A 56534-nucleotide genomic window follows, 5' to 3' on the forward strand; every position below is an offset into this window, starting at 1 on the left:
TTGACACAGGGCTACTCATGCGGCGGCTCCGTCCGCTGCCACGAGCTTGCGGACGTCGTAGACCCGCAGGTCGCCCATGGTCCGGCCGTGGGCCGCGAAGACCACGGGGGCCTGGCGGTCCAGGATCGCTACGAAGTCGGGACGGGCGAGGCCGTAGCCGCGTTCGGCCAGGGCCGTCGACACCACTACGTAGTCGACGTCGTGGCTGACCAGGGCCGGCACCGTGGACCACTGGCCGAGGCGTACGCCGGTCAGAACGAACTGCGCGACGTCCTCGGTGGCCGAGACCGTGCTGTCCGCCGGGAAGCCGGTCGCCGCCCAGGAGAGCAGCCTGCGGTACGTGTCGTCGGGATGCGTACGGGTCCCGGCCCAGATCGATCCGTCCCCGGCCAGCACCGCCAGGGCCGCCACGACCGCGATGCCGGTGCTGAGCCGCCGCACCACCGGGAAGCGGCGCGGGGCCCGCAGTGCCATCTCCAGCCCCGCCGCGATGATGACCACGCTGGTCACCATCACCGGGTAGAACATCTGCTCCTCGAGCGTGCCGAAAGCCACCGCGTAGCCGATGAAGACGAACGCCCCGACGCCCAGCGCTGTGACCACCGACGGGCTGCCGCCGGCCAGCAGGAACCGCCACGGTCTGCGGTGCCGGGTGACGACCAGCGCTGCCGTCACCAGCGCGCCGATCACGATCAGGCCGTACGAGGCGCCGAACGTGGCCAGGTTGGCGGCCAGCCGGGCGGTGAACGACTCGGCACCGGCCTGGTTGAAGCCCGTGGACTGGTCGACCCCGGACACCCGGGCCAGGCCGCTGACCTTCTCCGACCACCACTGCGGCAGCAGGCCGAACGCGGCCATCGAGGCCACGTAGGCGGCGTAGCAGACGATCACCGTGCCGAGCGCGGTCAGGCGTTGCCGCCGCTGGACGCGTTCGGTGGTGAAACAGAGCAACAGCAGCGGTACGGCGGTGACGAAGGCGTACCACTCCTTGGTCAGGATCGAGGCACCGAGCAGGCCACCGCTGAGCAGTCCCCAGCCCAGCGGGCGGCGGGTGCGGACCGTCAGCACGACCATGCCCAGCACTGCCGCCGCCATCGCCGGCGCCTCGAGCATCACCCGGCTGTCGAAGCGCAACAGGAACGGGTCGATCGCCAGCAGCAGCCCGGCCAGGACGGCGATCGGCAGGCGTACGACCCGCAGGAGCAGCAGCGTCGTGCCGGCGCAGACCACGGCGCCGGCGACGGCCACGACGGGCCGGGCGTGCAACACCAGCTCGGCGGTCCCGGTGGGCGTCGCGAAGAGGTCGAAGAAGCCGGCCAGCACCAGGAAGAAGCCGGGCGGGTGCAGGTGGAACGGTCCGTCGTTGAGGGTCAGACCGGCACCGGTGGCCAGGTTGCGGGCCACCGCGGTGTACGAGATCTCGTCGACGAAGATGTCGTAGGCCCGGCCGAGCGAGACCAGTCGTACGGCCAGGGCCAGCGCGAACACCGTCAGCGGGGCCACGAGGAGGCGGGCCAGCCGGGTTCCACGGCTGCGGCGGGCCGGCACCGTGGCCAGACCGGTGGCCCGGTCGGTGCCGTTCGTCCCGGTCGGCGGGTGACTCTGCCAGCCCAGCAGATCCCGGTGCCGGGCCAGGCGTACGTGCACATTCGGATCCGTGACGTCGACGCCCAGCCGGGTGAGCACCCGCCGCCCGTCGTGTTCGTCCGCGCCGGTGAGCAGGAGCATGGCCCGCCCGCTGTCGACGTCGATCAGGTCGGTGGCCCGCAGCATCGTGAGGTCGGCCCGGTTGAGCTGGGCCGGTGGCATGGTGACGAGGGTGGCGCCGTCCGAGCCGATCCGGCGTTCACCCCCGAGGGTGGAGGTGAGGCGCTGCCGCTCGGCGGTGAGCACGGCGGCCAGATGTCCGGCGGTTGCCGCCCAGGTGAAACGGCCGGCCCAGGTCCGGCAGCGCTGTGACCAGACCTCCGCCTCGACCGGATCGGCGAGCGTGCGCAGCGCCACGAGCAGCGCTGTCCCGAGCGCCTGCGGCATGTCGTCCGAGGTCTCGACGAGCCAGCCGGTCTCCTCCGGCCGGATGGTGTCACGCAGCCCGGGCACGGAGAAGGCAACTGCCGGCACACCCGCCGCTGCCGACTCCATGACGGACAGGCCCCAGCCCTCGCCCATGGACGCGCTCGCGGTCAGCCAGGCCGAGTCGACCAGGGCGTCCCGGGTCGCGTCATCGACCCGGCCGTGGAACCGGACGTGCCGATCGAGCCCCAGCTCGCGGGACAGCTGCTCGAGCCCGGCGCGGGCCTCCCCGTCGCCGACCAGGTGCAACTCGACGCCGGGCAGTTCCCCGGCGACCACCCGGACGGCGTGCAGCAGCACGTCGAAGCGCTTCTGGGCGACCAACCGGCCGACACAGACGATCCGTGGGACCTCCGCCGGACGCCGGCGCCGGGGTGGGGGCATCTCCTGGCCGCAGGGCGCGAGATGCACCGGGCCGCGCAGGGAGAGGCGGCGCCTGATCTCGGCGCGCGACGACGGTGAGACAGCGCAGAGCGCACGGCTGCCGTAGACCCAGGTGCTCGCCTGATTTTCCAGGAACTGGCCGAGACGGGCGGCCGGCTTCGGGAAATGCACTTCGAACTGGTCCTGGTGCACGTGATGGATGACCAGGGCGACCGGTGTGTTCCGGCGCAGGACGAGCGGCGTGAAGAACGGGATACCGTTCTGCGAGTCGATGACCCCGTCGATCGAGCGCCGGTGCAGCAGGAGCCACAGCAGCACGTACAGATAAACGGTATAGGTGCCACCGCCGCGCACCACCCGGCCGTAACCGGTATTTTCGGACCTGCTCTGGCCTTTTGCCCGCGCGGTCAGATAAGTGACGTGTACGCCGTCGGCGTGCAACTCCTCGGCGACCCGTTCGCAGTAGAGTTCGGCGCCGCCACCCTGCGGGTGAGCGCTGTCGCGCCAATTGCAGATGACCACGTGCCGATCGCGCCAGACGTTGCGGGAATAGCGACCGCTCACGCGGCGGCCCGCAGCGCGTGCCGCCGGATCCGGCCCGCGGTCGGCACCTCGCGGTGCAGCCGCCACAGTTCCCCGGCGACCTTGCGGCCGTCGGCGACCAACCGGAACGTGGAGCCCTCCTGGTCGCGCCAGGCGACCGGAATCTCCACGACCGACAGACCCAGCGTCCGCGCCCGCGAGACCACCTCCAGGTCGAAGGCGAACCCCGCGAGCTTCACCTGCGAGAAGACCGCCCGGGCGGCCTGCGCCTCGAAGAACTTGAAACCGCACTGCGTGTCGGTGACCGGCCCGGAGTAGCGCCGGGCCAGCAACCGGAAGCCCGCGCCGCCGACGCGTCGCACGAACGGCTGCCGTAACTGCAGCTCAGCGCCCTCGCAACGGCGCGAGCCGATCACGACCTGGCGGCCGGCCCGCAGCTCGGCGAGCGCGTCGTCGACGGCCTCGGCCGGCGTGGCCAGGTCGGCGTCGCAGAACCCGACCCAGCGGGCGGTGCTGGTCAGCATGCCGCGGGCCACGGCCGCGCCTTTGCCGCGGCGCGAGCAACCCGTGACGGTCACGGGGGCGCCGGCGGCCGCGGCGCGGTCGACACACTCGGCCGTACGGTCGGAGCTGCCGTTGTCGATGACCCGCAGCGAGCCGTTGATCCGCCGCCGGCGCAGGTGCCCGGCGAGCGCCATGATGGTGTGGCTGAGCCGCCGTTCCTCGTTGTACGCGGGGATCAGGATCTCCAGCTCGGGCGCCCGGACGGGCGCCGGGAACCGGCCGTGACAGACCACGTCGGAAACAGCCGACATGCGTATCCACCCCTTGTCATTCGTTGATCGAGGCGTTTCGCGGGTCATCCTTTCAGCGGGGCCGGACCCCCCATGTCCCCCTTTTGGTCAAGGGATCGAGACATGCCGAGGTGTGGTATCCGCCCTTCAGGGCGGCTCTCGATCTTTCGTATCCGAACCGCCGACGACCAGGTGTCTGACGTTTTCGACAAGAGTCTTCGTACCTCGCAAAACCGGCAGAATGATTCGGGCATTTGCTTTCGGAACGGCAAATGACGATCGTGTTACGAAGACGTTTTCGACCCCGGTGATGTGACCCATCACTCGATGAGTCATTGATGTTAGGTGATGAGTCGTCCCATTATCCGGCCGGACGACCGGCCTGAGGGCTCAGAGGGCGTCGTTGCGCAGGACGAGGATCGCGATGTCGTCGCGGGGTTCCTCGACCGAGAAGTTGATCGTCGTCGAGCGCAACCGGGCCGCCATCACGTCCGCCGGGTAGCCCGCCAGCGGCGTCGCCGCGTCCCGCAGCCGGGACGTGCCGAACAGTTCCCGGCCGCGGCGTCGTTCCGTCACGCCGTCGGTGTAGAAGATCAGCGAGTCGCCGGGGTGCAGGGTCACCTTCACGTCCGGCGAGGTGATCGTCTCCAGCAGGCCGAGCGCCGTGCCGCCCTCGCCCACGAAGGAGGTCCTGCCGTCCGTGCGGACCAGGACCGACCGGTCGTGGCCGGCCAGGTGCAGGCAGACCTCCAGGTCCGTGCCGGCGCGGGTCACCGTCGCCATGGCCAGCGTGCAGTAGCGTCCGCCGCCGCGCTGGACCAGGGTGCGGTTGACCCGGCAGAGGATCTCCGTCATCGGCTTGCCGTCGTCCACCAGGATCCGGATCACGTCGCGGACCAGGCCGGTCACCGTCGCGGCCTGCACGCCCTTGCCGGAGACGTCGCCCACGACCACCACCCAGCGGTCGTCGCCGGCCGGGACGACGTCGTAGAAGTCGCCGCCGACCTCCGAGCCGGTCGGGACGTACTCGGCGGCGAAGCCGATGCCGGTGACGTGCGGCAGTGCCGGTGGCAGCAGTGAGGCCTGCAGGGTCCGGGCGACCTTGCGGCGTTCGTCGTGGATGCGGGCGTTGTCGATGGCCAGCGCCGCGCGGCGGGCCACGTCCTCCAGGACCGCGACCTCGTCACCGTCGTGCCGGTGCCGCAGGTGGCGGCCGACCGCCAGGGTGCCCAGCCGCTGCCCGCGGGCGACCAGCGGCACCGCGAAGCCTTCCGGCGGGGTGCCGAACATGACCTGCTGGCCGAGCCGGGAGGCCTCCTCGAGCCGGGCCAGGATCGAATCCGGTCCGGTCTCGGCGAGCGTCGCGTGCAGCTGCGGCACTGCGGCCTCGTCGGCGTGGGTGGCCGCGGCGAGTTGCAGCCGGCCCCAGGCGTCCGTGGTGTGCACCGCGCACCACTGACCCAGCCGGGGCACCACGAGCTGCGGGATGAGCGCCATCGTCAGGTTGACGTCCAGGGACTGGGCGAGCAGCTCGCTGGCCTCGGCCAGGAACGTCAGCCAGGTCTGCCGGCGCAGGTCCGCGCGGCGCAGCCGGTCGTTCTCCAGGTGCAGCGAGAAGCGCTCGGCGACGATCGTGGCCAGCGGCTGGGCGTATCCGGCCGGGGACGCGTCCAGCTCCAGCTCGCCCGCGTACGGTCGCTGCACGGTGAGCGGCACCCGGATGGTCTCGGCGTCGTCGCGGGGGGCGCGTCCGTGCCGGGCCAGCAGCTGGCGGCCGCCGCCGTCGCCGCGGTCGAGCCGGACCACACCGCCGGTGGCACCGGTGAGGCGGGAGAGGCGGGAGAGCAGCTCGTTGCCGAACTCGGCCAGGCTCTCGTCGGTGAGCCGTTCGGGGCTCATCTGCAGCAGTGTGGTCAGCTCGCCGACGGACGGGGCGACCTCGCCGTCGGTGACCGTGGCGACGGCCTCGCCGGCCGGCTCCTTGCTCTCCAGGCGGAACCAGACGCCCTTGCCGACGCCCTCGTGCACGGTGCCCCAGCGGCTGGCGAAGTGGTCGACCAGCAGCAGCCCGCGACCACGCTCCGCAACCTCGCCGATGTCCGACTGCTCGTTGCGCGGGCCCACGGCGAGCTGCTCGACCGGCCCGGGGGCGAAGTCGGTCACCGTGACGGTGAGCCCGGCCGGGTCGGCGTCGACCTCGATGTCCACTTCCGTGCCGGCGTGCACCACTGCGTTCGTGGAGAGCTCGGTGGTCAGCAGCAGGGCCTCGTTGACCAGCGAGTCCAGCCCGGCTTCCTCGAGCACCGAGCGGACCAGGGCGCGCGCCGCGGCGGGCGTACGCCGGTCGTTGGGCAGCCGGACCCGGCGCACCAGAGCTGCCGCGACACGTCCCGCCTCAACCGACACGCCTGCATCCTCTCCCGCCGACCGGCTATGTACAAAGCTGCACCTCGCGCCGGACTGTCCCGGCGAGGGATGATGGAGCGCCCCAGCCGTTGGACAGCGAATGAGGACAGCATGACTGCGACCCACCAGGTCAATGTCGGCGTGCCCGACGAGACTGCCGTGCTCGTCGAGCTCGCGGAAGCCCTACGCCGGGTCAGCCTCGGCGATCTGAAGGTACGGCTGCCCCGGCGCAGCGGTGTCGCCGGCGAGGTCGCCGACGCGTTCAACGAGGTGGTGTCGCTGCAGGAGCGGCAGAACCTGGAGGTACGCCGGATCAGCCGGATCGTCGGGCGCGACGGCCGCCTGACCGAGCGCCTGGACGAGGAGGGCCTCGACGGCGCCTGGGCGGACAGCGCCCGGTCGGTGAACTCGCTGATCGACGACCTGGGCCGGCCGACCACCGAGATCTCCCGGGTGATCGTGGCCGTGGCCGACGGTGACCTGTCGCAGCACATGGCACTCGAGATGGACGGGCGACCCCTCAGGGGTGAATTCCTGCGCATCGGCCGGGTCGTGAACACGATGGTGGACCAGCTGTCGTCGTTCGCCGACGAGGTGACCCGGGTGGCCCGCGAGGTCGGCACCCAGGGTGAGCTCGGTGGCCAGGCCGACGTCCGCGGCGTGGCCGGCACCTGGAAGGACCTGACCGACTCGGTCAACACGATGGCGTCCAACCTGACCCACCAGGTGCGCTCGATCTCCCAGGTGGCGACCGCGATGGCCCGCGGCGACCTGTCGCAGAAGATCACCGTGTCGGCCCGCGGCGAGGTGGCCGAGCTGGCCGACACCATGAACGGCGTGACCGACACCCTGCGGCTCTTCGCCGAGCAGGTCACGCGGGTGGCCCGCGAGGTGGGCACCGAGGGCAAACTGGGCGGCCAGGCCGACGTACCCAATGTCGCCGGCACCTGGAAGGACCTCACCGACTCGGTGAACTCGATGGCGTCCAACCTGACCAGCCAGGTCCGCAACATCGCCCAGGTCTCCACCGCGGTCGCCAAGGGTGACCTGTCGCAGAAGATCACGGTGGCCGCGCAGGGCGAGATCCTCGAGCTGAAGGACACCGTCAACACGATGGTGGACCAGCTGTCGTCGTTCGCCGACGAGGTCACCCGGGTGGCCCGCGAGGTCGGCACCGAGGGCCGGCTGGGCGGTCAGGCCCAGGTCCGCGGCGTCTCCGGTACGTGGCGCGACCTGACCGAGAACGTCAACCAGCTCGCCGCCAACCTCACCGACCAGGTCCGCAACATCTCCCAGGTCTCCACCGCGGTGGCCAAGGGTGACCTGTCGCAGAAGATCACGGTCGACGCCCGCGGTGAGATCGCGGAGCTGAAGAACACCATGAACACGATGGTCGACCAGCTCTCGTCGTTCGCCGACGAGGTCACCCGGGTGGCCCGCGAGGTCGGCTCCGAGGGCAAGCTGGGCGGTCAGGCCGAGGTCAAGGGCGTCTCCGGTACGTGGCGCGACCTCACCGACAACGTGAACTACATGGCCTCCAACCTGACCAGCCAGGTCCGCAACATCGCCTCGGTGACCACGGCGGTGGCCAAGGGTGACCTGTCGCAGAAGATCACGGTCGACGCCCGCGGCGAGATCCTGGAGCTGAAGTCGACGGTCAACACGATGGTGGATCAGCTGTCGTCGTTCGCCGACGAGGTGACGCGAGTCGCGCGTGAGGTGGGCTCGGAGGGCAAGCTCGGCGGTCAGGCCCAGGTGCGTGGCGTGGCCGGCACGTGGCGTGACCTGACCGACAACGTGAACTCGATGGCGTCCAACCTCACCGCCCAGGTCCGCAACATCGCCCAGGTCTCCACCGCCGTCGCTCGCGGTGACCTGTCGCAGAAGATCACGGTCGACGCCCAGGGCGAGATCCTGGAGCTGAAGTCGACGGTCAACACGATGGTGGATCAGCTGTCGTCGTTCGCCGACGAGGTCACCCGGGTGGCCCGTGAGGTGGGCTCGGAGGGCAAGCTCGGCGGTCAGGCCCAGGTGCGTGGCGTGGCCGGCACGTGGCGTGACCTGACCGACAACGTGAACTACATGGCCTCCAACCTCACCGCCCAGGTCCGCAACATCGCCTCGGTGACCACGGCGGTGGCCAAGGGTGACCTGTCGCAGAAGATCACCGTCGACGCCCGCGGCGAGATCCTCGAGCTCAAGGACACCGTCAACACGATGGTCGACCAGCTCTCCTCGTTCGCCAACGAGGTCACCCGGGTCGGCCGCGAGGTCGGCATCGAGGGCAAGCTGGGCGGTCAGGCCGAGGTCAAGGGCGTCTCCGGTACGTGGCGCGACCTCACCGACAACGTCAACCAGCTCGCCTCCACGCTGACCACCCAGCTGCGCGCCATCGCCGAGGTGTCGACGTCGGTGACCCGCGGTGACCTGACCCAGAGCGTGGCCGTCGAGGCCCAGGGCGAGGTGGCCGAGCTCAAGGACAACATCAACCAGATGATCGTGACGCTGCGGGAGACCACCAAGGCGAACGCCGAGCAGGGCTGGCTGGACTCCAACCTGGCCCGCATCGGTGGCCTGCTGCAGGGCCAGCGCGACCTCGGCGAGGTCTGCCGCATGATCATGACCGAGGTGACGCCGCTGGTCGACGCGCAGCTCGGCGCGTTCTTCATGGTCGACCACGAGGAGGCCGTGATGCGGCTGCGGCTGGCCGCCTCGTACGGCTACGTCGCCCGCAACAACGAGGTGACCTTCGGGCCCGGTGAGGGACTCGTCGGCCAGGCCGCGGTCTCCCGCCGGACGATCCGGGTCCGGGCGACCCACGACGGCGTCCTGACGATGCGCTCGGGTCTCATGTCGATGCCGCCGAACGACCTGGTCGTGCTGCCGGTGCTGTTCGAGGGGGAGATGCTCGGTGTGATCGAGTTCGCCTCGGTGGCCGCGTTCTCCGGGCTGCACCTGACCTTCCTGGAGCGGCTGGTCGCGGCCATCGGCGTCGCGCTCAACACCATCCAGGCCAACCGGCGGACCGAGGAACTGCTCGCCCAGTCCCAGCGCCTGGCCCGCGAGATGCAGGACCAGTCGGCCGAGCTGCAGCGCACCAACGCCGAGCTGGAGGACAAGGCGCAGCTGCTCAGCGAGCAGAAGGGCAACATCGAGACGAAGAACCGGGAGATCGAGCTGGCCCGCCTCGGCCTCGAGGAGAAGGCGCAGCAGCTGTCCCGGGCGTCGGCCTACAAGACCGAGTTCCTGGCCAACATGAGCCACGAGCTGCGGACCCCGCTGAACTCGCTGTTGCTGCTGGCCCGGCTGCTCGCCGACAACCCGGAGCACAACCTGACCGAGAAGCAGATCGAGTTCGCCCGCACGATCCACAGCGCCGGCTCCGACCTGCTGTCGCTGATCGACGACATCCTGGACCTCAGCAAGATCGAGGCCGGCCGGATGGACGTCGAGCCGGACCAGGTCGACTTCGACGGCGTCCGCAGCTACGTCGAGCAGGCCTTCATCCCGCAGGCCGAGGAGAAGGGCCTGGAGCTGCGGGTGGAGGTCTCGCCGGAGCTGCCCGAGTCGATCGTCACCGACGCCCAACGGCTCCAGCAGATCCTGCGCAACCTGCTCTCCAACGCGGTCAAGTTCACCGACACCGGCTCGGTGACCCTGAGCATCCACCCGGCGCCGGACGACCTCGACTTCGATGTCCCCGGGCTGGCCTCGGCCCGCCAGGTGGTCGCCTTCGCGGTCAGCGACACCGGCATCGGCATCTCCGACGAGAAGCTCAGCCTGATCTTCGAGGCGTTCCAGCAGGCCGACGGCACGACCAGCCGCAAGTACGGCGGCACCGGCCTGGGCCTGTCGATCAGCCGCGAGTTCGCCGCCCTGCTCGGCGGCACCATCGTGGTCTCCTCCGCGCCGGGCGAGGGCTCGACGTTCACGCTGTACATGCCGGACGTCCTGATCGGCGACGCGATCCCGGCGCCCTCCCTGCCGCAGCTGCCGGCGTCGGGCTCGACCGGTGAGCCGCGCCGCACACTGTCATCGCTGGACCTGCCGCTGATCACGCCCCGCCCGGAGCTGGAGACGCACACCGTCAGCCCGGCCAGCCGCCAGCTCGACGGGGCCACGGTGCTGATCGTCGACGACGACGTGCGCAACGTCTTCGCGCTGACCAGCGCCCTGGAGATGCACGGGCTCAACGTGCTCTACTCCGACAACGGCGTCGACGGGGTCCGGCTGCTGGCCGAGCACCCCGAGGTCGACATCGTGCTGATGGACGCGATGATGCCCGAGCAGGACGGCTACGAGACCACCCGCGGAATCCGCCGCAATCAGCGCTTCGCGGACCTACCGGTAGTCTTCCTGACAGCGAAGGCGATGCCCGGCGACCGGGAGTCGGCGCTGGCGGCGGGGGCGAGCGACTACATCACCAAGCCGGTCGACCTCGACGAGCTCATCGAGCTGATGGCCCGCTGGGTGAACGCGTCCGACAATGCCGGGACGGAGAACAAGGATGGCTGAGCGGGCCAAGGCGCTGCTGGTCGATGACCGGCGCGACAACCTGCTGGCGCTGGAGGCGATCCTGCAGGGCCTGCCGGTGCAGGCGGTCGCGGTGGAGAGCGGTGAGGCGGCGCTGAAGCAGCTGCTCACCGACGACTTCGCGGTGATCCTTCTGGACGCGCAGATGCCCAACATGGACGGCTTCGAGACGGCCGGCCACATCAAGCGCCGCGAACGCACCCGGCACGTACCGATCCTGTTCCTGACGGCAGCCGATCGCGACGCCCAGCTCGCCCTGCGCGGTTACGCGGTGGGCGCGGTGGACTATCTGACCAAACCGTTCGACCCGTGGGTGCTGCGGGCCAAGGTCTCCATCTTCGTCGAGCTGTGGACCAAGACCCAGCAGCTCAAGGCCCAGGCCGAGGCCAGCCGCGAACGCGACGCGCAATGGCAGCGCCTGACCGACCTGGTGGACGAGGCGGCCCGGACCCTGCGCGCCGGCGGCGACGAGGCCGCCGGCGAAGCCCTCGAGCTGCTCGAGAAGGCCCGCTGGGGCAACTAGCGCAGGGTCCAGTGCTGCGGGAAGAGCTGCTGGACCGGCGTGTTGCTCGGGCCGTGGCCACCGGGTTCGTAGTACACCATCCCGGAGGTGGCAGTGACGGACAGATCCCAGGCGAAGGACCACGTGCGGCCGTCCTGGGCCACGTCGGCCAGCAGCCGCCACCGCACGAGCGCCGGGTCGGCGGTCAGCGCCGCCAGGACCACGCGGGCCTTTCCTCCCGCGGGCACCAGCGGCGGTCCGTCCGGCACCCACCGGGGTGGGCGTCCGTCGGCGCGTCGCGGGCCGTGCGCACCACGGCCGGATCGGCATCGAGAACCACTTCGTAGTGCGGGATCTCCAGAGGCTCGAAGGCGGCGGCCGCCCACCGCGCCGGCTCCTGGAGATCCGCGCTGAGTACGAGGTCCGGTTGCCGGGGCAGAGCCGGGCTGACGCCATCCGTGGTGACCGACTCGCGCCGGGTCACCTGCGCCCGCAGCCGGTCGAGGGTGATGTCGCTGTCCGGGCCGGCCGTGAGGTCGAGGAAGACGTTGTGCCCGGTCACCGGGATGTGCACGGGGGCCGGGCCGGTCTCGGAGCTCGGCGAGCGCACCAGCGTGATGTGCGAGCGGGTGCTCAGCACCCCGTCCGGGCCGCGGACGATCAGATAGCTGACGTCGGCGAGCTTGACGGTGACGGCCAGCGGATCGTCGCCCGCCAGGGCATCGGCCGCCTCGGTCGCGCGTCGCTGACCAGCCCCTTGCCCGGCCAGCTGGGTGAGCACGCGGCGGTGCTCCGCCCGCCACCCGTCGAGGTCCGGCGGGCCGCGCCACCCGGCGTGGCGGTGACAGACCTCGACGAACGCCGCCACGAACTCCCAGTCCGGCAGCGTACGGCCGTGCAGCTTGTCATCGATGGTGGCGCGGGGATAGGGGCGACCCGTCCGGCGGGTGAGGCGTTCCAGCTCCCGCAGCGACGGCTCCCCCGCGCGCCGCCGCAGATCGCGCAACCGCACGGCGAAGCCCGTCAACGGCGGCTGAGCGCGGCTGTCCACCGGCCAATGTGGTGTTGAGTTTCGGCGCCGGCCTTCTCGATCTCGTCGCCGCGGCCGCCCGCGGCGCGCAACGCCGGCGCGACCAGCGATGCAAGCACGATCATTCAGAGTGAGGTGCGCGGCGCTGCCGGGGCAGGCCGAGGGCCACTATGTCGGCCGGTTCGGCGGCCGGCCGCAGCCGTCCCCGGGGCGGTGTCGTCGTCCCGGGGACGGCCTTACGGCTACTCCTGGGAGCTTACGTACGGCCGGGTGATCAGTTCCAGGGCGTGGCCGGCCGGGTCCTTGAAGTACACACCGCGGCCGCCGTGCTCGGTGTTCGTCTCGCCCGGGCGCTTCATCTGCGGGTCCGCCCAGTGCTCGATGCCACGTTCACGCAGCAGGGCGTACGACCGGTCGAACAGGTCGTCGTCCACCAGGAACGCGTAGTGCTGCATCTGGATGTCGAACGGCGGCTCGGCGAACTGCAGCAGCACGCCGCCGTCCAGCTGGAGGTTGGTGAAGAAGCCCCAGGACGGGGCGTCGGCTGCTTCCAGCACGTCGCGGTAGAAGGCGGCCGAGACGGTGCGGTCCTTCGCGGCGATGATGGTGTGGTTGAACGTCGCGCTCAATGTCGTCCCTACTGCTCGATCCTGATCACGGAGAGCAGCCACCCAGGGTGGATGAGCCCACGGAGGATGGCCGAACAGCTTTCCCTCCGTGTCGGCCCATCCGGGGCTCGACAGGAATCTATCAGGTAGAGCTGGAGATCATCAGAGCACTGCGCAGGCCGGTGATGTCCAGGACGCGGAGCAGGAAGTCGCCGACGTTGGTCAGAGCCAGCACCGCGCGGGCATGCTGGGCCTTACGGCTGAGTACCACCAGGGTGCCCAGGCCCTGCGAGTCGCAGAAGGTCACGCCGGACATGTCGAGCACGATCCGGGAAGGTGGTTCCGGTTCCAGGAGGGTCTCGTTCACCATGGCGGACAATTTGGCCACCGTGAGCACGTCGATCTCACCGGCGAGGTGGAAGACAACCTCGTCGGGGGCTCGCTCAACCGCGATGGACAGCTCCGGTCGCTCCACCGGGTCAGCCTATCGCGAGCGGTGGAATCCAGCCTGTTGGCACGGTTCATCCGCCCCGCGCCCACCCACCGATCGTGACCTGTACAACCCGCCCCCGGGGCTGCTAAGGCGGCTGCGGCCGGGCGCTGACAGAATGGGATTCACCGTGACCACCTCAAACCACGCCGCGGGCAGTCCGTACCCGGACGAGGCCCCGGTCTCCCAGGCCCTGTTCGACCGCGCCACGGCCATCGTGCCCGGCGGGGTCAATTCACCCGTGCGTGCGTTCAAGTCCGTGGGCGGCACGCCCCGGTTCATGGCGCGGGGCGAGGGTCCGTGGATGGTGGACGTCGACGGGCGCCGCTACGTGGACCTGGTCTGCTCGTGGGGCCCGCTGATCCACGGGCACGCGCACCCGGCGATCGTGGCCGCCGTGCAGGCCGCCGCCGCGCTCGGCACCAGCTTCGGCACCCCGACCGAGGGCGAGGTGGAGCTGGCCGAGGAGATCGTCCGGCGCACCCCGGTCGAGCAGGTCCGCCTGGTCAGCTCGGGCACCGAGGCGACCATGACCGCGATCCGGCTGGCCCGCGGCTTCACCGGCCGCAGCAAGATCGTCAAGTTCGCCGGCTGCTACCACGGCCACGTCGACGCGTTGCTGGCCGCGGCCGGCTCCGGGGTCGCCACGCTCGGATTGCCGGACTCGCCGGGGGTCACCGGGGCGGCGGCCAGCGAGACCATCGTGCTGCCGTACAACGACGTCGCCGCGGTCGAGGCGGTCTTGACGGACAACGACGACATCGCCGCGATCATCACCGAGGCCGCCGCCGGCAACATGGGCGTGATCGCGCCGCGTGACGGCTTCAACCAGCGGCTGGCCGAGCTCGCCCACGCCGCCGGCGCGCTGCTCATCGTCGACGAGGTGATGACCGGCTTCCGGGTGTCCCCGGGCGGCTGGGCCGGGCTCGACCCCGTCGACGCCGACCTCTTCACGTTCGGCAAGGTCATGGGCGGCGGCCTGCCCGCCGCGGCCTTCGGCGGCCGCACCGAGATCATGTCCCGGCTGGCCCCGGCCGGGCCGGTCTACCAGGCCGGCACGCTCTCCGGTAACCCGCTGGCCTGCGCGGCCGGGCTGGCCAGCCTGCGGCTGGCCGACGACGCCGTCTACAAGCGGCTCGACGAGGTCTCGGCCACCGTCGGCGGGCTCGCGTCGGACGCGCTGAACACCGCGGGTGTCCCGCACCGGCTGTCGTATGCCGGCAACATGTTCTCGATCTTCTTCACGGACGCCGAGATCGTCGACTACGACTCGGCCAAGACCCAGAACGTCGCCGCGTTCCGGGCGTTCTTCCACGCGATGCTCTCCCGCGGTGTCTACCTGCCGCCGAGCGCGTACGAGTCGTGGTTCGTGTCCGCGGCGCTCGACGACGCCGCCTTGGAGCAGATCAGCGCGGCACTGCCCGCGGCAGCGCGGGCTGCCGCGGCAGCGGGGGGAGCACAATCTTGAGCCCGACGAAGACCACGGTGCACGTGCTGCGGCACGGCGAGGTCCACAACCCGGACAAGATCCTGTACGGCCGCCTGCCCGACTTCCACCTCTCGGAGCTCGGCCGGCAGATGGCCAAGGCAGCCACCGAGGCGCTGGCCGACCGCGACGTCACGCACGTGGTGGCCAGCCCGCTCGAACGCGCACAGGAGACGGCCGAGCCGTTCGCCGCGCACTTCAAGCTCGAGACGGCCACCGACACGCGCCTGATCGAGAGCGCCAACTTCTTCGAGGGCAAGAAGGTGTCGGTCGGCGACGGCGCGTTCAGCAACCCCCGCAACTGGTGGGTGCTGCGCGACCCGATCACCCCGTCCTGGGGCGAGGCGTATCTCCAGATCGCGCAGCGGATGTTCGCCGCGATCCAGGCCGCCCGGGTCGCCGCCGAGGGGCACGAGGCGGTCTGCGTCTCGCACCAGCTGCCGATCTGGACCCTGCGCCGGTACGTCGAGAAGAAGCGCCTCTGGCACGACCCGCGCCGCCGCGAGTGCGGCCTGGCCAGCCTCACCTCGTTCGTCTTCGAGGACGCGAAGGTCGTCGGCATCGAGTACGCCGAGCCCGCCGCCGCCCTGGTGGCCATGTCCCCGGGCGCCCGGACGGCCAAGGGGGCATGACCGTGCGCCGGCTCCCCGCAGTCGTCCTCACCGCCGTCCTCGCGGCCGGTGCGATGGCCGGTTGCGGGAGCGAGAGCTGGGAGAAGAAGTGCTCGACGAACGCCGACCGGGTCATCGAGTGCACCCCTGACCAGCGTCCCGAGGCCCGCGCGGTCACCGGGGAGCTGCTCGACGGCGGCACGTACGACGTGACGCAGGACCGCGGCAAGGTGGTCGTCGTCAACTTCTGGGGCTCGTGGTGCAACCCGTGCCGGGCCGAGGCCGACGATCTGGAGCGCACGTACCAGGCCACCAAGGCCAAGGACGTGACGTTCGTGGGGGTCAACTCGCGCGACGACCGGGACCCGGCGAAGGCGTTCGAGCGCGGCTTCGGGGTGACCTATCCGAGCATCTACGACCGGGACGGCAGCGTCGCCCTCAAGTTCGACGTCACCCAGGTCACCACCCCGGCCACGCTGATCCTGGACCGGCAGGGCCGGATCGCCGCGGGCATCCGCGGCGCCACCACCATCGCCGTGCTGCAGCCGGTGGTCGAGCGGATCGCCGCGGAGGGCCCGGGCTGATGGGGGAGACCTTCGCCGACGTCGCCAGCAGCGGCCCGTTGCTGCTGGCGATCGGCGCTGCCGCGATAGCCGGGCTGGTCAGCTTCCTGTCGCCGTGCGTGCTGCCGCTCATGCCGGGCTACCTCTCGTACGTCACCGGGCTCGCCGGGGCCGATCTCGACGCCGCCCTCGGAGTGCCGCCCAAACCGCAGCCCGAGTCGCCGCCGCAGCCGGGCGGGTCCGTCGCTGTGGCCACCGAGCCGCAGGTGCGGACCGCGGGCCGGGGCCGGGTGCTGGCCGGGACGGTGCTGTTCGTCGTCGGCTTCTCCGTCGTGTTCATGCTGCTGGCCACCCTGGTGGCCAACATCGGCCTGGCGCTGAAGACCCACGAGCGCACCCTCAACATCGTGCTCGGGGTGCTGATCATCGTGCTCGGCCTGATGTTCATCGGCCTGGTCCCCGGCCTGCAGGGCCAGGCCCGGATCAGCTGGCTGCCCAACGCCGGCCTGGCCGGAGCCCCGGTCCTCGGGGCGCTGTTCGGGCTCTCCTGGCTGCCCTGCACCGGCCCCACCCTCGGCGCGGTCCTCGGCCTGGCCACCACCAGCGGGCAGACCGACCGGGCCGTCGTGCTGGCCCTGGCCTACAGCCTCGGGCTCGGGGTGCCGTTCGTGCTGTTCGGACTCTTCTTCCGGCGGCTGCTCGGGGTCTTCAAGGCGGTGCGCCGCAACAGCCGGTGGGTCACCCGGATCGGCGGCGTGCTGCTCGTCCTGGTCGGGCTGGCCCTGGTCACCGGCGGCTGGAACAGCTTCCTGATCTGGCTGGTCACCACCTTCAACTACGACGCCGGGACCCTGCTGTGACCGTCGTCGAGGAGCGCCCCGCGCCCGCCGCCGAGCCGCCGCCGCGCCGGCCCAACCGGCTCTGGGCGCTGCTGCGCAACTCCTGGCGGCAGCTCACCAGCATGCGCACGGCCCTGGTCCTGCTCTTCCTGCTGGCCGTGGCCGCGATCCCGGGCTCGGTGCTGCCACAGCGCACGATCAACCCGGAGAACGTCGCCGGCTACTTCCGCGAACACCCCGACCTGGCGCCGGTGCTGAGCCGGCTGGGCGGCTTCGACGTCTACGCCTCGCCGTGGTTCGCGTCCATCTACCTGCTGCTGTTCACCTCGCTGGTCGGCTGCGTGATTCCGCGGCTGCTCGATCACGTCCGGGCGCTGCGCACCGTACCCCCGGATGCTCCCCGGCGGCTGGAGCGGCTGCCGGAGCATGCGGCGGCCGAGCCGCGACCCGACGATCCGGCCGCCGCGGCCGCCGGCGTCGCCGCGGGCCTGCGCCGCCACCGCTTCCGCACGGTCGTCCGGGAGCGGCCGGACGGCACGTGGACGGTCTCGGGCGAGAAGGGCCTGCTCAAGGAGACCGGCAACCTGCTGTTCCACTTCGCGCTGCTGGCCGTGCTGATCGGGGTCGGCTTCGGGCACTGGTACGGCTGGAACGGCAACCGCCTCCTGGTGCAGGGCAACGACCTGGGCTTCTGCAACTCGGTGACGCAGTACGACGAGTCCTCGCTCGGCCCCCGCCTGGACGCCGCCGACCTGCCGTTCTTCTGCCTGCGGCTGACCGACTTCGAAGCGACCTACCAGAGCAACGGCCAGCCGAAGACGTTCGGCGCGCAGGCCACCGTGCAGACCGAGCACGACGGGCCGTGGCGCCCGACCGAGTTCACGGTCAACCACCCGCTGCGGCTGTCCCAGGCCAACGTGCACCTGCTCGGCCACGGCTACGCGCCGATCCTGCGGTTCACCGACCGCTTCGGCCAGCAGCAGACCAGGATCGTGCCGTTCCTGCCGCGCGACCAGATGCTCACCAGCGAGGGCGTCGCGCAGTTCCCGGACGTCAACATCGATCCGAAGACCAACCAGCGCGACGAGGACCTGCAGGTCGCCTTCGAGGGCGTCTATCTGCCCACGGTGGATCCGAAGGGCGGCCCGGCCTCGGTCTTCCCCGCCGAACGCGAGCCGGCGCTGTTCCTCACGGCGTACCGGGGCAATCTCGGGGTCGACGCCGGCCTGCCCGGCTCGGTCTACGCGCTGGACCGCGGCCAGCTGGCCAACGGCCAGCTCAAGCAGGTCAGCGGCGAACGGCCGCAGCGGCTGACGCCCGGCCAGACCTGGACCCTGGACGACGGCACCAAGCTGGAGTTCGTCGGCACCCGCCAGTTCGCCACCCTCGCGGTGCGCTACGACCCGACCCAGCCGCTGGTGCTGGGCGGGGCGGTGCTGGGTCTGCTCGGGCTGATGCTGTCGCTGTCCGGGCACCGCCGCCGGGTGTGGTTCCGGGTTTCGCCCCCGGCCGGGTCCGAGGCGGGCACCGGCGGTAGTTTGATGGAGGCCGGTGGTCTGCCGCGCACCGACTATCCGGGCTTCCACGAGGAGTTCGAGCAGGTCGTGGCGGCGGCGCGCCGGACGCCGGAGGAGAGGACGCCGTGATGGCGGAGTTGTCTGACCAGTTGATGGCCTTCACCGTGCTGGCCTACCTGGCCGCGATGGTCTGTTACGCGGCGGAGTACGCCTTCGGCAACCGCAGCCACATCGGCCGGGCGGCGACCCGCCCGGCGCGTCAGCTCGTCGGCGTCGGCGGACCGGGCGAGGTGGAGGTGCTGCCCGCGGACGGAGTCGTGCCGCCGCCCGCCGACGACGTCGTGCCGCCGGCGCCGCCCCGGGACCGCGGTGCTCTGCTCGGCCTGATCGGCGTCGGGCTCACCTGGGTCGCGTTCGCGCTGCACCTGGGCACGGTGGTCACCCGCGGTGTCGCGGCGCACCGGATGCCCTGGGGCAACATGTACGAGTTCATCCTCGCGGTGACCCTCGTCGGCGCGGCGGTCTGGCTCGGCGTGATCACCCGCAAGCCGGCCGTGCGCCACCTCGGCCTGTTCACCGCGCTCGCCCTGGTCGTGCTGCTCGGCGCGGCCGGGCTGATCGCGTACACGCCGGTGAGCCCGCTGGTCCCGGCGCTGAACTCGTACTGGTACATCGTGCACGTCTCGACGATCATCGTGGCCTCCGGCATCCTGCTGATCGGAGCCGTGCCGGCCGCGATGTTCCTGGTCCGGGCCGGCTACGACCGGGGCAGGCGCACCTTCCCGTACACGCTGGGCGCGAAGGTGCCGCCGGCGGAGACGCTGGAGCGGCTGACCTTCCGGCTGCACGCGTTCGCGTTCCCGCTGTTCACCTTCGGTGCGCTGATCGCCGGGCCGCTGTGGGCCGAGGCGTCGTGGGGGCGCTACTGGGCCTGGGACCCCAAGGAGGTCTGGGCGTTCATCTCCTGGGTCGTCTACGCGGCGTACCTGCACGCCCGCGCGACCCCGAGCGTCAAGCGCACCACCGCGACCTGGATCGCTCTGCTCGGCTTCCTGACGATGCTGATGAACCTGTTCGGCGTGAACCTGTTCTTCGAGGGACTGCACTCGTACGCCAACGCCGGCGGGATGTAAGCGGTTCGTCCCCCGCCCCGGGAGCGGAGCGGGGGACTTCCTCAGCTGCCGAGCGGGTTGAGGCCGATCCCGCGCGCCTGTGCGCTCCACCCGCCGATCGTCCCGGAGGCGGGCCCTCCCCGACCGACCTCCCCGGCCTGCCGGTGCCACTCGGTGTGCAACGCCGGGTCGACCACCCAGCTGCCGCACGCCCGGCAGGTGTAGCCGGGCCCGGTGGCAGCCGGCTGCGTGCTCGCCGTCGCGCCCGTCGCCGTCGCGCCGGGTGCCGGCCCCGCCGCGGCGCGCTCCCGCACCGCGCCGGGCTTGCGGCGCAACGTGTTGGCCGCGGTCCAGAGGTGGAACCACTCCCGTACCACGGTCTGGGTGGGCACCCCGAGCTCGGCGGCGAGCCCTTCGACCAGGGGCCAGGAGGGCAGCATCTTGCCGGCGAACACCTTGGACAGGGTGCCCTTGCTGTAATGGACAGCCTCGCTGAGGACGGCCAGCGACGGCTTGCCCGCGTTCACGTGGGCGAAGGTCAGGCGTTCGGCCAGCTCCCGCAGGGCGGTCTCCGGGTCCATCAGCTTGGCCCGCATCCGGGCCGCTTCGTGTTCCAGCGCCAGCGCCTCGCTGGACGGCCGGCGGAAGGTGGCGAAGTCGGCGCGGTGCCGGCCCTCGTTCGGTTCCCCGGGTTGCTGCACCGCGCCGGTCATCACGCCCGTCTCCCGGGCTTGATGTTACTGACTGTCACTGAACTTGCTCCTTGGGTGATGAAGCGTGAACGGAATTGGTCTCGGGCCATAGCTCAAGGAAGGCAGGGGGTCCCGTTCGTGGGCGGGACCCCGTCACCGTGCTTGATTGTGCACCAGGGTGCCCGTCTATTCCACCACGCAGCGTCGCTGTTGTGCGGTAGCCGGATAGGTCGTCGGCCACCGTGACTCTCGGGACGAAACGGGGCCCGGGGCCGGCGACCGAAGGTCTACCCGCCGGTAGTGCCGGGGCCGGAATGAAAAAGGGGCCGGAGCGATGTGCGCCGACCCCTTGATCACTTCCGGAAGCTGCCACGACAACTGCTCTCCGGGTCCTGCTGATTCGATGCCGGCCCGAGACCAATCAGACGCACCATCGAGCGGAAATGCGAGGACTTCCGCGGTGGCCACCATACCGGGCGTCACCGGCGATCTCCAGCGCGACCGCCGTTGGCGCAGGCGAGACCACGATCGTGGCCCCCGCCGGGCGGCGGCGCCCCGGCGGCGGCGGCCGCTGCCGTCGCCGCGGCGGTGCGGGCCCCGCCCATTTCCCATGCCCACCTGGGCATTCGTCGTCATGATGATCGTCTGCGGATGATCCGGGGAAGATCCGCTTCCGAAATGATCATCGATCCAAACGCCTCCGTCCGGGAGAAACGGGTGTCCGGCGCCGGGCCGGAACTGCCGGAATGGACCACGGACCGCAAGAGGGAACGGGGAGCGCTCTCCGCGGCCGGTCGTTATCTCAACGAGATGTGCGGGGTGGGCCGGCCGCGGGCGCGGGAAATGCGGCCGGCCGTGATATCGAGAGCCGTATTCATTTCTGCACAGTCGCGCGTCAATGGATATTCGACGGGCGGATCGGCGCCGTTCCGGCCGGCCGGTCGCTCTGACGCCGAGGACCTTCAGTGACTCCGTGTGACGGATTCGGTTCGAGGTGAGACCGTTGCGGATATTTTCCTGACGCCAAGTACCCGCGTGTCGGGTGTCCGACTTCGCGCCGACCGGTCGCCCGCCTGAGCGGACCGCTACGGGCGCTCCTCCGCCGAGGGCGTGACCCCGGCCGGCGGGTGGTCGGGGAGGCCCGCGCCCGTGCCGCCGGCGCAGTCGCCGGCCGTCCAGGTGTCGTACCGGGTCACCCAGTTCAGGCAGAAGCCGCCGGCCCGCTGCTGGGCCTGGTCGCCGATCTGGGTGTCCACGTCGTCGCGCCAGTAGCGGGCCGTGCCGCCGCCCGGCGGCCGGAGCTGGACGTTGTCCACGGTCACCGGGGGGACCACCAGCCGGGCCGGGCGGCTGGGGTCGACGTGGACCTCGACGTACTGCTCGACGTACGCCCGCGAGCCGACCGGCAGCTGCTGCGCGGTGAGCAGGTTCCACCGGTTGTTCCACCAGAGCCAGGCCTGCCAGACGTTGTTCGCGTCCGTGTGCAGGTCCAGCCAGACCTTGTCGCCCGGCTTGAGCTGGTACTGGTCGTAGAACTGCCAGGTCTTGGTGTTGGTGTTGAACGTGTAGATGTGCTGGCGGCCGCCGCCGGCCCAGCCCGTCTCGGCCCAGCCGGCCTCCAGCCAGGCGATGGACCCGCCGCCCATGTCCCGCTTGACCATGAACCGGCCGGCCACGAAGTCGTACGTGTTGCGGCGGACCGCGCCGTCCACGATCTCGATGCGGCCGGAGACGCCGCCCCACTCGCCGCCGGTGCCCGCGCCCAGGTGGTGGTAGCCGCTCGGGGTGGCCCGCTCGCGCATCCGGTCCAGCCGGACGCCCGACTCCAGGATCTTCCCGGTGGCGCGGCAGGCCTTGCGGGTGTCCCGGCCGGCCGGCTCGGTGGGTGCTGTGACAGACGCCTCACCGCTCGGGCAGGCGGGCAGGCGGTGTTTGTGGTGTGAGGCCGCCGGAGCGGCCATGGCCAGCGCCGTGACCAGGCCACCCAGGGCGCACCAGCGCGCCACGGACCGAAATTTCAAGCTGCCCACCTCGCCCCTGACCAGCGCGGAAACCACATCTCTGGCTCAACGCCGGACGAGATCCCGCGGTGACGGTTCCCGCCCGCTGATCACTTGCCGTCCCGTGGTGCGAGACTGGGCACATGGCTGCCAAGGGCTTCCCGTACCACGACCTGCAGAGCTTCGTCACGGCCCTGGAGACGGCCGGTGAGCTGCGCCGGATCCGCGTACCGGTCGATCCGACGCTGGAGATCAGCGAGATCGTCACCCGCACCGTCCGGGCCGGCGGCCCGGCCCTGCTCTTCGAGCGCCCGACCCGCGGTGACATGCCGATCGTCGTCAACCTCTTCGGTACGGAGAAGCGGATGGCGATGGCGCTGGGCGTGGACAGCCTCGACGAGGTCGGCAACCGGATCGGCTCGCTGATCCAGCCGGAGCTGCCGGTCGGCTGGTCCGGCATCCGCGAGGGCATCGGCAAGGTGCTGCAGCTCAAGTCGGTCCCGCCGAAGAAGGTCAAGAGCGCCCCCTGCCAGGAGGTCGTGCTCAAGGGCGACCAGGTGGACCTGGGCAAGCTGCCCGGCCTGCAGGTCTGGCCGGGTGACGGCGGCATCTTCCACAACTACGGGCTGACCCACACCAAGCACCCGGAGACCGGCAAGCGCAACCTCGGGCTCTACCGGCTGCAGCAGCACTCGAAGAACACGCTCGGGATGCACTGGCAGATCCACAAGGACAGCACCGCCCACCACGCGGTCGCCGAGCGCCGGGGCGAACGGCTGCCGGTGGCCGTCGCGATCGGCTGCGACCCGGTGGTCAGCTACGCGGCCAGCGCCCCGCTGCCCGGCGACATCGACGAATACCTGTTCGCCGGCTTCCTGCGCGGCGAGCGGGTGGAGATGGTCGACTGCCTGACCGTGCCGCTGCAGGTGCCCGCGCAGGCGCAGATCGTGCTGGAGGGCTACCTCGAGCCGGGGGAGCGCGCGCCCGAGGGACCGTTCGGTGACCACACCGGCTTCTACACCCCGGTCGAGCCGTTCCCGGTGCTGCACATCGAGTGCATGACCATGCGCAAGCAGCCGGTCTACCACTCGATCGTCACCAGCAAGCCGCCGCAGGAGGACCACGGCCTGGGCAAGGCCACCGAGCGGATCTTCCTGCCGCTGCTCAAGATGCTGATCCCGGACATCGTCGACTACGACATGCCGGCCGCCGGGGTGTTCCACAACTGCGTGATCGTCTCGATCCGCAAGCGCTACCCGAAGCACGCGCAGAAGATCATGAGTGCGGTCTGGGGCGCGCACCTGATGTCGCTGTCCAAGCTCATCGTGATCGTCGACGAGGACTGCGACGTGCACGACTACAACGAGGTGGCGTTCCGGGCCTTCGGCAACGTCGACTACGACCACGACCTGCTCATCACCCAGGGCCCGGTAGACCACCTCGATCATGCCTCCTACCAGCAGTTCTGGGGTGGCAAGGCGGGGCTCGACGCGACCCGTAAGCTGCCCGCCGAGGGCTACACCCGGGGCTGGCCGGAGGAGATGACCATGTCCGACGAGGTCGTCTCGCTGGTCGACAAGCGGTGGAAGGAATACGGCATATGACAGCGGTCGCCGCGGCGCCGGAGCAGCCAGGCAAGATCAGGTCTTTCCTGAAGCTCGTGGCGATCGAGCACTCGGTCTTCGCGCTTCCCTTCGCGTACCTGTCCGCCCTGGTGGCGATGGACCGCGACGGCACCGGGGTGCACTGGGTCGACCTGCTGCTGGTCACGATCGCCATGGTGTCCGGGCGCACCTTCGCCATGGCGGCCAACCGGATCCTGGACCGCAAGATCGACGCGCAGAATCCGCGTACCAGGAATCGGGAGCTGGTCACCGGGGCCGTCAGCGTGCGTACGGCCTGGACCGGCGCGGCCGTGTCCCTGGTCGTGCTGTTCGCCGCCGCGGCCCTGCTCAACCCGCTCTGCCTGGCACTGTCGCCGCTCGCGGTGATCCCGCTGATCATCTACCCGTACGCGAAGCGGTTCACGAACTTCCCGCACTACGTGCTCGCCCTGGCCCAGGCCGTCGCGCCGGTCGGAGCGTGGCTGGCGATCACCGGCACGTTCGACGGCTCGGGCCCGGCCTGGGTGCTCGGCGTCGCGGTAGGGCTGTGGATCGGCGGCTTCGACATCATCTACGCCTGCCAGGACGTCGAGGTCGACCGGCGGATCGGCGTGCACTCCACGCCGGCCCGCTTCGGCGTCCGCACGGCTCTGCACATCTCGACCGGCACGCACGTGCTGACCTTCGCGCTGTTCGTCTGGTTCGGCCAGCTCGTCGGGTTCGGCTGGCTGTGGTGGATCGGCCTGGCCCTGACCGCGGTCGCCTTCGGCTACCAGCACGTGGTGGTCACGCCGGCCGACCTCTCCAAGGTCAACCGGGCCTTCTTCACGGCCAACGGCTTCGTGGGCATAGCCCTGTTCGTCTTCGCCCTCCTCGATCTGATTCTCCTGTAACTTTCCGGCCGCCGACTTCCGTCTATTAGCTGTGAGTGACAGAGACAGGGAGTTCAGCGCCTTCGTAGCCGCGCAGATGGAGCCGCTGCGCGGGCTGGCCTATCTCACTTGCGGCGATTGGCAGGCGGCCGAGGACGCGGTTCTCATCGCGCTGGCAAAGCTGTATGTGAAGTGGCGGCGCATCGACAACCCGGGCGCGTACGCGCGCACCGCCGTGGTCCGGGCGGCGATCGACGAGACCCGGCGCCCGTGGTGGCGGCGGGAGCGTGCGCAGAGCAATGCCATGCCCGACCGGCCCGACCTGCGTGACGACACGAACGCGGTCGACGACCGGCTGCGGATCCGTGACGCCCTGCAGAAAATCCCCGCACGGCTGCGTGCCGTGCTGACTCTGCGCTACCTGGAGGGTCTGAGCATCCAGGAGACCGCCGAGGCCCTGGGGTGCCCAGAAGGAACCGTCAAGAGCTACACCTCGCGGGGCCTGGAAGCCCTGCGCACCGCCATGGGCGCCGAGGTGTTCGTCAGTAGGGAGAATTACCGTGCCGCACGAGCTGTCTGACATGTTGCAGGAAGCCAAGTCGGATGCCCCGCCCCCGCGCTACAGCGTGCAGGACGCGCTGACCGCCGGACGCAAGCGGCAGCAGCGGCGCCGGGCGCTGTGGGCCGGCACCGGATCGGCCGCCGTCGTGCTCGCCGTGGCCGGGGCGGTCGCCGTGCCGCAGCTGTTGCCCGAAGGTAACAACAGGTCCGCGACGGTGAACGCCGGAGCGGCCGCCACGAACACCGAGAAGTCGGCCAAGGCGCCGTTCGCCTACCCGTCCACCGGGTTCTCCGGCACGTTCGCGGAGTACACCGTGGGGGACCTCACCGTCGACGGCACCGTGCTGGTGACCCCGGGCTACCAGGTCGCCTCGATCACGGCGCCGGGCAAGGGCCAGGCGTACGAGGACAAGAACGGCGGGCGGTACTACGCCCCGAACGTCATCGGACACGTGGTGACGTACGCCAAGGGTGTCTTCGACCCGGCCAAGGCCCAGAAGGACCCCAAGGCGGGCGCCGGCTGGTTCCACGAGGGTGAGAAGAAGGAGGCGATCAAGCCCGGCGTCCCGGCGCCGTACGCCGATTCCACCTACACCTGGGAGTACGCCGACGACGCCTGGGCGCAGGTCATCGTGCAGGGCCGGCTCAAGTACCCCGCGACGAAGCTGGCGTCGATCGCCGAGGGCCTCACCGGAGCAGCGGAGAAGCCGGTCAAGGTCGGCATCAAGCTGGGTTACGTGCCCGCGGGCTTCGCACTGGGCTCGGCCGGGACGACGTCGGACCACCTCGAGTCCACGTTCGCCGGCACGTCCTTCCTGCGCCTGATCAAGGGCGACTTCCCGTACGAGAACCTCACCGGCACCGTCGGTGACCCGTTCGTCGTGCAGGACACCCAGCTGCCGATCCTCTCCCTGCAGGTCTACCCGGCGAAGGAGCAGAAGTACAACGCGCCCGGGAACGAGCCGTACTGCCCGCAGGAGGGCCTCTGTTACCGCTACACCGCCGACAAGAAGTTCTTCGTCGAGCTCAACGGGGGCGGTTTCATCGGCAACACCGAGATGATCAAGATGCTCAACAGCGTGGAATTCGCCGACCTGACCGACGAGTCGACCTGGTTCCCGGCCACCGAGGCCGTCAGCTGATCATCGCCTGGGGCATGCTGGAAGCATGCGCACCCCGTGGATCGTCGGTGTCTCCGGAGCTTCCGGCACGCCCTACGCGAAGGCCGTCCTGAACGGGCTCCTCGACGCCGGCGAAGCCGTTGACCTGGTCGTCTCCAAGGCGGCCAGGTTGACGCTGCTCGACGAGACCGGTGCGACCGTACGGGACGCGCACTACAAGGACGACGTGCGGCAGTGGCTCGGCCGGGATCTCGGCGACCTGACCTACTGGGCCGCCGGGGACCTGGCCGCCGGACCGAGCAGCGGCTCGTACCCGGCCAAGGGGATGGCGGTCGTGCCGGCCAGCACGGCCGCCTGTGCCGGCATCGCGATCGGGCTGTCCAAGGACCTGCTCCAGCGGGCCGCCGAGGTGAACCTCAAGGAGCGCCGCCGGACGGTGGTCGTGCCCCGCGAGACGCCGGTGACCCGCAGCCACCTGGAGCACCTGATCGCCCTGCACGACGCCGGGGCGGTGGTCCTGCCGGCCAGCCCCGGCTTCTACGGCTCCGGCGCGGAGGCGACCGCCGGACAGCTGGTCGACTTCGTGGCCGGCAAGGTGCTGGACGCTCTGGGCGTACCCCATCAGCTCTTCACGCGATGGGCGGGAGAGCTGAATCAGCGCAGTCCGTTGGGCGGGCCGTAGCTCTGCCCCGGATTGGCCGGCCCGCCGTTGCGCGGGCGGTTGGCGGCGTCGTCCTCGCGCATCTCCTCGACCACGCCGTCGCCCTCGAGCAGCGCGCGCACCTCGGACTCGCGGAACCGGCGGTGGCCACCCGGAGTACGGATGCTGCCGATACGTCCGGCGGCTGCCCAGCGCGTGACCGTCTTCGGGTCCACCCGGAACAGCGCGGCCACCTCCCCGGGCGTCAGCAGTCGATCTCCTGTGTCCACGGCCCTCTCCTCGCGTCGTGTTGGAGCGCCGTTGGTCACAGTGAGTGTCGGCGTGCTCGATCGGGACGTAGTGCCATTAGAGCATCGCCAAAAACAGCAAGTCGCTGAAATGCGGAAAAAGCCCCGATTGCGACGTTGACCATTATCCTTGCTGCGTCCGGTGGTCCGAGCCCGCTACCGGGCGTGAGGTACCAGGACGGGTCGCACTAACCTCTGAAGCCATGGACGCCATCGACCTGCGCCTGATCGACCTGTTGCGGGACAACGCCCGCTCCTCGTACGCCGAGCTCGCCCGGCAGGTGGGGCTCTCCGCGCCCGCGGTGCACGAGCGGGTGGGCAAGCTGGAGGCCGCCGGCACGATCCGGGCGTACCGCGCCGAGGTCGAGCACGAGGCGATCGGGCTGGGCGTCACCGCCCTGATCGGCATCGTCGAGGACTCCGGCGCCGACACCGACGACGTGCTGTCCGCGCTGCGGGTGATGCCGGAGATCGAGTCCTGCTACTTCATGGCGGGCGTGGAGTCGTACCAGCTCACCGTGCGGGTGGGCACGATCGCCGAGCTGGAACAGCTGATCGTGCGCATCAACCGGACCCGCGGCGTAGCGTCGACCCGGACGGCCATCGCGCTCTCCACGAAGTGGGAGAACCGCCCCCAGCCCGGCCTCGACCCGACGGCAGGGTGAGCCATGGACCAGCACGACCGCTGTGACGACACCGCCCGTGAGTGGGCCTGCGAGGCGATCGGGCTGGTGGAGGCGGACGCGAACCGCTCGGCCGACACCCACCTGCTGCCGTTCCCGCTGCCCCGCTCCTGGGGCATCGACCTCTATCTCAAGGACGAGTCGTCGCACCCCACCGGCTCGCTCAAGCACCGGCTGGCCCGCTCCCTGTTCCTGTACGCCCTCTGCAACGGCTGGATCGGCCCGCACACCCCGGTCGTCGAGGCCTCCTCCGGCTCGACCGCGGTCAGCGAGGCGTACTTCGCCCGGATGCTCGGGCTCGAGTTCATCGCCGTGATGCCGGCGAGCACCTCGCCCGAGAAGATCTCGCTGATCGAGTTCCAGGGCGGCAAGTGTCACCTCGTCACCGACCCGACGGCCGTCGTCGCGGCGGCCCGTACGCTCGCGGCCGAGCTCGGCGGACACTTCATGGACCAGTTCACCCACGCCGAGCGGGCCACCGACTGGCGTGGCAACAACAACATCGCAGAATCCATCTATCTCCAGCTCGACCGGGAGCGGCATCCCGTACCGGCGTGGATCGTGGTCGGCGCCGGCACCGGCGGCACCAGCGCGACCATCGGTCGGTACGCCCGCTACCGCCGGCTCGCCACCAAGCTGTGCGTGGTCGACCCGGAGGGCTCGGCGTTCTGGCCGGCCTACGTCTCCGGCGACTGGACGGCGACCACCGGCCGCGGCTCGCGGATCGAGGGCATCGGGCGTCCCCGGGTGGAGGCGTCCTTCCAGCCGGCGGTGGTCGACCGGATGGTGCAGGTGCCGGACGCGGCCTCGCTGGCGGCGATGCGGGCCGGCTCGGCGGTGCTCGGGCGCCGGGTGGGCGGCTCCACGGGTACGAACCTGTGCGGCGCGTTCGGCCTGATCGCGGAGATGCGGGCGGCGGGGCAGAAGGGCTCGGTGGTCACCCTGATCTGCGACGGCGGCGAGCGGTACGCCGACACGTACTACTCGGACGCATGGGTCGCGAGCCAGGGCATCGTTCTCGAACCACACCTGGCGGCGATTGACACGTTCCTGGCCACGGGCGTCTGGGAATCTGGCTGAATCGGGGGCAGCGCCGCGCCGGTGGACCTGGGAGGATCTGGGTCCTGTGACGGGTTTCGGGTTCGAGGAGCGCAGTGCACGACGCCGAGGAAGTCCCCGCCGCACCGTCACCTCCGGCCGCGCCGCCGATCCCGTCCCAGCGCGCTGCGCCGCCCGGCCCGTGGTCCTCGCCGCCGGCCGGCTTCTCACCGGTCCCGCCGCCTTCCTGGCCGGCCCCGCCCGGTCCGGCCATCCCCGGCCAGCGGACACCGCTGGCCAGTGAGTTCTTCCCCTCGACCCACCCGCTCACGCAGCCGCCGAACGTCGGCGACCTGCCGCCGCACGGCCCCGCCCCGCTGCCCTACCCCGCGCCGCCGGCACGCCGCCGGGGCCGCGGACTGCTGATCGGCGCCGCCCTGGCGCTCACCGCGGCGCTGGCCGTCGGCGCCGGTGTCGTCTACGTCAACCAGGCACCGCTGTCGCTCAACGAGCGGGCCGCAGCGGCCGGCCCCGAGCCCACGGCGGCCCGGACCCCGCTGACGCCCGCCGAGGCCGCCGTCGCGGCGCTCAAGGCCCAGGCGGCTGCCCTGCTGGCCGGCGACGAGAAGGGCTGGCTGGCCGCCGTCGACCCCGGCCAGGCCAAGCTCCGCGCGCGGTACCGCTCGATGTTCCGCTCGCTGCGCGGGCTGGGCGTCAGCCACTTCGTCTATGAGACCGCCGTCGACCCGGTGGACCCGAAGCGCGGCACGATCGGCGTGACGGCCGAGGTGGCGTACTGCTTCAGCACCGACAAGTGCCCGCAGGAGAAGTACAACGTCTCCGACGGCCCGCCGACCATCAGCCAGCTGCTGACCTTCAAGAAGGTCGGCGGGAAGTACGTGATCGCCAAGGTGGCGGCGAAGAAGAGCCGCAGCCGCCAGCAGCCCACCCCGTGGGAGTCCGGCTACCTCGACTTCCTCGCCGGCAAGCGGGTCACCGTCATCGGCAACCGCACCGAGCGCAAGTACTTCAAGCAGGTGCTCGCCGCCGCCGAGAAGGCCGCGGTCTACAACGACCGCTTCGCCGGCCTGGTCGGCAACCCGCAGCGCCGGTACCGCGTCTACGTCGCCGGCCCCAAGCAGTGGAAGACCTGGTACGGCGGCATCACCGACAAGTGGGTGATCGGGTACGCGATCCCGCTCAGCGACTCGGGCAGCGACGTGGTGCTCAACATCTCGGCCGTCCGTACGGACAGCGACGTGCTCGCCACCACGCTGCAGCACGAACTGGGCCACGTCGTGACGCTCGGTGGTGCGTACCGGACCGGCGGCAGCGACGACATGTGGCTCGAGGAGGGCGTCGCCGAGTACATCGGCTGGTATCCGGGATCGGCCACCGACAGCTGGCGCCGCTCGGCCGTCCGATCCCTGCTCGCCGGCAGCAAACGCCCGAAGTCGATCGCCGCCAAGGCCCCCGGGGAGAACGCCAGCCCCGACGCCAGCGACGCCTTCTACGGCTTCGGCCACTTCACGGCCGACTGCCTCGCCCGCAAGTACGGCCAGGGCGCGCTCTTCACCTTCGTCCGGCTCTACCTGCGGGAGAACCGCGACCTCGACCCGGCGTCGCGCGAGGCGTTCGGCAAGCCGTTCACGACCGTGGACAAGACCTGCATGGCCTGGATCCGCGACAGGGTCTAGCGAGCCCGTCTAGCGGACCCGCTGGGCCAGCCCGGGATAGTCGAGCACGAAGCCCTCGTCGTCCACGGCCAGGTCCGCGCTGAAGGTCTCGTTGGCGAAGCGCACCCGCCCGTCGCCCAGCGCCGTGTAGATCTGGTCCGCCTGCACGATCTCCAGGCTCGGCAGCAGCACCCAGGCGACACTGATCCGGTGGGCCACCCCCGCCTCGGCCTTGAGCAGGCCCAGCCGGCGGATCGGCAACGTGTTGGTCAGGGGCGACCCGGTCAGGTCGACGTCGAAGGCCCCGAACAGCAGATCGGGGTCCTCGGTGCCGGGCAGGCCGGCCCCGGCGTGCCCCGAGGCGGTCAGCGCCGCGTCCAGATCACCGCGCTCGGCGGTGGAGGTGCGCCAGCGCCCGTCCTCCGACTCCAGGCGCAGGCTACGGCTCCAGCCCGCCCCCTCGGTGCTCAGCTCGAGCGCGGTGGTGACCCAGTCCGGGCCGGTCCGCAGCTCGTACCGTGCGGTGTAGGCGATCGGGTCGACGGCCACGGCGGTGCCCCGGGCGTGCAGCCCGGCATGCGTGTCGACCAGTGCGTGCTCGGCACCGGACGTGTCGCTTCGACCCCAGAACAGAGAACCCGGCAGAACGGCCATGGCTGTCGACTACCCGTTCCCGGCCCCGGGCGAACCCTCCCGACAGAAGAAGGCCCCGGCGCTCAGAGCGCCGGGGCCTTCGTCACGTGCGATGGATCAGTGGGTGTGCGCCGGGCGGCCGGTCGAGAAGCGGCCGTTGCCGGTCTCCCGCCGGTCGTTGCGAGCGGGCTCGCGACGGAAGCCGGCCGGGCGCTCGCCCAGGTTGCGCGCCGTCCGCTCGCCGAAGCCGCGCTGGCGGTCGGCGAAGGACGCACGGTCACCGGTCGGGCGGTCGCCGCCGGTGGCAGGACGGTCGGCGTAGGAACGGTCGCCCGCAGGACGGTCGCCGTACGTGCGCTGCTCGCCGCCACGCGGCCGGTCACCGAAGCTGCGGTCGCCGCCGCCGCCGCCGCTGCCGCCGCTGAAGCTGCCCCGCGGGCGGTCACCGAACGAACGGTCCCCACCGGTGCGCGGCCGGTCGCCGTAGCTACTGCCACCGCGGGAACGGTCGCCGTAGCTGCTGCCACCACGCTGCGGCCGGTCACCGAAGCGCCGCGGGCGGTCGCCCCGCTCACGCGGCTCGGGCTCGATCTTCACCGGTACACCACTGGGCTCACGGGCCCCGGTGACCGAGGCGAGCTGCTCGTCGCCGAGGCGGACCCGCAGCTCGGACGGCGTGACGCCGGCCTTCAGCATCATCGACGCCGTGGTGCGGCGCTGCTTGGGCAGCACCAGCGTCACGACCGCGCCGGACTCGCCGGCGCGCGCGGTGCGACCCGCGCGGTGCAGGTAGTCCTTCGGGTCCTTCGGCGGGTCCACGTGCATGACCAGCGAGATGCCGTCGACGTGGATGCCGCGCGCCGCGACGTCCGTGGCGACCAGCACGTTCGTCCGGCCTTCCTTGAACTCGGCCAGCGTGCGGGTGCGGACCCGCTGGGTCTTGCCGCCGTGCAGCGCACCGGCGCGCACACCGACCGCCGCGAGCTGGTCGACCAGCCGGTCGACGCCCATCTGGGTGCGGGCGAAGACGATGGTCTTGCCGGCCCGGTTGGCGATCGACGCCGTGATCGGGAACTTGTCGTGCGGCGGGATCAGGAGCATGTGGTGCTCCATCGTGGAGACGCTGGCCTCCGCCGGGTTGGTGGAGTGCGTCACCGGGTCGTGCATGAACCGCTTGACCAGCGCGTCGACGTCACCGTCGAGCGTCGCCGAGAAGAGCAGCCGCTGCGCGTCGGCCGGGGTCTTGGACAGCAGCTCGGTGACCTCGGGCAGGAAGCCCATGTCGGCCATCTGGTCGGCCTCGTCCAGGACGGTGACCTCGACGGCGTCGAGCCGGCACGCGCCCCGCTCGATCAGGTCGCCGAGGCGGCCCGGGGTCGCGACGATGACCTCGACGCCACGCCGCAGCGCGTCCATCTGGCGGTCGTACGGCACGCCGCCGACAGCGGTCTTGAGAAAGACACCGACCGAGCGGCCGAGCGGGGTGAGCGCGTCGGCCACCTGCATGGCCAGCTCGCGGGTCGGCACCAGGATCAGGGCCTTGGGCTGGTGCGGCAGCGCGCGACCGCTCTTGGCCACCCGGGCCAGCAGCGGCAGGCCGAACGCCAGCGTCTTGCCGGAGCCGGTCTGACCGCGGCCGAGCACGTCCCGGCCCGCGAGGGCGTCGGGCATGGTCGCGGCCTGGATCTCGAACGGGGTGGTGATGCCCTCGCGGCTCAGCACCCGGACGAGCTCGGCGGGGATGCCCAGCTCGGCGAAGGTCGGCACGGCGGGGGTGATGATCTGCTCCACCTCGGCCTCAGGGGTGACCTGGATGGCCTCGGGAGCGTCGGTGCTGGTGGTGCCGCCGGACTCGGCGAGAACTTCTGCAACGGACGGGAACGTGCTGGGATCAGCGAAAGTGGTCAAGAGAACCTCTCTACGGGGGCGCATGCTCGCGTATGGCCCGCCGCGGCTACCAACAGCCGGCCGCTGAAATGACCGCAAGAACGCCCGTGGCGTGCTCGTTGAGGGCACGCCAGGTTAATTACTTCCATCAGTGTACGGGTCAACGTCCTGGACACTGCCCGCATTCCGCGCCGGTAGTGGGCAGACTCACCCTTCGGCGCAACCTCGCCAGCTTAGGGCCATCTGCCGCCACCGACAACTCAATCCTTGAAAACGCCACCGATCATGTCGCTGAAGGCGTCCCCGACGGTGAAGAGGAAAAGCACGCTCACACCCACCAGCACGAGCAGCACGATGAGCATCGCCACGGCCACCTTGACGTTGCTGCGCCGCTGGTTGTCGGGCGCGTCCCGCCAGCCCTGGGCCAGGATGTGGCCGGTCAGCGAACCGGAGTTCTCCACCGCGTTGATACTCACCGGCATCGTCATGTCGGCCGGCGCGTAGTCCGCCAGACCGCCGTAGACGGTGCCCTGCCCGCGCTGCTGCGGCACGGCGGTGGGCTGTCCGGATCCCGACGCGGCGGAACCCGAGCCGTACGTCACCGGGCTGCTCACCGGAGCGGCCGGTCCGCCGAACGGCTGCCGGGACCCGCCTGATGCGCCTACCCCGTAGGAGGTCGAGCCGTTGCCGGTGGGTGCCGGGCTGCCGTACTGCCCGGAGGGGGCGGCGGCCGGCATCGTGTACGCCGGGAGAGCGCCGGGTGCCGGGGAGCCGCCGGCGTTGGAGATCATCGGCGGTCCGGGGAACGGTGCCGGCGCAGGGCCGGGCACGGGCGACGGACCGGGGCCGGGCGGCACGGGTGACGGGCCGGGGCCGGGCGGCACGGGTGACGGGCCGGGACCGGGCGGGATCGGGCTGGGACCGGGGCCCGGTGGGATGGGATTCGGGCCGGGACCCGGCGGTACGGGGCCGGGTGGCGTCGGACTGGGTGCCGGGCCCGGGGCCGGACTCGGCGGGGCCGGGCTCGGGGTGGGGGCCGGGCTCGGGGCAGGAGTCGGGTGCGGGGTCGGCAGGGGCGCGGGCTCGGGCCGGGTGGGCTCGGGTTTGGCCGGTGCGGGCTTGGCCGGGTCGGGGGTCGACGGTTCCGGCAGCTCGGGGTCCGGGCCGGCCGGATCGGCGTCGGGCTCGTCCGAGCCGGGGGTTGCGCTCTGCGGCGTGCTGGTCGGCTTGTTACCGGCGGTGGGGCTCGTCGCGGCCCGGTGGGGGCGGTCGCCGACGTTCATCCAGCTGACCGCGCCGGCCTTCTCCGCGCCGTTCTTGTCCCCGCCGGCCTTCTCTGCGCCGGCGTGGTCGCTTCCGGGCTTCTCGCTGCCGGCTTTGTCGCCGCCGGTCCCAGGAGTGGCGGTCCGATCGGAGGCGGCGCTACCAGTGTCCGACTTGAGAGCGGTGCCGGGCTTGTCGGCCGTGTCCGACTGGGTGGCGTTGCTCGGCTTCGCCGGCGTGCCTGAGTTCTCGGGGGCGTCGGTGCTCGGCTTGTCGGCGGTGCGGCCGTAGATCTTGGCTTGGCCGCTGGGCCAGGTCATGGCCCGGGCGCCGGCCGGGTCGATGGCGCCGGGCACGGTGGCGCGTGCCGCGTTGGCGCTCGGGGCCGCCGACACAGGTCGGGTTGCGCCGCCGAGACCGCTGGCGGAGCTCGTGGGCACGGCGGCAGAGCCGCCCGCCGCGGCCGCGGAGCCGCTCGAGCCGGGCGCGAGCGAGGGGCCAGCCGAGCTGCTCGGCGTGGCGGGAGAGCTACCCGAGCTGCTCGGCGCGGCCGGAGAGCTACCCGAGCTGCTCGGCGCGGCGGCCGTGCCGGTCGAACTGCCGGAACCAAAGACCGAACCAGCCGGGCTCGCCGCGCGCGCGGCGGGAGATTCGGGGCCACCCGCGCTTCCCGAGGCGGAGCCGCTCACGGTGCCGGGGGCGGAAGTCGAGCCGCCCGACGGGCCAGAGGCGGAGCCGCTCACGGTGCCGGGGGCGGAAGTCGAGCCGCCCGACGGGCCAGAAGCGGAGCCGCTCACGGTGCCGGGGGCGGAAGTCGAGCCGCCCGACGGGCCAGAGGCGGAGCCGCTCACGGGGCCGGAGGCGGAAGTCGAGCCGCCCGACGGGCCAGAGGCGGAGCCGCTCACGGTGCCGGGGGCGGAAGCCGAGCCGCCCGACGGGCCGGAGACAGGAGCCGAGCCGGAAACAGAGGCACGCCCGCTGGTCGAGCCACTGACCGGAACCGCACTGATCGGAGCCGAGCCGACGGAGGCCGAGCCCACGGGGGCCGAACCGGCGGAGGGCGAGCCGGCCGGGGTCGAGCTGACCGGGGCGGATGCCGACGCGCGGGCGCTCGGCGCAGTGCCCGAAGAGGCCGGCTTCGCCGCGTCACTGCCCGACGCCGGAGCCCACAGCGCGCCCGGTGCCGGCGGCGGGGGCAACGCGTACCCCTGGTCGCTCTTCGGCCCGGCGCTGCTCGCGGGCGGCCGCGCAGCGGGCGGCGTCCTGCCGTCGCTGTCCGGTTTCGCCTGCTGCTCGTCCATGGGTCCTCCCGATCGCCGTCACCCGCGGGTCGACGCCACGTGCCGGACGCCGGGCAGACCGATGTGCCGGGCGCTTGGTAACTACCGTGCCACATCAGCGCTCATGAGCGCACCCGGCGTCGGCCGGTCACCCGCGTGAAGATCATGACGGGTGGGGCCGGAGTGCGCTAGGAGCCGGCCGACTTCGAGCCGGCCTCGGACGGGGTCGAGGCCGCGCTGGACTTGGTCTGCGAGCTGGTCGCCGAGGGCTTGTCGTCCTTGGTCGGCGAGGGCTTGTCGTCCTTGGTCGGCGAGTTGCCCGCCGAGCCTTGCGGTGTGCTCGGCTTGTCGTCCGCCGGGTTCTTGGTGGCCGGCGCGGCCGTGGCGGCCGGTGGTGCCGTCGTGGCCGGTGCTGTCGTGGCCGGTGCTGTCGTGGCCGGCGCCGTCGTGGTCGGGGTGGCCTCCGGGGTCGTCGGCTTGGGCGACACCGTGGTGGGCTTGGGCGCCGGGGTCGTGGGCTTGGGCGACGGCGTGGTCGGCTTGGGCGACGGGGTCGTGGGCCTGGGCGACGGTGTGTTGGGCCTGGTGTTGTGGTCGCTCGGCTTCTCCGGGTCCGGCGAGCCGAGGTTCGGACCCTGCACGGTGCCCTCGATCGAGCCGTAGATGCGGGTCGCGCTGAAGAGCCGGGTCCAGCGGACCGGGACCAGGCGCACGTTCAGCCCGGTGCGGGGCGCCTCGACCATCATGCCGTTGCCGGCGTACATCGCGACGTGGTGGATCTGCTGCCAGCTGCTCGACGAGCTGAAGAACAGCAGGTCGCCCGGGAGCAGCGAGTAGCGGTCGACGACCCGCTCGCGGGTCTGGAAGTACTGGTCGCGGGACACCCGGGTCAGCTTGAAGTCACCCGCGCCCGGGGAGCGGTAGGCCGCCCACATCAGGCCCGAGCAGTCGTACTCGTCCGGGCCTTCCTCGGACCAGACGTACGGGTCGCCGCGCTGGGCCAGGGCGAAGCGCAGCGCCGCGATGGCCCGCGGGTCGGCGCCGCGGCCGGCGTTCTCGCCCGCCAGGTAGCCGGCGCCGGCCCGGGCGTCCTGGGCCGCCTGGGCGCTGTCGGCCGCGGCGATCGCCGCGGCGTTGTCCTGCTCGAGCTTCTGCTGGGCGGCCGACTTCTTGTCGACGCTCTTCTGCAGCTTGTCCCGGTCGGCGGTGAGGGTGGTGAGCCGGGCCTGGGCCGCCTGCTGCTCGGCGAGCGCGGCGTCGTAGGTGCTCTGGGCGATGGTGAGCTGGCGGGCGGCGGCCTGCTGGGTCGCGGAGTCGCCGCGGTTGATCCGGGCGAGCGAGTCGAGGTCCGACAGGCCGGAGCGCAGGGAGCCGGGCGGCAGGGCGGCCGCGTCCCGGACCGCCGAGGCCGCCGCACTGGCCACCTCGGTGCGGGCCTGGGAGATCGCGGTGGAGGACTGGGTGACCTTCTGGTCCGCGGCGGTGATCTGCTGGGTGACGAGGTCGACCTCGCCCTTGGCCTTGGTGAGCTGCTCGCCGAGGGCCGCGAGCTCGGTCCGGCCCTTCTCGATCTTGGCCATGACCGGCGACAGGGCCACGCCGGGCGTCGTGATCGGGGCCGTCGTGGTGGGCGTCGAGGCGACCTGCTGGCCGGGCAGCACGAGCGAGCCCTGGGCCAGGGGCCGGGAGCCGGCGTCGGGGACAGCGGGTGCCGGGGGCGCGGCCGGCGGGGCGGCGGAGGCGGGCAGCGGATTGAACAGGGCGGCGATGGCGGCGGCAGTGGCAGCGGAGTACGCCAACGGGCGCCACCATGGGCGTATCCGCAGCGTTCGTCCGCTTTCGTCCTGCCGGCTCATCGACATGCGCTCCCCGTCCGCGGTCGTCGCCCACCACCGCTTGGCGTCCCTGTAATGGTCTTACCCCAATTAGTGCACCGGTGTCGATTGATTGGACATGACAGGACGCTGTGAATCGTGAACCCGACGTGATCCGCACCGCCCCGCGGCCGCCGGGCGGCGATCCGCCGGAGTCAGGACGTACGCTCGACCACGAGTGAAGGTGAAGGGGGCGGGACATGCCGCAGATGGACGTCGGGCTGAAGCGCGAGCTGGAGGCCAAGGTCTACGCGGGCGAGCGGCTGACGCGCGAGGACGGCGTCGCGCTGTACGAGTCCGACGATCTCGCCTGGCTCGGCCGGCTGGCGCACCACAAGCGCACCGAGCTGAACGGCGACCGGGTGATGTTCAACGTCAACCGGCACCTCAACCTCACCAACGTCTGCTCCGCCAGCTGTGCCTACTGCTCCTTCCAGCGCAAGCCGGGCGAGAAGGACGCGTACACGATGCGCATCGACGAGGCCGTGCGCAAGGCCAAGGAGATGGAGGGCGAGGGGCTCACCGAGCTGCACATCGTCAACGGCCTGCACCCCACGCTGCCCTGGCGGTACTACCCCAAGGTGCTGCGCGAGCTGAAGGCGGCGCTGCCCGGCGTCAAGCTCAAGTGCTTCACGGCGACCGAGGTGCAGTGGTTCGAGAAGATCAGCGGCCTGCCCGCCAGTGAGATCCTCGACGAGCTGATGGACGCCGGCCTGGAGTCGCTCACCGGTGGCGGTGCGGAGATCTTCGACTGGGAGGTCCGCCAGCACATCGTCGACCACAACTGCCACTGGGAGGACTGGTCGCGGATCCACCGGCTGGCGCACTCCAAGGGCATGAAGACCCCGGCCACCATGCTGTACGGCCACATCGAGGAGCCGCGGCACCGGGTCGACCACGTCATGCGCCTGCGTGAGCTGCAGGACGAGACCGGTGGTTTCGCCGTCTTCATCCCGCTGCGCTACCAGCACGACTTCGTCGACTCGGCGGACGGCAAGATCCGTAACCGGATCCAGTCCCGCACCACGATGGCGGCGCCGGCCGAGTCGCTGCGCACCTTCGCGGTGTCCCGGCTGATGTTCGACAACGTGCCGCACCTGAAGAACTTCTGGGTCATGCACGGCCTGTCGGTGGCCCAGCTGTCGCTGAACTTCGGCGCCGACGACCTGGACGGCTCGGTGGTGGAGTACAAGATCACCCACGATGCCGACTCGTACGGCACACCGACCACGATGCACCGTGACGACCTGCTGAACATCATCTGGGACGCGGGTTTCCAGCCGGTCGAGCGCAACACCCGGTACGAGATCGTGCGCGAGTACGACAAGCCGGTGACGCTGGCCGAGCGCCGCAGCGAGCCGCAGCAGGTCTGGGCGTAGGGGCGGGAACCTCCCGGCGTACCCTCGTTGTTGTCATGGCCGAAATAGAGAGTGAGCGCCGCCCGCGTCGCGACGCCGACGGACGCCTGGTGACCGTCGGTGATCTCGTGGGTGTCGCCCTCGCCGGCTGGGTCACCGGGATCGTCGTGCTGCTCCTGTTCGAGGGCGTCATGTCGCTGGCCCGGGCCTTCGACTTCGGCTCCTCCAGCGGCTGGCTCGCGCTGATCCTGCCGGTGTGGCTGTTCACCGAGGAGTTCCGCGCGGCCGGCTACGGGGCGTACCGGATCGTGGTGGCGGCCCTCGCGGCCGGCTTCGGCATCGCGGTCGGCATGACCCTCGCCGGCCTGGCCGCCGCGTCCTTCCCGCCGCTGGTCAGCGGGGCGGTGGGGGCCCTCGGCCTGACGGTCGTCTACTGCCTGGTCTGGTTCTACGGCCTGCGGTGGCTCAGCCACCGCGCGGGCTGACAGGAGTCGTCATGAGTCCCGCCGTCAAGTACACGCTCGGCCGCCTGGGCCTGTTCGTGGTCGTCTTCGCGCTGCTCCTGCCGGTCCCGCTGGCCTTCCTGGTCAAGGCGATGATCGCGCTGCTCGCGTCGGCCGCGTTCTCCTACTTCCTGCTGGCCAAGTGGCGCAACGAGATGGCCGAGCAGCTCGGCACGGTGGCCGAGCGCCGCCAGGCGGAGAAGGCCCGGCTGCGCGCAGCCCTGGCCGGCGACGAGGCGGCGGCCGCGGCCGGCGACCGCGCGACGCCCGGCCCGGCATCCTCCACTGCGGAGGCCCAGGACGCCGCCGCGGCCAAGGGCGACAAGGCTTCCTGACCCGAGGCCGGCGATTTCCGCAGATCGGGCACCCTGCGGCCGGGGTGCGCGACATCGATGCGGTCATCATGTCGACGTAGGGGGCACATTGGCATGGTCTCGCGGGGCGCGGTTCCATTGCCAAAAGTCGATGCCGGGTGGTGCAGTGACGGGGCCCGACCCCCTCTGACACCCCCCGGAGGTCGTTCATGAGACGACGACGCGTCACCGGCCTGGTCGCCGCTGTCACAGCCGGCCTGGCCCTGATCGCCGCTTCCCCCGCCATCGCGCCGGCCGCCACCGCGGTGCCGCGGGCGGCGGACACCGCGGCCCCGTACGAGGTGTACGACGTGCGCACGCTGGCCCAGCGCAACGCCATCGCGAGCACCGGCGCGGCGATCGACGGCCTGGAGCACTCGATCGCCGAGATCACCGCGACCGGTCGCGAGGTCAAGGCGCTGCGGGCGCTCGGCTTCACGGTCAAGCCCGCCGCCGCCGAGGCGCCCGGCAGTGACGTGTCCACCTTCGACTTCCCCTCCCGCGACGCGGCGTACCACAACTACGCCGAGATGGTCGCCGAGGTCAACGCCATCGCGGCGCGGTACCCGGCCATCGCCAGCAAGCGGGTGCTGGGCAGGACCTACGAGGGCCGCGACATCGTGGCGGTCAAGATCTCCGACAACGTCGGCACCGACGAGGCCGAGCCCGAGGTGCTCTACGACGCCAACCACCACGCCCGCGAGCACATGACCGTGGAGATGGCGATCTACCTGCTGCACCTGTACGCGGACAATTACGCGAGCGACACCCGGATCCGCAACGTGGTGAACAGCCGCGAGATCTGGATCATCCCGTCGGTGAACCCGGACGGCGCGGAGTACGACGTCGCCACCGGCAGCTACCGCTCGTGGCGCAAGAACCGCCAGCCCAACACCGGTTCCTCGTACGTCGGCACGGACCTGAACCGCAACTACGGCTACCGGTGGGGCTGCTGCGGCGGCTCGTCGGGCAGCACCTCCTCGGACACGTACCGCGGACCGTCGGCGTTCTCGGCACCGGAGACCCGGGTGATCCGCGACTTCGTCAACAGCCGGGTCGTCGGCGGCGTGCAGCAGATCAAGGCCGCGATCGACTTCCACTCGTACTCGGAGCTGGTGCTGTGGCCGTTCGGGCACACCACCGCGAACACCGGCACGGGGATGAGCGCGGACCAGCAGAACACGTTCGCGACGCTGGGCCGGCAGATGGCGACGACCAACGGGTACACCCCGCAGCAGTCGAGTGATCTCTACATCACCGACGGGGACTCGCTGGACTGGCTCTGGGGTACGCACAAGATCTTCGCGTACACCTTCGAGCTGTACCCGCGGAGCTCGTCGGCCGGCGGCTTCTACCCGCCCGCCAGCGTGATCACCCGGGAGACCACCCGGAACCGGGAGGCCGCCCTGCTGCTCGCCGAGGCGGCGGACTGCCCGTACAAGGTGATCGGCAAGCAGTCCACGTACTGCTGACCGGTTGCGCGGCGTAGCTACCTGTCATAGCTTTAGGGCTATGATAGGTAGTTTTCATGCCTAGGGCCGGGCTCTCCGCGGCCGCGGTGGTCGAGGTGGCGCTGACCCTGATCGACGAGAAGGGTCCGGAGGCGCTGAGCCTCGCCGCCGTCGCCGACCGGGCCGGGGTCGCGGCACCCTCGCTCTACAAACACATCGGCAGCCTCGCCGACCTGCGGGAGCTCATGGCCCTGCGGGTCCTGCGCGAGACGACCGCCGTGTTCACCTCGGTGGTGATCGGCCGCAGCCGTGACGATGCCGTGGCGGCGCTGATGCGCGCCTTCCGGGCCTACGTCGTGGAGCACCCCGGCCGGTACGCGCTGGTCCCGCTCGACCCCATGCGCCGCGACGACCTGGCCGGCGCGGCGCGGGAACTGCTCGACGTCTTCTTCGCGGTGCTGCGCGGCTACGGCCTCGACGAGTCGGCGGCCACCCACGCCACCCGCCGGATCCGGGTCGCCGCGCACGGCTTCGCGGTCATCGAGGCGGGTGGCGGATTCGGTCTGGCCGAGGACGTCGACACCACGTTCGAGCAGGTCATCGCCATGGTGCTGGCCAGCCTGCGGCAGGGGTCGACGGAGTAAGTCGAGTTATGTAGAGTTTCGGCATGCCGAGACCTCCCCATGCCTCGCCGCAGACGCTGCGGCTCTTCGAGGCGCTGCTCGCCGAGCCGGCCCGCTGGCGCTACGGCTACGACCTGAGCCGCGAGACCGGGCTGGCGTCCGGCACCCTCTACCCGATCCTGATGCGGCTCTCCACCCAGCAGCTGCTCGACACCGGCTGGGAGGCCTCCGACGAGCCCGGCCGCCCACCGCGGCACACCTACCGGCTGACCGCGGACGGCCTCGTCCTGGCGCGGGAGCGACTGGCGGCCGCGGCGAGCAGGAAGCCGGGCCCGGCGGCGGCGTTCGTCCCGGGGAAGGCGTGATGCGCCGGGTGGCCCGGGCGGTCCTGGTCGCGGCGGTACGGGGGCGCCGCGCCCGGGGCGGTCCGTGGGGTGAGGCGGCGCTGGCCGAATTCGACCAGACGACCGGCGGCTGGGAGGCGGTGCGCTGGGCCGCCGGCGGCCTGCGCGCGGTCTGGCACGAGCGCCGGGCGAGGACCAGGACCCTGCCGCGAGGGGTACGCCTGCAGCGCGCGGCGGTCGTCGCGGTCCTGCTGATGGTCCCCGTGGCAGTCGTCATGAACCAGTTCGTGCTCACCCCCAGGTACATGCCGAGCGGCTCGATGGAACCGACGCTGCGGGTCCAGGACCGCTTCGTGGTCGACAAGGTGGGCTTCCGCCTGACCGGCATCCGGCACGGCGACATCGTCGAGTTCGACAGCCCGCGGGAGCCGGGCACACTCATGCTCAAGCGGGTGATCGGCCTGCCGGGCGACACCATCGAATGCCGGACCGGCCGGGTCTACCGCGACGGCACCGCCCTCGACGAGCCCTACGTGGACAGCGTCGCCAGCACGAACGACTGCGGCGCACCGGTCACGGTCCCGGACGGTGAGCTCTTCGTACTGGGTGATCACCGGCTGTTCTCCCAGGACTCCCGTCAGCTGGGCACGATCCCGCAGGACGCCGTGGACGGCCGCCTCCTGGCCCGGATCTGGCCGCTGGGCTGACGCCTCGCCGGGGTTCCGGGGAGCACGGACCTGGCAGGGTGCGGGCATCCGGTCATGAGCCGCCAGGCGAATGGATGCCCGCGCCCGGTGTCGGCGGGAGCGACGGTTAGCACCATGCACGGACCGTCGCCAAGAGCTTCCGTACTTGATCTGGGTCTCTTCGTGTCCGCGGGCGGGTCGAACCGGTGGCGCCTGGGCTAGTTTCGACAGGACCGCGTCGCAGCGAAGCCGGTGGGATTCCGGCGCTGTCCCGCAACTGTGAGCCCTCGCCCGTGCGGCGCGGGTGAAGCCAGGTCGCCTGGGCGCCGGTCGCGATTCAGCGCTCCCGGGGAGGGGCGCCTCGCGGACCGGGCCTGTTCCTCCGGTCGGCGAAGCACCGCAGCCTCGGCCGACAGGAGGACCAGGATGAAACGGGTTTTGACGGCCGCGATCGCGGTCACCGCACTGCTGCTCGGCGGGTGCGGCGGTGGTGCCGAGGACGAGGGCAGGCCGGCGGCGGCGGATGCTTCGTTCCCCGTGACGGTCGGTTCGGTGACCTTGACCGAACGCCCCGACCGGATCGTCTCGCTCGCCCCGACCGCGACGGAGATGCTCTTCGCGATCGGGGCCGGCCCCCAGGTGGTGGCCGTCGACGACCAGTCGACCTATCCACCCGAGGCGCCCCGCACCGACCTGTCCGGCTTCAAGCCGAACGCCGAGGCGATCGCCGGGCGTGATCCCGACCTGGTGGTCATCTCCGACGACCTCGAGAAGATCGCCGACCAGCTGGGCAAGCTCAAGATCCCGGTGCTGCTCGCCCCGGCCGCCAAGGTGATCGACGACTCCTACCGGCAGATCGACCAGCTCGGCGCGCTGACCGGCCACCGGGACGAGTCGGCCGCGCTGGTGACACGGATGCGGACCGAGATCGACAAGATCGTCAGGGGCGTGCCGCCCCGCACGGAACCGCTCAGCTACTACTACGAGATCGACGAGACGCTCTACTCCGCGACGTCCAAGACCTTCATCGGCTCGCTGCTCGCCCCGTTCGGGCTCACCAACATCGCGGACGCCGCCGATCCCGACGGCAGCAAGAACGGCTATCCCCAGCTCTCCCCGGAGGCCCTCGTCGCCGCCGACCCCGACCTGATCTTCCTGGCCGACACCAAGTGCTGCCGCCAGTCCGCGGCGACGGTGAAGCAACGCAAGGGCTGGTCACAGATCACCGCGGTGCGCCAGGACCGGATCGTGGCCCTGGACGACGACATCGCCTCCCGGTGGGGACCGCGGGTGGTCGACCTCGTCCGGGCGGTCGCCGATGCGGTGGCCAGGGTCCCCGCGTGATCCGAGCGCCGCGGCCGGCCGGCCTGCGGCCCGGCTGGCTGGCCGGCGGCGTGTTCGCGGTGCTGGTGGCGCTGGTCGCGGGGGTGGCCTTCGGGCCGGTCGCACTGCCGCCGGCCGGGGTCGCGGCCGCGCTGCTCGACCTGATTCCGGGGGTACGGATCCACAGCGGCCTGAGCCCGCGGGAGACGGCGATCGTCACCGAGCTCCGCCTGCCCCGCGTCGTGCTGGGCCTGCTCGTCGGCGCGATGCTGGCCCTGGCCGGCGCCGCGTACCAGGGTGTCTTCCGCAACCCGCTGGCCGATCCGCACCTGCTCGGGGTCGCGGCCGGGGCGGGACTGGGGGTGACGGCGGTCATCGCGTTCCGGCCGGCGACCGGTGACGCCACCGCGGAGCTGCCGATCGGGGTGCCGCTCGCCGCGTTCCTGGGAGCCATCGCCGCCGTCGCTCTGACCTGGGTACTCGGCGGGGCGGGCGGCCGGTCCCGGACTCCGGCCACGCTGATCCTCGCCGGCGTCGCCGTGTCCGCGTTCCTGGCGGCGGCCCAGACGTTCCTGCTGCAGCGGCACATCGAGTCGCTGCGCGAGGTCTACTCGTGGCTGCTCGGCCGGCTGGCCACCGCGGGCTGGCACGACGTGCTGCTGGTGCTGCCGTACGCGGCGATCACCGCCGTGATCGTGCTGTCCCAGCGTCGCGAGCTGGACGTGCTGACGGTCGGCGACGAGGAGGCGACCAGCCTCGGCCTGCACCCGCAGCGCAGCCGCTACCTGCTGATAGCGGCCGCCTCGCTGGGCACGGCGGCCGCGGTGTCGGTGTCGGGGCTGATCGGTTTCGTCGGCATCATCGTGCCGCACACCCTGCGGTTGCTGGCCGGCCCGAGCCACCGGTCGATCCTGCCGCTGTCGGTGCTGTTCGGCGGCGCGTTCCTGGCCCTGACCGATCTGCTCGCGCGGACGGTGGCCAGCCCGGCGGAGATCCCGATCGGCGTGGTGACCGCCTTCCTGGGCGCACCGTTCTTCGCGCTGGTGCTGCGCCGCGGCGGGGTCTCATGATCAGCGCGCGGGGGTTGCGGGTCCGGCTGGGCGGCTCGGTCATCGTCGACGGGGTCGATCTGGACGTCGCCGCGGGGGAGTGGGTCACGATCATCGGCCCCAACGGCGCGGGCAAGTCCACGGTGCTGCGGGCGGTCGGCGGGCTGCTGCCGTTCAGTGGCTCGGTCGGCCTGGACGGCACCCCGCTGGACCGGCTGCCCCGGCGCGTACGGGCCCGGACCGTGGCCACCGTGGCGCAGGCCCCCGTGGTGCCGCCGGGAATGCTGGTCCTGGACTACGTGCTGCTCGGCCGTACGCCCTACATCCCCGCGCTGGGCCGGGAGTCGGCGTCCGACCTGGCCGCCGTCGAGGAAGTGCTGGCTGCGCTCGACCTGGTCCGGCTCCGCTCCCGGCGGCTCGACACGCTCTCCGGCGGCGAACGGCAGCGGGTCTTCCTGGCCCGCGCCCTGGCCCAGGGCGGCCGTATCCTGCTGCTGGACGAGCCGACCAGCGCCCTGGACATCGGTCACCAGCAGGAAGTGCTCGACCTGATCGACCGGCTCCGCGGCGAACGCGGCCTCACGGTGCTGGCCACGATGCACGACCTGTCGATCGCCGGCGAGTACGCGGACCGGATGGTGCTGCTGGCCGGCGGCCGGGTGGTGGCGGCCGGCACCGCCTGGGAGGTGCTGACCGAGGAGCTGCTGGCCCGGCACTACCGGGTGCGCGTCAAGGTCATCGACGGCGGCCGGGGACCGCTGGTCGTGCCGGTCCGGGGTTAGCCGCCGACGCCCTGCAGGATGGAGAACGTGCCGCCCTGCGGGTCGTCCAGCACCGCGTACCGGCCGATCGGCAGGGTGGTCGGCGGGTGCACGATCCGGCCGCCGAGCGACTGCGCGTACGCGGCCGAGTCGTCACAGTCCGTGACCGCGAAGTAGATCATCCAATGTGGCGGCAGGTCGTCGGGCCACCGGTCGCCGTCCATCACCTGCATGCCCGCGATCTGCCGGCCCTCGTGCTCCCACACGATGTAGTCCATACCGCTGACCGAGCTCTCCCGCGCCACCCAGCCGAAGACCGAGCCGTAGAACGCGGCCGAGCCCTCCACGTCCCGGGTGGTCAGCTCGTTCCAGGTCAGCGCGCCGGGCACGTCGAAGATGTCGGCACCGCGCATCGTGCCCGCCTGCCAGACGCTGAACGGCGCACCGGCCTGGTCCAGGAACGCGGCCATCCGGCCCTGGTACATGACGTCGAAGGGCGCCACCAGCACCTTGCCGCCGGCCGCCTCGACCCGGGCCGCGATCTCGTCCGCGTCCTCGGTGGCCACGTACGTGCTCCAGGCGGTGGGCTGGCCCTCGCCGTACAGCGGGCCGGCGCCGGCGGTGGCCCGGCCGTCGAGCCGGAAGGTGGTGTAGCCGCCGTACTCCTCGCCCGACACCTCGGCCTCCCAGCCGAACAGCGAGGTGTAGAACCGGATCGCGTCCGCGAGGTCGGCGGTACCCAGGTCCACCCAGCTCGGTACACCGGGGGTCGGTGGGTTCATGCCTGCTCCTCGGGGTTACGGCGGACGACAGATCGATCGTTACACCGCGATGCGAGGTACGGGGCCGCTCAGTCGGAAGTTCAACTGAACCGCCGACCTTCGTCGCGTCGATAGGCCCATACAGCCACCCCAGCCAGGGTGGCCGTCCAGGTGATCAAGGCAGCTGTCGATGTCCACTGCACCGGGAAGTCACCGACGGCCGCCCACATCAGCCTGACCGCGGCCCCGGTGGGCAGGTACGGAGCGATCGTCTCCACGAAGCCGGGCGCACTGCCCGGCGCGGTCATCAGGCCACCGCCGAACGCCAGCGGGAAGAACAGCACCTGGGCCAACACGATCGCGGCCTTGGCCGGCAGCGAGTACCCGATGGCCAGGCCCATCAGCGTGAACGGCACCGCACTCACTGCGACCACGGCCACCGCGGCCAGGAAGCCGCCGAGCGTGATGGTCGCCTCGGTCGCTACCGCGGCGATCACCACGACCGGCACCAGCGAGGCGCCCATCAGCACCAGCCCGGCCAGGATGCGCCCGGCGAAGCGCGGCGCGGCGCCGACCGGCAGGGTCCGCGAGTACGGGTCCCAGGGCTGGGCCCGGTCCTCCGCGACGCCGATCCCGTACTGGAAGAGATTGCTGGTCATGACCACGAAGGTGACCATCGACGCGGTCGCGTAGGTGGCGTAGACCGGATCGTCGCCGACGAACGGCACCACGAAGAAGATCATCGAGGCGGCCGGGAAGAACGCGCTGCCGATGAGCGCCATCGGGATCCGGAACGTCTCGATGAGCTGGAAACGGGCATGGGTCAGGGCGAGGGATGTCATCCGTACCTCCGGTCAGGCCGAGGTGAGGGTGAGGAACGCTTCTTCCAGCGACGTGGGGCGTACCTCCAGCTCCGTGAACGGGACGTCGCGGGCGACGAGATCGCGGACCAGCCGGTCGGCGTCGCCGGTGAGCAGGTGGGTCCGGTCGCCGTCGCGTTCGGTGCCGACCACCCCGGGAAGATCCGGCACGGGTACGGGCACAGTCAGGCTGACCCGGCGGATGGCGACGAGGCCGCGTACCGCCGCGACGGTGTCGTCGGCCAGTACCCGGCCGCCCCCGATCACCACCACCCGCCGGGCCAGGGCCTCGATCTCCTCCAGGTAGTGACTGGTCAGCACGACCGTGCCGCCGTCCGCGTGGAACGCCCGGATGCCGTCCCACAGGCTGTGCCGGGCCTCCACGTCCAACCCGGTGGTCGGCTCGTCGAGGAACACGATCCGGGGCCGGCCCACGAAGGCCAGCGCCACCGCGACCCGGCGTTTCTGCCCGCCGGACAGGCCGCCGGTCTGCCGCTTGGCCAGCTCGGTCAGCCCGAAGCGATCGAGCAGCTCGGCCCGGCCCAGCGGGTCGGGGAAGTGCGCGCGGACGAAGTCGACGACCTCGCCGACCCGCAGCGCGCCGGGCAGCCCGGTCTCCTGCGGGGTCACGCCCAGCGCCCGTCGGCTCGCCGGGTCACGCGGATCGCCGCCGCACAGCTCGACGGTGCCCGAGCTGGGCCGGCGCACCCCGGTGAGCAGGCTGACCAGCGTGCTCTTGCCGGCGCCGTTGGGCCCGAGCAGGCCGACCAGCTCACCGGTCCGGACGTCGAGGTTGAGCCGGTCGAGGGCGAGCACGTCGCCGTAGCGGCGGGTGGCGTCGAGGGCGCGGGCCAGCATCATGATTCCTCCGGCGGTTCGGCGGTGCCGTTGAGCAGGGCGTGCAGTGCGGCGGTGTAGTCCTCGAAGGCCACCCGGCCGCGCCCGGTGAGCCGGACCAGCGTCGCCGGGGTGCGGCCCTGATGGGTCTTGACGACCTCGACGTAGCCCGCGTCCTCGAGCTTGCGCAGGTGCACCGAGAGGTTGCCCGCGGTCATCCGCAGGATGTCCTGCAGCCGGGGGAAGGCGATCCGGTCACCCGGGCCCAGCGGGGAGAGGGCCGCGACGACCCGCAACCGGGCCTGGGCGTGGATCACCGGGTCGAGCTCGGGCAGGCCGCCGGTCATCGGGCCATCCGCAGCCAGGACACCAGGCCGGCGACGAGCATCCCGCCGCCACCGAGCACCGCGACGATCAGCGCGTGCCAGCCCGCTCCGATGATGATGCCGGCGACGTTGACGACGCTGATCGACAGACCGAGGACGAACAGGGACCGGTCGTTCCAGATGGCACCGCCGGCCATGTGCAGGGCGCCGGTGAGGGCGACCATCGCGCCCGCCCAGAGCAGGTTGGCCTCCGGCACGGGCAGCAGGTCACTGATCCGGCTGAACAGGGTGGCCATGCCGATGAAGGCGACGGACCAGGTGAAGCCGTACATGGCGCCCTGCCGGGAGGACGGGCCGCTGACCTGGCGGGCGGCCCGGGCGCCGACGATGCCGGTGATGACGCCGGCCACGATCATCGAGCCGAGCAGGACGGTGAGCGGCACCCAGTCCGGCATGTCGACCAGGACGCGCTCGTCGGGGCCGAAGCGCAGGAAGAAGACGCCGAAGCCGATCAGCCAGGCCAGACCCCACGGCCAGAGCAGCAGGCGCGGATCCGGGGTGAGCCGGCGGGTGGTGGTGGCCTGCTCCCGGGCGATCAGCCGGAGCGACTCGGCCGGGTCCAGCGGGGGGAGTTCGTCATCTCTGGCTTCCATGCAAAGAACTTTACCGCACAAAGTCAAAGAACTTTGTGCCATAAACCTCGGACACTCGCTTAGCATCGCGCGGTGAGTGATCTCGTCCTGCGGGCCGCCGACTCCCGCGAGCTGGGGGCCGTGCTGACGTTCTGGTCGGCGGCGGCCGAGAACGCCAGTCGTCCGCCGGACACCCCGGCCGCCCTGGCGGCGCTGCACCTGCGGGACCCGGACGCGCTGATCGTGGCCGTCGAGGGGGACCGGATCGTCGGCACGATCATCGCCGGCTGGGACGGCTGGCGGTGCCACCTGTACCGCCTCGCGGTGGACCCGCAACGCCGCCGCAACGGCATCGGCCGGGCCCTGATCGAGGCGGCGGAGAGCCGGATCCGGGCGCTCGGCGGCACCCGGATCGACGCCATGGTGCTGGACGACAACCCGGGCGCCCACGCCATCTGGGCAGCCCGGGGCTACCGGCGCCAGCCGGACTGGTCGCGCTGGATCAAGCCGCTCTGAGCGGTGCGGGCAGCGGCTCGGCGTGCACCACCGAGAGCCGGGACACCGCGCGGGTCAGGACCACGTACAGCCGGTGCAGGCCGCGGGGCTCGGCGGCCACGATCTCGGCCGGTTCGACGACGACCACGTGGTCGTACTCCAGGCCCTTGACGAGCGTGGCCGGCACGACCGTGACGCGCGCCTCGGAGTCGACGTCGTCGGGCGTCGCGGCGGCCAGGCCCGCGGCCGCGAGATGCGCGCGGAGCCGGTCGACCGCCGCGTCGGCCGCGATGACCGCGACCGAACCCTCGTGCTCCAGCGCCGCGGTCACCTCGACCAGCATCGCGGCATCCGCCTCGGCCGGCGACGGAACGCCGACGACGGAAAGATCACCGTCGCGGCGCAGGGAGACGGCCTCCGGCACGTCCACCCCGAGCGCCGGCAGCAGGCGGTTGGCCAGGGCCACCACCACGGCGGGTACGCGGTAACCGACCGTCAGCGGCACCACCACGGCGTCGGGCTTGCCGAGATGCCGCAACGTGACCCGCCAGTCCGCAGCGGCCCACGGCGCGGTGCCCTGGGCCAGGTCACCGAGCAGGGTGATCGAGCCGTGCTCACTGCGCCGGGCGATGGCCCGCGCCTGCATCGGCGAAAGGTCCTGAGCCTCGTCCACCACGACGTGCCCGAAGCTCTGCTCCCGCTCCAGCAGGCCGGCGGCCTCGTCGATCAGCACCAGGTCCGCCGCGCTGAACTTGGCGGCCTTCACCGTGCGCGGTGGCTTGGCCCAGCGCAGCACCTCCTGCTCGGCCTCGGTGAGGATGCCCTCGGTCGCGGTCGCCAGCAGCTCGGGGTCACTGAGCAGTGCCACGACCAGCCCCTCGGGGGTCAGGGCGGGCCAGACGTTGTCGAGGAAGTCGCGTACCTGCGGGATCCTGCCCATCCGGCGCAGCCAGCCCTCGTTGGGCGAGTTGCCGGTGCGGTACTCCGACTGGCGTTGCAGCAGCGCGACCACGCGCGCCCGGACCCGCTCGCGGCCGACCGCGTACGGCAGGTCCTCCCGGCGCGCCTCGTCCACGATCCGGCGCAGCGGTCCCGCGTCGATCCGCCAGCGGTACGAACCGTCCGACACCATGATCGGCTCCACCGGCTTGCCCAGCCGGCCCCACAGCGCCTGGCGCAGGACTGCCGCCATCCGGGCATCGTGCTTGAGCAGGGCGGCGGCCTCGTCGTCGTGGCCGCGTACCGGTGCCCGGGCGATCAGGTCGTCGACCGTGGCCTGCTGCACCTCGACCTCGCCGAGCGCCGGCAGCACCGCCGAGATGTAGGACAGGAACGCGGTGTTGGGCCCGACGATCAGCACGCCGGAGCGGCGCAGCCGCTCGCGGTGCACATAGAGCAGGTACGCGGCCCGGTGCAGCCCGACCGCGGTCTTGCCGGTGCCGGGCGCGCCCTGTACGCAGATCGAGTCCTCGAGATCGGCCCGGACCAGCTCGTCCTGCTCGGGCTGGATGGTGGCGACGATGTCCCGCATCGGCCCGACGCGGGGCCGCTCGATCTCGGCGGTCAGGATCCGGCTCTTGGTGCCGAGCTCCTCGCCGCGGTCCAGGTGCTCGTCCTCGAAACTGGTCAGCTCGCCCTTGACGAAGCCGAACCGGCGCCGGGTGGCGACCCCCTGCGGATCACGCACGCTGGCCCGGTAGAACGACTGGGAGAGCGGCGCCCTCCAGTCCAGCACCATCGGCTCACCGGCGTCGTCGGTGACGTGCCGGCGCCCGATGTGGTACGCGGTCTGCTCGATGTCCAGCTTGCCGAAGAAGAGCGGAGTGTCGGGATCGTCGGCCAGCTCGGCGACCCGGCGCGACAAGGTCCGGCCGAGGGTCTCGGCGCTGTAGGCGTCCCCGGCGATGTCGGCGCCGGAGGCGAAGAGGGACTCGGCCCGGCCCCGCATCCGGCCCAGCGCGGCGCGGGACCGGCTGAGATGGTGACGTTCGGAGATGAGTTCGCTGTCGAGTTCGGATGCGGGCACGCTGATTCCTATCGCGGTAGCTCGCTGCTCGCTCGCGTATCCGGCGACGGTTGGCCGTCGTCCGGCGCGGAGACGTCCGCTGCGGTGTCGACTCACCGCGGCCGTCAAGCGGCCACGTACGATACGCGACCCACCCCGCCCGGGCCACCGGTTTTCTCCCTGGACCGAACAGCGCGCTGAACGTGAGATAGGTCCCTCGGTGCAGGTGGAGGCCCGGCATGGGCAACCCGCCGGAGATAGCGTCGCAGCATGAGCGACGTAGTCCGGCGACCCCGGGTAGGCCACATCCAGTTCCTCAACTGTCTGCCGATCTACTGGGGCCTCATGCGCTCGGGGGCGCTGCTCGACGTCGACCTGCACAAGGACACCCCGGACCGGCTCAATGCCGCGCTGGTCGCCGGCGATCTGGACATCGGCCCGATCTCCCTGGTCGAGTACCTGCGCAATGCCGACGACCTGCTGCTGCTGCCGAATCTCGCGGTGGGCAGCGACGGCCCGGTGCTGTCGGTCAACCTGGTCTCCACCCGGCCGCCGGCCGAGCTGGACGGCCGCCCGGTCGCGCTCGGCTCGACCTCGCGGACCGGCGTGCTGCTGGCCCAGATGCTGCTGGCCGAGCAGTACGGCGCCGAGCCCGAATACTTCCGCTGCCCCCCGGAGCTCAACCAGATGCTGCTGGAGGCCGACGCCGCGGTGCTGATCGGCGACCCGGCCCTGCGCGCCATGTACGAGGCTCCCGGGCTCGGCCTGCAGGTCATCGACCTGGCCCAGGCGTGGAAGGAGTGGACCGGCCTGCCGATGGTCTTCGCCGTCTGGGCGGTCCGCAAGGAGTTCGCCGCGGCCCACCCGGGTGTGGTCAAGGAGGTGCACGAGGCGTTCCAGCGCTCCCGTGATCTGTGCCTCGGTGAGCTGGACGAGGTCGCCGAGGCGGCAGCCCGTTGGGAGCCGTTCGACGCTGCGACGCTGGCCACGTACTTCCGGGCCCTGGACTTCTCGCTCGGTGAGCAGCAGATCGCCGGGGTGCGTGAGTTCGCGCGGCGGGCCGCCGCGCGCGGCGAGGTGCCGGCCCTGCCGGCCGACGGGCCGGTATTCGCTCAGGTATAGCCCACTTTGCTCCATAGGGGGTAGCGCCGGCCGCGTCCCTAGTGGAGCATTGACCGGTGGCCATCCGAACGAACAGTCTCGCGCTGCGCCTCGCGCTGCCCATCGCCATGATCGGGCTGACCGCGGTCGGCGCGGCCGCCCCGGCGCAGGCCGCGGCCCCGGCCGAGCGGCCGACGATCGAGATCGCGGTGCCCGAGCGGGTGGTCACCACCGCCGGCGCCACCAAGACCGTTCCGTTCGAGGTCGTCAACGCCGGCCAGACCGCGGCGACCGGCCTGGTCGTCGACTTCGCCCGCACCGGCGCCGCGGTCGACCCGCGCCTCGGCTTCAAGCCGCCGCAGGGCTGCACCGCGACGGGCTGCCCGGCCGGCGACCTCGCTCCGGGAGCTCGCAAGACCCTCACGTTCACGGTGGCGCCCACCGCGGAGCTGCCCGCGGCCGGGGCGAGCATCGACCTGGTGGTCCGCGACGCCGGCGGCGAGTGGCGGGAGTCGACCAGCGTCACGGTGGTGCGCGAGGCCTCTGGAGTCGACCTCGAGACCGCTCCCATCCCGGACATCGCGCTGGTCGCGGGCGAGTCCGCCGTGCTGCCGATCTCGGTCCGCAACAACGGCAACCAGCCGACCGAGGGCGTCGGCCTCGCGCTGGCCGGTCACCGCTACATCACCTTCCCGAGCAAGTACAGCAACTGCGTCGAGGTCAAGGAGCTGCCGGGCGTCGTCTGCGTCTTCAACCTCACCCTCGCCCCGGGCGCGACCTTCGGCATGTCGCCGTCGACCCCGCTCACCATCGCGGCCGACCCGGCCACGCCCGGCCCGGCGAACTACACCGCCGGCGTGGCGGCCCTGAGCCTCGAGGACGAGGAGAACGACGCCGCCCTGGCCGCGGCGACGAAGGCCGCGCGGAAGCCGGGCGCCAAGCTGCAGCTGGAGCCGGCCGCGCGGAGCCTGGCAGCGGGCCGGGACGAGCTGAACGAGTGGGACAACTCGACCTCGTTCCTGGTGAAGGTCCCGAAGAACCCGGCCGACAGCGTGGCGATCGGCGACGACTTCGAGGGCAAGATCGGTGACACCCGTACGGTCAAGGTCGGCTTCCGCAACGACGGCCCGGCGACCGTGCTCCCCCGGTCCAAGTCCTGGATCCACGCGGCCAAGGTCCGCATCCCGTCGGGCCTGAAGCTGACCAAGGTGGACAAGCTCTGCGTCCCGAACGGCGACGGCGAGCCGAGCTGGAACAGCCCCGGCCAGGTCAGCGGCCACGACTACCTGTGCGTGGCCGCGAAGCCGCTGGCCGCCGGCGAGCGGCAGCTCTTCTCCTTCACCGCCAAGATCGAGGACGGCGAGAACGAGGACAAGGGCACGATCACGGTCGACGGCGGCGTGCAGGACTCGAAGACGACCAACAACGCGGCCAAGATCGAGGTCAAGCTGACCACGGGCGGCGGCTCCGGCGGCGGTTCGGGTGACGGCTCGGGCGGCTCCGGCGGCGGGCTGGCCATCACGGGCGCACCGACCGGGCGCATCGCCACCGCGGGCATGCTGCTCGTGCTCACGGGGACCTTGGCGCTGGTGCTGACCCGGCGTCGCCGACCCGCCTGACCTCGGACCTCAGCCTCGACGCCCGGCCGTCCGTCGGAGTTCGGTCGGGGCCGCGGCCGTTCGTCTGCGCCCGCTGAAATGCGGCCGACCGGGGGCTACGCCCGGGTCACCACGTCGGCGTTGATGTCGCTGACTGTCGGCAGGCCGGCCTGCGCCATCGTCCGTGCGAGGCCGGTCCGATAAAGATCCAGGCAATCCCGTACGCCGTCAGCACCGCCCGTGGCCAGCGCCCACAGGATCGGGCGGCCGATCAGCACGGCCTTCGCGCCCAGCGCCAGCGCCGTCAGGATGTCGCCGCCGTCCCGAAGGCCGCCGTCCACCAGCACCGGGACCCGGCCCGCGACCGCCTCGACGACCGGGCCGAGCGCCCGTGCGGTGGCGACCACCCGGTCCAGCTGCCGGCCGCCATGGTTGGAGACGATCACTCCGGCGGCTCCCGCGTCGACACACGCCGCGGCGTCCCGCGCGCTCAGCACGCCCTTGACCAGCACCGGCCGGCCGGCGATCCCGGCCAGCCAGGCGATCGCGCCGGAGTCGAGGGCGGGATCCTGCTCCCGATCCGCCGGCCGGGTCGCCGGGGACAGTGCACCGGCCTGCGGCACCGGCCTGGGGTGCACATACGGGGCGTCGGCGGTCAGCACGATCGCGCCTGCCCCGGCGGCGACTGCTGCGCGTACCTGTTGCTCGGTGATCTGCCGGTCCCGCAGCACGTAGGCCTGGAACCACCAGGGCCGGATCACCGGGATCTCCGCGAGCGGGCGGCCGGCCCGCGAGCTCAGCACGAACAACGAGCCTGCCGCCGCGACACCCCGGGCGGTCGCGGCTTCGCCCTCGGGGTGCGCGAGCGTGTGCAGGGCGGTCGGCCCGGCCAGCACCGGGGCGGTGAGCCGGGCCCCGAGCAGTTCGATCTCGGTGCTGACCTGGGACACGTCACTGAACAGCCGCGGAACGAACCGCCACTCGCGCCAGGCGGCTGTGGCCTCGTCCCGGGTGACCTGCGCGCCGAAGCCGTCCCGGTAGTAGTCGAAGACGGCCGCGGGAAGGGCTGCCCGGGCCGCCTCCTCCTGCATCCTCACCCTCCTGCCGGCCGGCGCCCGGTGGCCCTGCTCAGCGCGTCAGGATCTGGTCCAGGGCGGCCACGTCCTCCGCGGTGAGTCGCCACTGCCCGGCGGCGGCGTTCGCCTTGACCTGGTCCGGGGTTGTGGCACCGGCGATCACGCTGGTCACCGCCGGCTGCGCGGCCAGCCCGGCGATCGCGACGTCCAGCAGGCTGTGCCCGCGTTCCTTGCCGTACGCGGTCAGCGCCTCGATCGTGTCCCAGTCCGCCCCGTCCAGCCACCGCTGGTAGCGCTCCAGGGCCAGCCGGGTGCCCTCGGGCGGCGTCGCGCCTCGCTGGTACTTGCCGCTGAGCAGGCCGCTGTCGAGCGGGAAGAACGGCAGCAGCCCCAGTCCGAACCGCTCACACGCCGGCACGACCTCGTCCTCGACCTCGCGGTGCAGCAGGCTGTACTGGTTCTGCGCGCTGATGAACGGGGTGTGGCCGGCGGTCCGGGCCGTCCAGTCCGCGTCGGCGATCTGCCAGCCCGCGAAGTTGGAGTTGCCCAGATAACGGACCTTGCCGCTGCGGACCAGGTCGTCCAGGGCCGACAGGGTCTCCTCGATCGGGGTGGCCTCGTCGGGGGTGTGGATCTGGTACAGGTCGATGTAGTCGGTGCCGAGCCGGCGCAGCGAGGACTCGACCGCGCGGACGATGTACGACCGGGAGCCGCGGGCGCCGTGGTCCGCGCCGTTGAGCCCTTCCATGTCCATGCCGAACTTGGTCGC

At 71.6% G+C, this 56534-nt stretch carries 52 protein-coding genes, 1 pseudogene and 1 riboswitch (1 of these 54 running past the window's edge); of the genes and pseudogenes, 31 read left to right on the forward strand and 22 right to left on the reverse strand.

Features of this window, described 5'->3' with window-relative positions; genetic code table 11:
• Positions 1–15: 15 nt before the first annotated feature.
• The 3 genes from Aau02nite_RS17760 to Aau02nite_RS17770 form a co-directional block, all read right to left on the reverse strand.
• A complete protein-coding gene (locus Aau02nite_RS17760) occupies positions 16–3021 on the reverse strand; it encodes a glycosyltransferase family 4 protein (protein ID WP_212989569.1) in 3006 nt (1001 codons plus the stop codon).
• The gene (locus Aau02nite_RS17765; protein WP_212989570.1) at positions 3018–3815 is read right to left on the reverse strand and encodes a glycosyltransferase; all 798 of its coding nucleotides are present in this window, start codon (positions 3813–3815) and stop codon (positions 3018–3020) included. The genes Aau02nite_RS17760 and Aau02nite_RS17765 overlap by 4 nt, the downstream gene beginning before the upstream one ends.
• A gap of 369 nt (positions 3816–4184) precedes the next feature.
• Complete coding sequence (locus Aau02nite_RS17770) at positions 4185–6200, reverse strand: SpoIIE family protein phosphatase (protein ID WP_212989571.1); 2016 nt, start codon at positions 6198–6200, stop codon at positions 4185–4187.
• A gap of 111 nt (positions 6201–6311) precedes the next feature.
• On the opposite strand from Aau02nite_RS17770, the gene Aau02nite_RS17775 reads away from it, so the two are divergent.
• Both Aau02nite_RS17775 and Aau02nite_RS17780 read left to right on the forward strand, forming a co-directional pair.
• The gene (locus Aau02nite_RS17775; protein ID WP_212989572.1) at positions 6312–10715 is read left to right on the forward strand and encodes a HAMP domain-containing protein; all 4404 of its coding nucleotides are present in this window, start codon (positions 6312–6314) and stop codon (positions 10713–10715) included.
• Positions 10708–11256, forward strand: a complete 549-nt coding sequence (locus Aau02nite_RS17780) for a response regulator (protein ID WP_212989573.1) — start codon at positions 10708–10710, stop codon at positions 11254–11256. Before Aau02nite_RS17775 ends, Aau02nite_RS17780 begins: the two co-directional genes overlap by 8 nt.
• Here Aau02nite_RS17780 and Aau02nite_RS17785 read toward each other — a convergent pair.
• The 4 genes from Aau02nite_RS17785 to Aau02nite_RS17800 all read right to left on the reverse strand — a co-directional run bounded on the left by Aau02nite_RS17785 (position 11253) and on the right by Aau02nite_RS17800 (position 13348).
• The gene (locus tag Aau02nite_RS17785; RefSeq protein WP_212989574.1) at positions 11253–11459 is read right to left on the reverse strand and encodes a hypothetical protein; all 207 of its coding nucleotides are present in this window, start codon (positions 11457–11459) and stop codon (positions 11253–11255) included. The genes Aau02nite_RS17780 and Aau02nite_RS17785 overlap by 4 nt on opposite strands.
• A complete protein-coding gene (locus Aau02nite_RS17790; RefSeq protein WP_212989575.1) occupies positions 11441–12286 on the reverse strand; it encodes a hypothetical protein in 846 nt (281 codons plus the stop codon). Before Aau02nite_RS17790 ends, Aau02nite_RS17785 begins: the two co-directional genes overlap by 19 nt.
• Before the next feature lie 221 nt (positions 12287–12507).
• The gene (locus Aau02nite_RS17795) at positions 12508–12894 is read right to left on the reverse strand and encodes a VOC family protein (RefSeq protein ID WP_212989576.1); all 387 of its coding nucleotides are present in this window, start codon (positions 12892–12894) and stop codon (positions 12508–12510) included.
• Positions 12895–13015: 121 nt separating this feature from the next.
• Positions 13016–13348 (reverse strand): STAS domain-containing protein, encoded by a 333-nt coding sequence (locus Aau02nite_RS17800; RefSeq protein WP_212989577.1) that lies wholly within the window; start codon positions 13346–13348, stop codon positions 13016–13018.
• A gap of 133 nt (positions 13349–13481) precedes the next feature.
• Between Aau02nite_RS17800 and hemL the strand changes: the two genes are divergently transcribed.
• The 6 genes from hemL to ccsB are packed head-to-tail and all read left to right on the forward strand — an operon-like array spanning position 13482 to position 19512.
• Entirely contained in the window at positions 13482–14831 is a 1350-nt protein-coding gene (gene hemL, locus Aau02nite_RS17805) for a glutamate-1-semialdehyde 2,1-aminomutase (RefSeq protein ID WP_212989578.1), read from the forward strand.
• On the forward strand, positions 14825–15481 hold the full coding sequence (locus tag Aau02nite_RS17810) for a histidine phosphatase family protein (protein WP_212989646.1): 657 nt from the start codon (positions 14825–14827) through the stop codon (positions 15479–15481). Before hemL ends, Aau02nite_RS17810 begins: the two co-directional genes overlap by 7 nt.
• Positions 15478–16044 (forward strand): TlpA family protein disulfide reductase, encoded by a 567-nt coding sequence (locus Aau02nite_RS17815; RefSeq protein WP_212989579.1) that lies wholly within the window; start codon positions 15478–15480, stop codon positions 16042–16044. The genes Aau02nite_RS17810 and Aau02nite_RS17815 overlap by 4 nt, the downstream gene beginning before the upstream one ends.
• The gene (locus Aau02nite_RS17820; protein ID WP_212989580.1) at positions 16044–16883 is read left to right on the forward strand and encodes a cytochrome c biogenesis CcdA family protein; all 840 of its coding nucleotides are present in this window, start codon (positions 16044–16046) and stop codon (positions 16881–16883) included. The genes Aau02nite_RS17815 and Aau02nite_RS17820 overlap by 1 nt, the downstream gene beginning before the upstream one ends.
• On the forward strand, positions 16880–18508 hold the full coding sequence (gene resB, locus Aau02nite_RS17825; RefSeq protein ID WP_212989581.1) for a cytochrome c biogenesis protein ResB: 1629 nt from the start codon (positions 16880–16882) through the stop codon (positions 18506–18508). Before Aau02nite_RS17820 ends, resB begins: the two co-directional genes overlap by 4 nt.
• Positions 18508–19512 carry a c-type cytochrome biogenesis protein CcsB gene (ccsB, locus tag Aau02nite_RS17830; RefSeq protein WP_212989582.1) on the forward strand — a complete coding sequence of 335 codons (1005 nt, stop codon included), beginning with the start codon at positions 18508–18510 and terminating at the stop codon, positions 19510–19512. Before resB ends, ccsB begins: the two co-directional genes overlap by 1 nt.
• Before the next feature lie 41 nt (positions 19513–19553).
• Here the strand turns inward: ccsB and Aau02nite_RS17835 are convergent, their stop codons facing one another.
• On the reverse strand, positions 19554–20207 hold the full coding sequence (locus Aau02nite_RS17835) for a helix-turn-helix transcriptional regulator (protein ID WP_212989583.1): 654 nt from the start codon (positions 20205–20207) through the stop codon (positions 19554–19556).
• Between the two features lie 654 nt (positions 20208–20861).
• Between Aau02nite_RS17835 and Aau02nite_RS17840 the strand changes: the two genes are divergently transcribed.
• On the forward strand, positions 20862–21152 hold the full coding sequence (locus Aau02nite_RS17840) for a hypothetical protein (RefSeq protein WP_212989584.1): 291 nt from the start codon (positions 20862–20864) through the stop codon (positions 21150–21152).
• A 116-nt stretch (positions 21153–21268) separates the two neighbouring features.
• Here Aau02nite_RS17840 and Aau02nite_RS17845 read toward each other — a convergent pair whose 3' ends face one another.
• Positions 21269–22204 (reverse strand): hypothetical protein, encoded by a 936-nt coding sequence (locus Aau02nite_RS17845; RefSeq protein ID WP_246595234.1) that lies wholly within the window; start codon positions 22202–22204, stop codon positions 21269–21271.
• Between the two features lie 122 nt (positions 22205–22326).
• On the opposite strand from Aau02nite_RS17845, the gene Aau02nite_RS17850 reads away from it, so the two are divergent.
• From Aau02nite_RS17850 to Aau02nite_RS17870, 5 genes are read left to right on the forward strand one after another with little or no spacing between them, the layout of a single operon-like run.
• Positions 22327–23787 (forward strand): menaquinone biosynthesis decarboxylase, encoded by a 1461-nt coding sequence (locus Aau02nite_RS17850; protein WP_212989585.1) that lies wholly within the window; start codon positions 22327–22329, stop codon positions 23785–23787.
• Positions 23784–24680, forward strand: a complete 897-nt coding sequence (mqnP, locus tag Aau02nite_RS17855) for a menaquinone biosynthesis prenyltransferase MqnP (RefSeq protein ID WP_212989586.1) — start codon at positions 23784–23786, stop codon at positions 24678–24680. The genes Aau02nite_RS17850 and mqnP overlap by 4 nt, the downstream gene beginning before the upstream one ends.
• Before the next feature lie 31 nt (positions 24681–24711).
• A complete protein-coding gene (locus Aau02nite_RS17860; protein WP_212989587.1) occupies positions 24712–25239 on the forward strand; it encodes a SigE family RNA polymerase sigma factor in 528 nt (175 codons plus the stop codon).
• A gap of 1 nt (position 25240) precedes the next feature.
• Positions 25241–26362 carry a hypothetical protein gene (locus Aau02nite_RS17865; RefSeq protein ID WP_212989588.1) on the forward strand — a complete coding sequence of 374 codons (1122 nt, stop codon included), beginning with the start codon at positions 25241–25243 and terminating at the stop codon, positions 26360–26362.
• A gap of 25 nt (positions 26363–26387) precedes the next feature.
• The gene (locus Aau02nite_RS17870; protein WP_212989589.1) at positions 26388–27023 is read left to right on the forward strand and encodes a UbiX family flavin prenyltransferase; all 636 of its coding nucleotides are present in this window, start codon (positions 26388–26390) and stop codon (positions 27021–27023) included.
• On the opposite strand, the gene Aau02nite_RS17875 is transcribed toward Aau02nite_RS17870, so the two are convergent.
• Positions 26996–27271, reverse strand: a complete 276-nt coding sequence (locus tag Aau02nite_RS17875) for a BldC family transcriptional regulator (protein ID WP_203773073.1) — start codon at positions 27269–27271, stop codon at positions 26996–26998. The genes Aau02nite_RS17870 and Aau02nite_RS17875 overlap by 28 nt on opposite strands.
• Positions 27272–27492: 221 nt before the next feature.
• Between Aau02nite_RS17875 and Aau02nite_RS17880 the strand changes: the two genes are divergently transcribed.
• From Aau02nite_RS17880 to Aau02nite_RS17890, 3 genes are all read left to right on the forward strand, one after another.
• Positions 27493–27954 carry an Lrp/AsnC family transcriptional regulator gene (locus Aau02nite_RS17880; RefSeq protein ID WP_212989590.1) on the forward strand — a complete coding sequence of 154 codons (462 nt, stop codon included), beginning with the start codon at positions 27493–27495 and terminating at the stop codon, positions 27952–27954.
• Positions 27955–27957: 3 nt separating this feature from the next.
• The gene (cds1, locus tag Aau02nite_RS17885) at positions 27958–29052 is read left to right on the forward strand and encodes an L-cysteine desulfhydrase Cds1 (RefSeq protein ID WP_212989591.1); all 1095 of its coding nucleotides are present in this window, start codon (positions 27958–27960) and stop codon (positions 29050–29052) included.
• 74 nt (positions 29053–29126) lie between these two features.
• Positions 29127–30707 (forward strand): hypothetical protein, encoded by a 1581-nt coding sequence (locus Aau02nite_RS17890; protein WP_212989592.1) that lies wholly within the window; start codon positions 29127–29129, stop codon positions 30705–30707.
• Positions 30708–30716: 9 nt separating this feature from the next.
• Here the strand turns inward: Aau02nite_RS17890 and Aau02nite_RS17895 are convergent, their stop codons facing one another.
• The 3 genes from Aau02nite_RS17895 to Aau02nite_RS17905 all read right to left on the reverse strand — a co-directional run bounded on the left by Aau02nite_RS17895 (position 30717) and on the right by Aau02nite_RS17905 (position 34864).
• Positions 30717–31340 (reverse strand): putative glycolipid-binding domain-containing protein, encoded by a 624-nt coding sequence (locus tag Aau02nite_RS17895; RefSeq protein WP_212989593.1) that lies wholly within the window; start codon positions 31338–31340, stop codon positions 30717–30719.
• Positions 31341–31436: 96 nt separating this feature from the next.
• Positions 31437–33227, reverse strand: a complete 1791-nt coding sequence (locus Aau02nite_RS17900) for a DEAD/DEAH box helicase (protein WP_246595235.1) — start codon at positions 33225–33227, stop codon at positions 31437–31439.
• Between the two features lie 239 nt (positions 33228–33466).
• A complete protein-coding gene (locus Aau02nite_RS17905; protein WP_212989595.1) occupies positions 33467–34864 on the reverse strand; it encodes a hypothetical protein in 1398 nt (465 codons plus the stop codon).
• Between the two features lie 37 nt (positions 34865–34901).
• On the opposite strand from Aau02nite_RS17905, the gene Aau02nite_RS17910 reads away from it, so the two are divergent.
• Positions 34902–35909, forward strand: coding sequence for a hypothetical protein (locus Aau02nite_RS17910; protein WP_212989596.1), 1008 nt, complete (start codon positions 34902–34904; stop codon positions 35907–35909).
• Positions 35910–35937: 28 nt separating this feature from the next.
• Here the strand turns inward: Aau02nite_RS17910 and Aau02nite_RS17915 are convergent, their stop codons facing one another.
• On the reverse strand, positions 35938–37548 hold the full coding sequence (locus tag Aau02nite_RS17915) for a C40 family peptidase (RefSeq protein ID WP_246595236.1): 1611 nt from the start codon (positions 37546–37548) through the stop codon (positions 35938–35940).
• A 284-nt stretch (positions 37549–37832) separates the two neighbouring features.
• On the opposite strand from Aau02nite_RS17915, the gene mqnE reads away from it, so the two are divergent.
• The 10 genes and pseudogenes from mqnE to Aau02nite_RS17965 all read left to right on the forward strand — a co-directional run bounded on the left by mqnE (position 37833) and on the right by Aau02nite_RS17965 (position 46095).
• Positions 37833–39002 carry an aminofutalosine synthase MqnE gene (gene mqnE / locus Aau02nite_RS17920; protein WP_212989647.1) on the forward strand — a complete coding sequence of 390 codons (1170 nt, stop codon included), beginning with the start codon at positions 37833–37835 and terminating at the stop codon, positions 39000–39002.
• A 35-nt stretch (positions 39003–39037) separates the two neighbouring features.
• Entirely contained in the window at positions 39038–39466 is a 429-nt protein-coding gene (locus Aau02nite_RS17925) for a hypothetical protein (RefSeq protein ID WP_212989598.1), read from the forward strand.
• 11 nt (positions 39467–39477) lie between these two features.
• Positions 39478–39819, forward strand: a complete 342-nt coding sequence (locus Aau02nite_RS17930) for a DUF4229 domain-containing protein (RefSeq protein ID WP_246595237.1) — start codon at positions 39478–39480, stop codon at positions 39817–39819.
• 188 nt (positions 39820–40007) lie between these two features.
• Positions 40008–41306: pseudogene (locus Aau02nite_RS17935) on the forward strand (M14 family metallopeptidase); the annotation flags it as partial.
• A 59-nt stretch (positions 41307–41365) separates the two neighbouring features.
• Positions 41366–41932 (forward strand): TetR/AcrR family transcriptional regulator, encoded by a 567-nt coding sequence (locus tag Aau02nite_RS17940; protein WP_212989600.1) that lies wholly within the window; start codon positions 41366–41368, stop codon positions 41930–41932.
• 23 nt (positions 41933–41955) lie between these two features.
• Positions 41956–42276, forward strand: coding sequence for a PadR family transcriptional regulator (locus tag Aau02nite_RS17945; RefSeq protein WP_212989601.1), 321 nt, complete (start codon positions 41956–41958; stop codon positions 42274–42276).
• Positions 42276–42962 carry a signal peptidase I gene (lepB, locus tag Aau02nite_RS17950; RefSeq protein ID WP_212989602.1) on the forward strand — a complete coding sequence of 229 codons (687 nt, stop codon included), beginning with the start codon at positions 42276–42278 and terminating at the stop codon, positions 42960–42962. Before Aau02nite_RS17945 ends, lepB begins: the two co-directional genes overlap by 1 nt.
• A gap of 227 nt (positions 42963–43189) precedes the next feature.
• A riboswitch (cobalamin riboswitch) is annotated at positions 43190–43256 on the forward strand.
• 111 nt (positions 43257–43367) lie between these two features.
• Positions 43368–44285 carry an ABC transporter substrate-binding protein gene (locus tag Aau02nite_RS17955; protein ID WP_212989603.1) on the forward strand — a complete coding sequence of 306 codons (918 nt, stop codon included), beginning with the start codon at positions 43368–43370 and terminating at the stop codon, positions 44283–44285.
• Positions 44282–45334 carry a FecCD family ABC transporter permease gene (locus tag Aau02nite_RS17960; RefSeq protein WP_212989604.1) on the forward strand — a complete coding sequence of 351 codons (1053 nt, stop codon included), beginning with the start codon at positions 44282–44284 and terminating at the stop codon, positions 45332–45334. The genes Aau02nite_RS17955 and Aau02nite_RS17960 overlap by 4 nt, the downstream gene beginning before the upstream one ends.
• Positions 45331–46095 carry an ABC transporter ATP-binding protein gene (locus tag Aau02nite_RS17965; protein WP_212989605.1) on the forward strand — a complete coding sequence of 255 codons (765 nt, stop codon included), beginning with the start codon at positions 45331–45333 and terminating at the stop codon, positions 46093–46095. Before Aau02nite_RS17960 ends, Aau02nite_RS17965 begins: the two co-directional genes overlap by 4 nt.
• Here Aau02nite_RS17965 and Aau02nite_RS17970 read toward each other — a convergent pair.
• The 5 genes from Aau02nite_RS17970 to Aau02nite_RS17990 all read right to left on the reverse strand — a co-directional run bounded on the left by Aau02nite_RS17970 (position 46092) and on the right by Aau02nite_RS17990 (position 49511).
• Complete coding sequence (locus Aau02nite_RS17970) at positions 46092–46856, reverse strand: VOC family protein (protein ID WP_212989606.1); 765 nt, start codon at positions 46854–46856, stop codon at positions 46092–46094. The genes Aau02nite_RS17965 and Aau02nite_RS17970 overlap by 4 nt on opposite strands.
• An 80-nt stretch (positions 46857–46936) precedes the next feature.
• Positions 46937–47677, reverse strand: a complete 741-nt coding sequence (locus tag Aau02nite_RS17975; RefSeq protein WP_212989607.1) for an ABC transporter permease — start codon at positions 47675–47677, stop codon at positions 46937–46939.
• A gap of 12 nt (positions 47678–47689) precedes the next feature.
• On the reverse strand, positions 47690–48556 hold the full coding sequence (locus Aau02nite_RS17980) for an ABC transporter ATP-binding protein (protein ID WP_212989608.1): 867 nt from the start codon (positions 48554–48556) through the stop codon (positions 47690–47692).
• Positions 48553–48879 (reverse strand): winged helix-turn-helix domain-containing protein, encoded by a 327-nt coding sequence (locus Aau02nite_RS17985; RefSeq protein ID WP_212989609.1) that lies wholly within the window; start codon positions 48877–48879, stop codon positions 48553–48555. The genes Aau02nite_RS17980 and Aau02nite_RS17985 overlap by 4 nt, the downstream gene beginning before the upstream one ends.
• Positions 48876–49511 (reverse strand): transporter, encoded by a 636-nt coding sequence (locus Aau02nite_RS17990; protein ID WP_212989610.1) that lies wholly within the window; start codon positions 49509–49511, stop codon positions 48876–48878. The genes Aau02nite_RS17985 and Aau02nite_RS17990 overlap by 4 nt, the downstream gene beginning before the upstream one ends.
• Positions 49512–49583: 72 nt before the next feature.
• On the opposite strand from Aau02nite_RS17990, the gene Aau02nite_RS17995 reads away from it, so the two are divergent.
• On the forward strand, positions 49584–50006 hold the full coding sequence (locus Aau02nite_RS17995) for a GNAT family N-acetyltransferase (protein WP_212989611.1): 423 nt from the start codon (positions 49584–49586) through the stop codon (positions 50004–50006).
• Here Aau02nite_RS17995 and Aau02nite_RS18000 read toward each other — a convergent pair.
• A complete protein-coding gene (locus Aau02nite_RS18000) occupies positions 49993–52011 on the reverse strand; it encodes a HelD family protein (protein WP_212989612.1) in 2019 nt (672 codons plus the stop codon). The two genes, Aau02nite_RS17995 and Aau02nite_RS18000, sit on opposite strands and share 14 nt — an antisense overlap.
• 249 nt (positions 52012–52260) lie before the next feature.
• Between Aau02nite_RS18000 and Aau02nite_RS18005 the strand changes: the two genes are divergently transcribed.
• Both Aau02nite_RS18005 and Aau02nite_RS18010 read left to right on the forward strand, forming a co-directional pair.
• Entirely contained in the window at positions 52261–53112 is an 852-nt protein-coding gene (locus tag Aau02nite_RS18005) for a menaquinone biosynthetic enzyme MqnA/MqnD family protein (RefSeq protein WP_212989613.1), read from the forward strand.
• Between the two features lie 56 nt (positions 53113–53168).
• Complete coding sequence (locus Aau02nite_RS18010; RefSeq protein ID WP_212989614.1) at positions 53169–54710, forward strand: COG1361 family protein; 1542 nt, start codon at positions 53169–53171, stop codon at positions 54708–54710.
• Between the two features lie 95 nt (positions 54711–54805).
• Here the strand turns inward: Aau02nite_RS18010 and Aau02nite_RS18015 are convergent, their stop codons facing one another.
• Positions 54806–55780 carry an alpha-hydroxy acid oxidase gene (locus Aau02nite_RS18015; protein WP_212989615.1) on the reverse strand — a complete coding sequence of 325 codons (975 nt, stop codon included), beginning with the start codon at positions 55778–55780 and terminating at the stop codon, positions 54806–54808.
• Between the two features lie 37 nt (positions 55781–55817).
• On the reverse strand, positions 55818–56534 hold the 3' portion of the coding sequence (locus Aau02nite_RS18020) for an aldo/keto reductase (protein WP_246595238.1). 240 nt of this gene lie beyond the right edge of the window; the window shows 717 of its 957 coding nt (coding positions 241–957); the start codon falls outside the window, past its right edge; its stop codon occupies positions 55818–55820.

Origin of the sequence: Actinoplanes auranticolor (assembly GCF_018332655.1) — a bacterium.
GTDB classification, from domain to species: domain Bacteria; phylum Actinomycetota; class Actinomycetes; order Mycobacteriales; family Micromonosporaceae; genus Actinoplanes; species Actinoplanes auranticolor.

Bases quoted from the DNA above. Each gene is read 5' to 3' on its own strand.
- Aau02nite_RS17765 (WP_212989570.1), bottom strand. From the start codon at position 3,815: ATGTCGGCTGTTTCCGACGTGGTCTGTCACGGCCGGTTCCCGGCGCCC.
- Aau02nite_RS17775 (WP_212989572.1), top strand. From the start codon at position 6,312: ATGACTGCGACCCACCAGGTCAATGTCGGCGTGCCCGACGAGACTGCC.
- Aau02nite_RS17780 (WP_212989573.1), top strand. From the start codon at position 10,708: ATGGCTGAGCGGGCCAAGGCGCTGCTGGTCGATGACCGGCGCGACAAC.
- hemL (WP_212989578.1), top strand. From the start codon at position 13,482: ATGGGATTCACCGTGACCACCTCAAACCACGCCGCGGGCAGTCCGTAC.
- Aau02nite_RS17815 (WP_212989579.1), top strand. From the start codon at position 15,478: ATGACCGTGCGCCGGCTCCCCGCAGTCGTCCTCACCGCCGTCCTCGCG.
- Aau02nite_RS17820 (WP_212989580.1), top strand. From the start codon at position 16,044: ATGGGGGAGACCTTCGCCGACGTCGCCAGCAGCGGCCCGTTGCTGCTG.
- ccsB (WP_212989582.1), top strand. From the start codon at position 18,508: ATGGCGGAGTTGTCTGACCAGTTGATGGCCTTCACCGTGCTGGCCTAC.
- Aau02nite_RS17840 (WP_212989584.1), top strand. From the start codon at position 20,862: ATGATCATCGATCCAAACGCCTCCGTCCGGGAGAAACGGGTGTCCGGC.
- Aau02nite_RS17850 (WP_212989585.1), top strand. From the start codon at position 22,327: ATGGCTGCCAAGGGCTTCCCGTACCACGACCTGCAGAGCTTCGTCACG.
- mqnP (WP_212989586.1), top strand. From the start codon at position 23,784: ATGACAGCGGTCGCCGCGGCGCCGGAGCAGCCAGGCAAGATCAGGTCT.
- Aau02nite_RS17865 (WP_212989588.1), top strand. From the start codon at position 25,241: ATGTTGCAGGAAGCCAAGTCGGATGCCCCGCCCCCGCGCTACAGCGTG.
- Aau02nite_RS17870 (WP_212989589.1), top strand. From the start codon at position 26,388: ATGCGCACCCCGTGGATCGTCGGTGTCTCCGGAGCTTCCGGCACGCCC.
- Aau02nite_RS17880 (WP_212989590.1), top strand. From the start codon at position 27,493: ATGGACGCCATCGACCTGCGCCTGATCGACCTGTTGCGGGACAACGCC.
- cds1 (WP_212989591.1), top strand. From the start codon at position 27,958: ATGGACCAGCACGACCGCTGTGACGACACCGCCCGTGAGTGGGCCTGC.
- Aau02nite_RS17895 (WP_212989593.1), bottom strand. From the start codon at position 31,340: ATGGCCGTTCTGCCGGGTTCTCTGTTCTGGGGTCGAAGCGACACGTCC.
- mqnE (WP_212989647.1), top strand. From the start codon at position 37,833: ATGGACGTCGGGCTGAAGCGCGAGCTGGAGGCCAAGGTCTACGCGGGC.
- Aau02nite_RS17925 (WP_212989598.1), top strand. From the start codon at position 39,038: ATGGCCGAAATAGAGAGTGAGCGCCGCCCGCGTCGCGACGCCGACGGA.
- Aau02nite_RS17930 (WP_246595237.1), top strand. From the start codon at position 39,478: ATGAGTCCCGCCGTCAAGTACACGCTCGGCCGCCTGGGCCTGTTCGTG.
- Aau02nite_RS17940 (WP_212989600.1), top strand. From the start codon at position 41,366: ATGCCTAGGGCCGGGCTCTCCGCGGCCGCGGTGGTCGAGGTGGCGCTG.
- Aau02nite_RS17945 (WP_212989601.1), top strand. From the start codon at position 41,956: ATGCCGAGACCTCCCCATGCCTCGCCGCAGACGCTGCGGCTCTTCGAG.
- lepB (WP_212989602.1), top strand. From the start codon at position 42,276: ATGCGCCGGGTGGCCCGGGCGGTCCTGGTCGCGGCGGTACGGGGGCGC.
- Aau02nite_RS17955 (WP_212989603.1), top strand. From the start codon at position 43,368: ATGAAACGGGTTTTGACGGCCGCGATCGCGGTCACCGCACTGCTGCTC.
- Aau02nite_RS17965 (WP_212989605.1), top strand. From the start codon at position 45,331: ATGATCAGCGCGCGGGGGTTGCGGGTCCGGCTGGGCGGCTCGGTCATC.
- Aau02nite_RS17970 (WP_212989606.1), bottom strand. From the start codon at position 46,856: ATGAACCCACCGACCCCCGGTGTACCGAGCTGGGTGGACCTGGGTACC.
- Aau02nite_RS17975 (WP_212989607.1), bottom strand. From the start codon at position 47,677: ATGACATCCCTCGCCCTGACCCATGCCCGTTTCCAGCTCATCGAGACG.
- Aau02nite_RS17980 (WP_212989608.1), bottom strand. From the start codon at position 48,556: ATGATGCTGGCCCGCGCCCTCGACGCCACCCGCCGCTACGGCGACGTG.
- Aau02nite_RS17985 (WP_212989609.1), bottom strand. From the start codon at position 48,879: ATGACCGGCGGCCTGCCCGAGCTCGACCCGGTGATCCACGCCCAGGCC.
- Aau02nite_RS17990 (WP_212989610.1), bottom strand. From the start codon at position 49,511: ATGGAAGCCAGAGATGACGAACTCCCCCCGCTGGACCCGGCCGAGTCG.
- Aau02nite_RS18005 (WP_212989613.1), top strand. From the start codon at position 52,261: ATGAGCGACGTAGTCCGGCGACCCCGGGTAGGCCACATCCAGTTCCTC.
- Aau02nite_RS18015 (WP_212989615.1), bottom strand. From the start codon at position 55,780: ATGCAGGAGGAGGCGGCCCGGGCAGCCCTTCCCGCGGCCGTCTTCGAC.